51 protein-coding genes, 1 pseudogene and 1 riboswitch are annotated in these 41,670 nt (G+C 42.6%); of the genes and pseudogenes, 44 read left to right on the plus strand and 8 right to left on the minus strand.

Translation table 11 applies throughout. The annotated features are described in order from the left end of the window. Positions 1-900: RNA-guided endonuclease InsQ/TnpB family protein (locus AC5JM2_RS10645; protein WP_495834859.1), on the minus strand; the 900-nt coding region annotated here is incomplete at its 3' end. 84 nt (positions 901-984) lie between these two features. Here AC5JM2_RS10645 and tnpA point away from each other — a divergent pair. Continuing rightward, a complete protein-coding gene (tnpA, locus tag AC5JM2_RS10650) occupies positions 985-1,341 on the plus strand; it encodes an IS200/IS605 family transposase (protein ID WP_495834860.1) in 357 nt (118 codons plus the stop codon). A 2-nt stretch (positions 1,342-1,343) separates the two neighbouring features. On the opposite strand, the gene AC5JM2_RS10655 is transcribed toward tnpA, so the two are convergent. Both AC5JM2_RS10655 and AC5JM2_RS10660 read right to left on the minus strand, forming a co-directional pair. Then, the gene (locus AC5JM2_RS10655; protein WP_495834898.1) at positions 1,344-2,021 is read right to left on the minus strand and encodes a transposase; all 678 of its coding nucleotides are present in this window, start codon (positions 2,019-2,021) and stop codon (positions 1,344-1,346) included. A gap of 28 nt (positions 2,022-2,049) precedes the next feature. Further along, positions 2,050-2,520, minus strand: coding sequence for a helix-turn-helix domain-containing protein (locus tag AC5JM2_RS10660; protein WP_495834861.1), 471 nt, complete (start codon positions 2,518-2,520; stop codon positions 2,050-2,052). Between the two features lie 280 nt (positions 2,521-2,800). On the opposite strand from AC5JM2_RS10660, the gene AC5JM2_RS10665 reads away from it, so the two are divergent. After that, a complete protein-coding gene (locus tag AC5JM2_RS10665; protein WP_495834899.1) occupies positions 2,801-4,054 on the plus strand; it encodes an IS701 family transposase in 1,254 nt (417 codons plus the stop codon). A gap of 81 nt (positions 4,055-4,135) precedes the next feature. On the opposite strand, the gene AC5JM2_RS10670 is transcribed toward AC5JM2_RS10665, so the two are convergent. Further along, positions 4,136-4,891, minus strand: a complete 756-nt coding sequence (locus tag AC5JM2_RS10670) for a PspA/IM30 family protein (protein WP_495834862.1) — start codon at positions 4,889-4,891, stop codon at positions 4,136-4,138. 253 nt (positions 4,892-5,144) lie between these two features. Between AC5JM2_RS10670 and AC5JM2_RS10675 the strand changes: the two genes are divergently transcribed. The 3 genes from AC5JM2_RS10675 to AC5JM2_RS10685 all read left to right on the plus strand — a co-directional run bounded on the left by AC5JM2_RS10675 (position 5,145) and on the right by AC5JM2_RS10685 (position 9,300). After that, entirely contained in the window at positions 5,145-7,322 is a 2,178-nt protein-coding gene (locus AC5JM2_RS10675; protein WP_495834863.1) for a cation:proton antiporter, read from the plus strand. An 83-nt stretch (positions 7,323-7,405) separates the two neighbouring features. After that, positions 7,406-7,930 carry a hypothetical protein gene (locus AC5JM2_RS10680; RefSeq protein ID WP_495834864.1) on the plus strand — a complete coding sequence of 175 codons (525 nt, stop codon included), beginning with the start codon at positions 7,406-7,408 and terminating at the stop codon, positions 7,928-7,930. A gap of 230 nt (positions 7,931-8,160) precedes the next feature. Continuing rightward, positions 8,161-9,300, plus strand: a complete 1,140-nt coding sequence (locus tag AC5JM2_RS10685) for an AMIN domain-containing protein (RefSeq protein ID WP_495834865.1) — start codon at positions 8,161-8,163, stop codon at positions 9,298-9,300. 82 nt (positions 9,301-9,382) lie between these two features. On the opposite strand, the gene AC5JM2_RS10690 is transcribed toward AC5JM2_RS10685, so the two are convergent. Next, positions 9,383-9,922: a DUF3172 domain-containing protein gene (locus tag AC5JM2_RS10690; RefSeq protein WP_495834866.1), complete on the minus strand. Its 540-nt coding sequence runs from the start codon at positions 9,920-9,922 to the stop codon at positions 9,383-9,385. A gap of 61 nt (positions 9,923-9,983) precedes the next feature. Beyond that, positions 9,984-10,121: a hypothetical protein gene (locus tag AC5JM2_RS10695; protein WP_495834867.1), complete on the minus strand. Its 138-nt coding sequence runs from the start codon at positions 10,119-10,121 to the stop codon at positions 9,984-9,986. Positions 10,122-10,210: 89 nt separating this feature from the next. Here AC5JM2_RS10695 and AC5JM2_RS10700 point away from each other — a divergent pair, with 89 nt between their 5' ends. Further along, positions 10,211-11,038 (plus strand): ABC transporter permease, encoded by an 828-nt coding sequence (locus AC5JM2_RS10700; protein WP_495834868.1) that lies wholly within the window; start codon positions 10,211-10,213, stop codon positions 11,036-11,038. Between the two features lie 49 nt (positions 11,039-11,087). Here the strand turns inward: AC5JM2_RS10700 and AC5JM2_RS10705 are convergent, their stop codons facing one another. After that, positions 11,088-11,564 carry an NAD(P)H-quinone oxidoreductase subunit N gene (locus AC5JM2_RS10705; protein WP_495834869.1) on the minus strand — a complete coding sequence of 159 codons (477 nt, stop codon included), beginning with the start codon at positions 11,562-11,564 and terminating at the stop codon, positions 11,088-11,090. Positions 11,565-12,414: 850 nt separating this feature from the next. Here AC5JM2_RS10705 and rplC point away from each other — a divergent pair. From rplC to rnc, 34 genes and pseudogenes are all read left to right on the plus strand, one after another. Continuing rightward, complete coding sequence (gene rplC / locus AC5JM2_RS10710) at positions 12,415-13,056, plus strand: 50S ribosomal protein L3 (protein ID WP_495834870.1); 642 nt, start codon at positions 12,415-12,417, stop codon at positions 13,054-13,056. A 65-nt stretch (positions 13,057-13,121) separates the two neighbouring features. Continuing rightward, positions 13,122-13,754: a 50S ribosomal protein L4 gene (gene rplD / locus AC5JM2_RS10715; protein ID WP_495834871.1), complete on the plus strand. Its 633-nt coding sequence runs from the start codon at positions 13,122-13,124 to the stop codon at positions 13,752-13,754. Beyond that, on the plus strand, positions 13,747-14,061 hold the full coding sequence (locus AC5JM2_RS10720; protein ID WP_048868733.1) for a 50S ribosomal protein L23: 315 nt from the start codon (positions 13,747-13,749) through the stop codon (positions 14,059-14,061). The genes rplD and AC5JM2_RS10720 overlap by 8 nt, the downstream gene beginning before the upstream one ends. A gap of 4 nt (positions 14,062-14,065) precedes the next feature. Next, positions 14,066-14,929 carry a 50S ribosomal protein L2 gene (rplB, locus tag AC5JM2_RS10725; protein WP_495834872.1) on the plus strand — a complete coding sequence of 288 codons (864 nt, stop codon included), beginning with the start codon at positions 14,066-14,068 and terminating at the stop codon, positions 14,927-14,929. Positions 14,930-15,095: 166 nt separating this feature from the next. Continuing rightward, positions 15,096-15,374, plus strand: coding sequence for a 30S ribosomal protein S19 (gene rpsS / locus AC5JM2_RS10730; protein ID WP_169265257.1), 279 nt, complete (start codon positions 15,096-15,098; stop codon positions 15,372-15,374). Positions 15,375-15,439: 65 nt separating this feature from the next. Further along, the gene (gene rplV, locus AC5JM2_RS10735; RefSeq protein ID WP_495834873.1) at positions 15,440-15,802 is read left to right on the plus strand and encodes a 50S ribosomal protein L22; all 363 of its coding nucleotides are present in this window, start codon (positions 15,440-15,442) and stop codon (positions 15,800-15,802) included. Between the two features lie 53 nt (positions 15,803-15,855). After that, positions 15,856-16,647 (plus strand): 30S ribosomal protein S3, encoded by a 792-nt coding sequence (gene rpsC, locus AC5JM2_RS10740; protein WP_495834874.1) that lies wholly within the window; start codon positions 15,856-15,858, stop codon positions 16,645-16,647. Positions 16,648-16,715: 68 nt separating this feature from the next. Then, positions 16,716-17,141, plus strand: a complete 426-nt coding sequence (rplP, locus tag AC5JM2_RS10745) for a 50S ribosomal protein L16 (RefSeq protein ID WP_210620663.1) — start codon at positions 16,716-16,718, stop codon at positions 17,139-17,141. 3 nt (positions 17,142-17,144) lie between these two features. Continuing rightward, entirely contained in the window at positions 17,145-17,375 is a 231-nt protein-coding gene (gene rpmC / locus AC5JM2_RS10750; protein WP_495834875.1) for a 50S ribosomal protein L29, read from the plus strand. 6 nt (positions 17,376-17,381) lie between these two features. Then, on the plus strand, positions 17,382-17,630 hold the full coding sequence (gene rpsQ / locus AC5JM2_RS10755; RefSeq protein ID WP_495834876.1) for a 30S ribosomal protein S17: 249 nt from the start codon (positions 17,382-17,384) through the stop codon (positions 17,628-17,630). Positions 17,631-17,678: 48 nt separating this feature from the next. Further along, positions 17,679-18,047: a 50S ribosomal protein L14 gene (rplN, locus tag AC5JM2_RS10760; RefSeq protein WP_171976437.1), complete on the plus strand. Its 369-nt coding sequence runs from the start codon at positions 17,679-17,681 to the stop codon at positions 18,045-18,047. Next, on the plus strand, positions 18,047-18,400 hold the full coding sequence (gene rplX / locus AC5JM2_RS10765; RefSeq protein ID WP_495834877.1) for a 50S ribosomal protein L24: 354 nt from the start codon (positions 18,047-18,049) through the stop codon (positions 18,398-18,400). Before rplN ends, rplX begins: the two co-directional genes overlap by 1 nt. 253 nt (positions 18,401-18,653) lie before the next feature. Continuing rightward, positions 18,654-19,202 (plus strand): 50S ribosomal protein L5, encoded by a 549-nt coding sequence (rplE, locus tag AC5JM2_RS10770; protein WP_169265250.1) that lies wholly within the window; start codon positions 18,654-18,656, stop codon positions 19,200-19,202. A gap of 20 nt (positions 19,203-19,222) precedes the next feature. Next, positions 19,223-19,624, plus strand: a complete 402-nt coding sequence (gene rpsH / locus AC5JM2_RS10775; protein WP_495834878.1) for a 30S ribosomal protein S8 — start codon at positions 19,223-19,225, stop codon at positions 19,622-19,624. Positions 19,625-19,682: 58 nt separating this feature from the next. Further along, a complete protein-coding gene (rplF, locus tag AC5JM2_RS10780; RefSeq protein ID WP_495834879.1) occupies positions 19,683-20,231 on the plus strand; it encodes a 50S ribosomal protein L6 in 549 nt (182 codons plus the stop codon). 2 nt (positions 20,232-20,233) lie between these two features. Continuing rightward, entirely contained in the window at positions 20,234-20,596 is a 363-nt protein-coding gene (gene rplR, locus AC5JM2_RS10785) for a 50S ribosomal protein L18 (protein ID WP_210621203.1), read from the plus strand. 238 nt (positions 20,597-20,834) lie between these two features. After that, the gene (rpsE, locus tag AC5JM2_RS10790) at positions 20,835-21,359 is read left to right on the plus strand and encodes a 30S ribosomal protein S5 (RefSeq protein ID WP_495834880.1); all 525 of its coding nucleotides are present in this window, start codon (positions 20,835-20,837) and stop codon (positions 21,357-21,359) included. Between the two features lie 194 nt (positions 21,360-21,553). Continuing rightward, positions 21,554-22,000: a 50S ribosomal protein L15 gene (gene rplO, locus AC5JM2_RS10795; RefSeq protein ID WP_495834881.1), complete on the plus strand. Its 447-nt coding sequence runs from the start codon at positions 21,554-21,556 to the stop codon at positions 21,998-22,000. A gap of 71 nt (positions 22,001-22,071) precedes the next feature. Continuing rightward, positions 22,072-23,385 carry a preprotein translocase subunit SecY gene (gene secY / locus AC5JM2_RS10800; RefSeq protein ID WP_495834882.1) on the plus strand — a complete coding sequence of 438 codons (1,314 nt, stop codon included), beginning with the start codon at positions 22,072-22,074 and terminating at the stop codon, positions 23,383-23,385. Beyond that, positions 23,385-23,939, plus strand: a complete 555-nt coding sequence (locus AC5JM2_RS10805; RefSeq protein WP_495834883.1) for an adenylate kinase — start codon at positions 23,385-23,387, stop codon at positions 23,937-23,939. The genes secY and AC5JM2_RS10805 overlap by 1 nt, the downstream gene beginning before the upstream one ends. Before the next feature lie 220 nt (positions 23,940-24,159). After that, positions 24,160-24,369 (plus strand): translation initiation factor IF-1, encoded by a 210-nt coding sequence (gene infA / locus AC5JM2_RS10810; RefSeq protein ID WP_102204356.1) that lies wholly within the window; start codon positions 24,160-24,162, stop codon positions 24,367-24,369. Positions 24,370-24,509: 140 nt separating this feature from the next. Continuing rightward, positions 24,510-24,623, plus strand: a complete 114-nt coding sequence (gene rpmJ / locus AC5JM2_RS10815; RefSeq protein ID WP_010998333.1) for a 50S ribosomal protein L36 — start codon at positions 24,510-24,512, stop codon at positions 24,621-24,623. A gap of 100 nt (positions 24,624-24,723) precedes the next feature. Beyond that, positions 24,724-25,104, plus strand: a complete 381-nt coding sequence (gene rpsM, locus AC5JM2_RS10820; protein WP_169265242.1) for a 30S ribosomal protein S13 — start codon at positions 24,724-24,726, stop codon at positions 25,102-25,104. A gap of 56 nt (positions 25,105-25,160) precedes the next feature. Next, the gene (rpsK, locus tag AC5JM2_RS10825) at positions 25,161-25,559 is read left to right on the plus strand and encodes a 30S ribosomal protein S11 (RefSeq protein WP_495834884.1); all 399 of its coding nucleotides are present in this window, start codon (positions 25,161-25,163) and stop codon (positions 25,557-25,559) included. 1,118 nt (positions 25,560-26,677) lie between these two features. Further along, positions 26,678-27,625, plus strand: coding sequence for a DNA-directed RNA polymerase subunit alpha (locus AC5JM2_RS10830; RefSeq protein WP_495834885.1), 948 nt, complete (start codon positions 26,678-26,680; stop codon positions 27,623-27,625). Between the two features lie 93 nt (positions 27,626-27,718). Continuing rightward, complete coding sequence (gene rplQ, locus AC5JM2_RS10835) at positions 27,719-28,069, plus strand: 50S ribosomal protein L17 (RefSeq protein WP_495834886.1); 351 nt, start codon at positions 27,719-27,721, stop codon at positions 28,067-28,069. Positions 28,070-28,268: 199 nt separating this feature from the next. Beyond that, complete coding sequence (gene truA / locus AC5JM2_RS10840) at positions 28,269-29,096, plus strand: tRNA pseudouridine(38-40) synthase TruA (RefSeq protein ID WP_495834887.1); 828 nt, start codon at positions 28,269-28,271, stop codon at positions 29,094-29,096. Positions 29,097-29,137: 41 nt separating this feature from the next. Continuing rightward, positions 29,138-29,599 (plus strand): 50S ribosomal protein L13, encoded by a 462-nt coding sequence (gene rplM, locus AC5JM2_RS10845; RefSeq protein ID WP_495834888.1) that lies wholly within the window; start codon positions 29,138-29,140, stop codon positions 29,597-29,599. Continuing rightward, a complete protein-coding gene (gene rpsI, locus AC5JM2_RS10850) occupies positions 29,599-30,012 on the plus strand; it encodes a 30S ribosomal protein S9 (RefSeq protein ID WP_495834889.1) in 414 nt (137 codons plus the stop codon). The genes rplM and rpsI overlap by 1 nt, the downstream gene beginning before the upstream one ends. A gap of 173 nt (positions 30,013-30,185) precedes the next feature. Continuing rightward, positions 30,186-30,425: a 50S ribosomal protein L31 gene (rpmE, locus tag AC5JM2_RS10855; protein ID WP_495834890.1), complete on the plus strand. Its 240-nt coding sequence runs from the start codon at positions 30,186-30,188 to the stop codon at positions 30,423-30,425. Positions 30,426-30,530: 105 nt separating this feature from the next. After that, entirely contained in the window at positions 30,531-31,631 is a 1,101-nt protein-coding gene (gene prfA, locus AC5JM2_RS10860) for a peptide chain release factor 1 (protein WP_495834891.1), read from the plus strand. Between the two features lie 1,251 nt (positions 31,632-32,882). Beyond that, positions 32,883-33,635, plus strand: coding sequence for a phycobilisome rod-core linker polypeptide (locus tag AC5JM2_RS10865; protein WP_495834892.1), 753 nt, complete (start codon positions 32,883-32,885; stop codon positions 33,633-33,635). A 599-nt stretch (positions 33,636-34,234) separates the two neighbouring features. Further along, positions 34,235-34,597: pseudogene (locus tag AC5JM2_RS10870) on the plus strand (Swt1 family HEPN domain-containing protein); the annotation flags it as partial. A gap of 114 nt (positions 34,598-34,711) precedes the next feature. Then, on the plus strand, positions 34,712-35,395 hold the full coding sequence (gene rnc / locus AC5JM2_RS10875) for a ribonuclease III (RefSeq protein WP_495834900.1): 684 nt from the start codon (positions 34,712-34,714) through the stop codon (positions 35,393-35,395). A 10-nt stretch (positions 35,396-35,405) separates the two neighbouring features. Here the strand turns inward: rnc and AC5JM2_RS10880 are convergent, their stop codons facing one another. Then, positions 35,406-36,599 carry a sensor histidine kinase gene (locus AC5JM2_RS10880; protein WP_495834893.1) on the minus strand — a complete coding sequence of 398 codons (1,194 nt, stop codon included), beginning with the start codon at positions 36,597-36,599 and terminating at the stop codon, positions 35,406-35,408. A gap of 254 nt (positions 36,600-36,853) precedes the next feature. After that, positions 36,854-37,049, plus strand: a riboswitch (cyclic di-AMP (ydaO/yuaA leader). Positions 37,050-37,145: 96 nt separating this feature from the next. Here AC5JM2_RS10880 and ntrB point away from each other — a divergent pair. From ntrB to AC5JM2_RS10900, 4 genes are all read left to right on the plus strand, one after another. Continuing rightward, a complete protein-coding gene (ntrB, locus tag AC5JM2_RS10885) occupies positions 37,146-37,997 on the plus strand; it encodes a nitrate ABC transporter permease (protein WP_495834894.1) in 852 nt (283 codons plus the stop codon). Between the two features lie 261 nt (positions 37,998-38,258). Beyond that, positions 38,259-39,671, plus strand: a complete 1,413-nt coding sequence (locus AC5JM2_RS10890) for an ABC transporter substrate-binding protein (protein ID WP_495834895.1) — start codon at positions 38,259-38,261, stop codon at positions 39,669-39,671. A gap of 111 nt (positions 39,672-39,782) precedes the next feature. Then, the gene (locus AC5JM2_RS10895) at positions 39,783-40,619 is read left to right on the plus strand and encodes an ABC transporter ATP-binding protein (RefSeq protein ID WP_495834896.1); all 837 of its coding nucleotides are present in this window, start codon (positions 39,783-39,785) and stop codon (positions 40,617-40,619) included. Between the two features lie 115 nt (positions 40,620-40,734). Next, positions 40,735-41,418, plus strand: coding sequence for a universal stress protein (locus AC5JM2_RS10900; RefSeq protein WP_495834897.1), 684 nt, complete (start codon positions 40,735-40,737; stop codon positions 41,416-41,418). Positions 41,419-41,670 lie beyond the last annotated feature (252 nt).

Below are 41,670 nucleotides of genomic sequence, written 5' to 3' on the forward strand. Positions count from 1 at the left end.
GGTGAGGTTATTTACGGGCTGGTTACCGTGATTCACTTCACAACGAATCGCACAGGCGTTAGCCTTGCATACGTTACGCGCTACTCTCTTAGCGTGTTCATTCCGTTGCCTACTTACTCTTAAATGTTTTTTGGCATATCTCTGCCTTGCTTTGCGCCGTTGATTCTTACCTTTTTCCTTTTTATAGATTTGCCTTTGTACGTGCTTAATAGCTTTTTCAGCTTTTCTTAAAAACTTGGGATTAGGTTCATGATGTCCGTTTGAATCGGAGTAAAAATGCTCAAGTCCAACATCTAAGCCTATCTCACCGTCTGCAATTTGGTTTTCTGGTTGAATATCAACGTTAATTGCAAACTGACAGTAATACCCGTCGGCTTTGCGAACTAATCGGACACGCTTGATTGATTTGACTGAATAGGTGTGGATGTCCCATTTACCTAGTAGTTTGACTTGACCAATGCCTTTTTTATCTGTAAAGGTAATCCGTCGTTTTGTTGAATGTAACGACCATCCAGACGTTTTATATTCAACCGACCTATTGTCTTTTTGAAAACGTGGAAAACCTTTGTTTCCTGGTTTTTTGGACTTGCAATTCGCGTAAAATCTGTCAATACTTAGCCAAGCTCTTTCTGTTGCAGATTGACAAGCCATTGAATTTAACTCTTCCACAAACTTAAATTCTTTACGTAGTGCTGTGGAATAGTTATTTAAAATAATTTTGTTAATTTTTGCGCAAAGCTCGCCGGGGGGAGTACTCCCTCCGGCAGACTTTGCGTCTCTGGGTGCGTCCATCCAATATCTAATGGCTTTATTACGAATGAATTGAGTTGTGCAGATAGCTTCATCAATTGCTTGATACTGCTGACGGTTTCCTTTGACTTTCATTTCTAAAACCAGCACTACTTAATCACCTCCTGACTGTTTACTAGTTATGTTTAATATACAATATATATAGACAAGCTGACTACAAACAATTTCAGAAGAATGTCTAAATTTTCTCCAGATGAGTACAGGCATGAAGGAAATGCAATAGCTTTATTGAATTATCACTTTGTATTTATTCCCAAACGTCGCAAAAAAGTGCTGACAGAAGAAGTAGCAGAACGGTTACAACAAATTATTTGCGACGTATGCAATGAGAACAGGTGGAAAATAGTAGCTATGGAAATCATGCCTGACCACGTTCATTTGTTTGTAAATACTAAACCTACTGATTGTCCAGCCACTATCATGAACCGAATCAAAGGTAGAGCATCTCATTTCTTACGTAAGGAATTCCCAGAGTTATTAAAGCTTCCAACTTTATGGACTCCTAGTACACAATGGCGTAAATTTAGATAGGTTTATGCCGCTAAAAGTTTACCCTTAAAAGTCCATTGGAAAGGACGGGCCATTTTTTTGTTGAAGTAGTCAATAAAATTTAATATCTGCTGTTTAAGATCCATCTGAGAGGAAAAACTACCTCTTCGTAAAAGTTTGCGTGTTAAAATGCTGAACCAAATTTCGACTTGATTGAGCCATGAACAGTGCTTTGGCGTAAAATGAAAGACAATTTTGTGTTTGGGATTGGCAAGAAACTCGGCGCGAGTTTCCATCGATTGCAGGATGCCAGACTTGCCCTTAACACCTAAAGTTTCCTGGGAAATTCCTTCCTGATTTGCAATCCATCGTACCAAAGATTCTGATTGGTGGATGTTTAGACAGTCCATAATCAAATGCCACTTGTTGGCATTTGGGTCAGAACTAATTAAGCGTTGACAATGGGTTTCAAAATCAGCTTCAGTCCTATGATGGTCAATAGTAGGAGCAACAATTTTACCTGTCACAACATCAAAATTGGCAATCAAAGTTTGTGTACCGTGCCGAATATATTCAAATTCTCGACATTCGACTTTTCCTGGCCGCATCGGTAAATTAGGCAAGGCGCGTTCTAGGGCTTGAATGCCTGTCATTTCATCAATACTAATAGTACGTTCTCCCAGTTCGGCTCGTATTGGGGCGCTCAGATAGTGTTGGCTAATATCTTCTACTTTGACTTCAAACTTAGGGTCATACGGGGGGAAAAAGCCAGTACCGAGACTGGTGCGGTTTAAGTTCTGCTTCGGCTAACCATCGTCCGACCTGACGAGGGGATATCTGTTCCACAATCCCTTGATTGATCAACTCATCCGCTAGTTCATAAACGCTCCAATGACTTATGGGACGATTATATTCCATCGGGTCACGGCAGGCGATCGCCATACATTCAACTTGTTGTTCCAGCGTAAATTTTAACGGTGCACCAGGACGCTCATTATCTTGCAATCGCTCCATTACTACTTTAGATTGCTCGTTGGTATCAACCCAACGCCGTCTCCACTGCCGTACCATCTTGATACTAACATTGAGCGTCCGAGCAATTTCGGCATTGTTCTTACCAACAGAAGCATTTAGTACAATCCGGGCACGTTCTGCAATTTGCTGTGATGTACTGGGACGATTCGCTAATTTTTCTAGGGTTTGCTGGTCTACATCACTCAAGCTAATTTTTAGCGGTTAGCTGGGCATAAGTATTTTAGCTTATCTCTATCATTTCTACCCTAACCGAATTTACGCCATGTTGTACTAGCTACTTTGTTTCGACTGCTGGTAATATTTCTACTGAAGCGGTTAACCCTCTTTTGTCACTCTAGGCAGAGTATAATTAAGGGCGATAAGCCTCTGGCTTGACGCAAAGCGTATCGCGAAAACCGAAGCAGAAAGTATGGTTGAACCTCGTCCGCCAGCACCTACAGTAAAATTTGTAGATTAGTACTGTCAGCTGTATCAAAAGCTGTTTACAGAAGTGAGAAGCTTTGAAGCTTTCAAATATCTTCATGTGGGAATAGTATCTGATATAAAACGGAAAAGACTGCCAGCGATCGCTAAAGTAGCAGGCTTAGAAAATCATCAACCGTTACACCATTTTTTAACAGAATCACCCTGGAATGTAGAAGAATTAAGGAGACAAAGATTAGAATTAATACTATATATCCTTCAAGGTCGTCCAATAGTATTAATTATTGATGAAACAGGGGATAAGAAAAAAGGAAATACAACGGATTATGTCAAACGGCAGTACATTGGAAATTTAGGTAAAACAGACAATGGTATTGTTGCAGTTACAGCATATGGTGTCTTATCTGGAATGACGTTTCCTTTAATATTTGAAATATATAAACCGAGAGAAAGGCTACAACCAGGGGATAAATATTTAACCAAACCTGAAATTGCAGCGATAATGATTAGAAAATTGCGCTCTATGGGGTTTAAATTTAATCTTGTCCTAGCAGATAGTTTCTATGGTGAGAGTGGAAAGAATTTTATTCAAAGATTAGATGAATTCAGTCTAAATTTTATAGTTGCAATTCGCTCGAATCATAATGCTTGGCGAGTTACAGACTCAAAAGTAAAGTATTCAGAGTGGCAAAGATTCAAGAGAGTTTTTTCAGATTTAAGTTCCGAAAATAGATATATTAGAGAGATAATCTCTGGCGATAATCCAGAAATTAGGTATTGGCAAATCACGACGGATATTGAAGTTCTTCCCAAAAACACTACTTGGTACGTAATGAGTAAGTTTCCAGAAATTACGCCGAGAGAAGTTGGTAATTTTTACGGTTTAAGAACTTGGGTAGAATATGGTTTAAAGCAGAGTAAAAATGAATTAGGATGGGCAGATTTTCGTCTAACTAATTATCCCCAGATAGAAAAATGGTGGAAAATTGTTTTGAGTGCTTATTTAATGGTTAGTCTCCATTCTGAACAACTACTGAAATTACCACCACAATCGGAATCTAATTTTTCATCGCATCCTTGGTGGGATAAAGGAAATGTTTGGAATAATATTCTTAATAATCTCCGTTTGATACTTCAACCATTTGTACTATTTAACCTAATTAAACCTTGGTTACAAGTTTTTACAGTTCCTAAGTTATCTGAAGGATTTTTTAAACTTCAAATGCTTGTCAATAATCTAACTCGTTCAATTTTTCCAAACTTCAATATCCCTTATTTCTCCTTTTCCTCTGCCTAGAGTGACAAAAGAGGGTTAAGAACTATATTGCACAGCAGCGAGAATAAGCTTTATTGTAGCCTAAAGGCTACGTAGTGGCTTTCATCCCTTGCCTGAAGTACGGGAATCGGCACTACGTGCCTGTCCCTCAAGGGTTTTCAGCCTACCCCTTATAACTCTGAGGAGCTGATCAATCTGATTTTTCAGACTCTTAGCAGTTTCTTGATAAATGTACTTGCGATTCAAAGCCTCACGAGCCAAATCCAAACGTTCTTTTTTCAAAGCTAGCACCGCGACTTGATACCATGCTTGGATTTCGTCTTCAGCTTGCTTGTACTGTAATTGCAAATGCTTAGTGTTTCCTGTAGTACTTTCAATGCTTTGCTGTATGCTGCACCTTATTTTGTTAAGATTATCGGATTTGTCCAGAACTTTCGACAAACCGTAAACCCCAAGTCCAACTACTGCGCCCACAGACACGACATGAGCCATGCCTATACTAAAACCCGTGCCAGCCACAACTAATCCCATATTTCCGATCGTTGCATAAACACCCGCACCGCCAACTGAGCCGAGTACTGCTGCACCTACAGCCAAAGGATCTTGATTTTCCACTCCTTTTTTGACTCCATAAGCAGCAGCCCCAGTAACCGTCCCTACAGCTATCAAATGAGGCGCATAAATTCCCACTGCTGTGCCCATGCCAGCTAGACCCATGTTGCCAACCATAGCAGAAATTCCCGCACCCGCTACACCTCCTCCAGCAATAAACATTTCTCCTTCTATCCGGTTGAAATTGCCTGCAATATCATTCAAGTTTGCTTTTATGACTCGGTTAACGCGTTCGCCTAATCCCATAGTTTTCCGTATATAAGGTTTTGTAACCCTGTCCTTTGTTGAACTTCATGCTTAAATCTGATGCTTACGCAAAGCATATGCCACTTTGTTACTTGGTCTATTAGATGATGAGTTTCCCAAGATACAACGGCGCTTGTTAACAACAATTAACACCACGAATTACTATAAGTAAACTAGATAACGTTGACTTGACATATTAAAGGGTTATAAAGAATCATCTTTAGACCACTGGATAGTCGATTGTGAGGAAAACATGCAGACAGTTATTCTCGTTCTCGTTGAAGTGCTTATTGTTATCGGACTGTCACGGCTAGTAGGACTCGCCTTCCGGTGGATTAACCAACCATTAGTCATTGGAGAGATCGTTGCTGGGATAATGCTCGGACCATCTCTTTTTGGTTTGGTTGCTCCAGGATTAGCATCTACCTTGTTTCCACCCGAAACAATTCCCTTCCTGAATGTGTTGTCTCAGGTAGGGCTAATTTTCTTCATGTTTTTGATTGGGTTAGAGTTAAACCCCAAATACCTCAGTGGCAATTTAGAGGTAGCAATCTTAACTTCTCACGTCAGTATTTTAGTACCGTTTTCATTAGGAACGCTGCTAGCAGTTCTGCTGTACCCCCTAGTTTCCAATGCTAGTGTGTCGTTTACCGCCTTCGCACTGTTTCTGGGAGCAGCAATGTCGATTACTGCTTTTCCAGTATTAGCACGGATTATTACTGAAAATAATTTGCAAAAAACACGTTTGGGAACTTTGGCGCTGACTTGTGCTGCAGTAGATGACGTCACTGCTTGGTGTTTGTTGGCAGTGGCTATTGCTGTCGCACATACTGGTAGTTTTGTCAAAGCTATTCCCACGATTTTATACTCCCTGATCTATATCGGCTTAATGATGACAGTAGGGCGAATTTTCTTGAAACGCCTTGCCAACTACTACCGTCGGACTGGACGCCTCAGCCAATTAGTTTTAGCTTTAATTTACATGGCAGTGGTTGCTTCTGCTCTGATTACCGAACTGATTGGCATTCACCTCATATTTGGGGCTTTTTTACTAGGAGCAGCCATGCCAAAGAATGCAGGTTTAGTGCGGGAATTAGCAATAAAAACCGAAGATTTTGTGCTAATATTTTTGCTACCAGTGTTCTTTGCTTATAGTGGTTTGCGCACGGAAATTGGTTTGCTGAATAAACCAGAATTATGGGCACTGTGCTTAGCTGTGCTCGCAGTGGCAATCATAGGTAAATACGTTGGCACTTATGTAGCAGCACGTGTCAGTGGTATAGAGAAGCGAGAAGCCTCAGCACTAGGTTGGTTGATGAATACTCGCGGCTTAACTGAACTGATAGTGCTAAATATTGGTCTGAGTCTTGGAGTCATTTCGCCGCTACTATTTACCATGCTGGTTATTATGGCACTAGTCACAACATTTATGACTTCGCCACTGTTAGAGCAAACTTATCCGAAAAAGCTGATCAAGTTGGATGTAGTTGAGCAAGAACCAGAAGAAAAAGAAACAGACACCTCTGGTGGTAAAGATTACAATCGTCCTTACGGAATTTTGGTTCCAGTTGCAAATCCCAATAGTCAAAAAGGTTTAGTGGAGTTAGCTGTTGCGATCGCTATCAACTATCGACAACCCGCCGTTGTTTACCCACTCAGTTTGATTGAATTGCAAGAAGACTATGGCTTTGAAAGTACTCCACAAGAAGCAGATAGAGTTATTGCACAGCGCCGCCAACAACTAGAAGAATTGATTTCACGTCTAGAACCATCAGAAGCACGCTTCTATATGCATCCTATTGTTTGCACATCCACCAATGTTGGACGAGAAACAGCACGGATTGCCTTACTTGAGCAAGCTAACTTAGTTTTAGTAGGATGGCATCGTCCAGCTTTTAGTAAGAATCGCTTAGGTGGACGAGTTGGTCAAATTCTCACCAATGCACAAGTGGATGTGGCGGTGTTTATAGATCGAGGACAAGAGCGTTTAGAAAGGTTGTTGGTTCCTTATTCTGCAAACATTCATGACGATTTAGCAATGATACTGGCTTTGAGATTGTTAGTAAATCGTGATACCTGCCGATTACAGGTTTTACAGGTTGTGGCAGAGAATCAAGTCAGAAATGAACTCAGTTACGAGCTTCACAACGTAATGGAGCAATTGCCTCAAAGTGTAAGCGATCGCATTGATATCAAAATAGTCGAAGCCATAGAGCCAATTCAAGTTGTAGTGGCAGCCTCTGAAGCTGTTGATCTGACTATTGCTGGTACGAGCCGCGCTTGGGGTATCGAACGTCAAACCTTGGGAAGATACACAGACGAACTAGCCATTGAGTGTCGCTCTTCACTGCTGATTACTCGTCGCCACAGTCAAATTAGCTCTCATATTACTTCCGTTCTTACTAACGAGAAATTACAGCTAAAAAGTTAGATCAATAATCAATTCTAAATGATGACTTTTGACATCATTCAGAATTGATCATTTCCCTCTGTCCCCGATCCTTTTTTATCAACATGACAAAACCTCATTTCCACTTAAAATCTCTAACCTTCTATGGTGTGACAATAAGTTTAGTTGTGCTTTTGTTTAAAGTCGTAACTGCTTATGGAGAAAGCAGCATCAAAGCACCGTCTGCAATTCACACTCACTATCGTCTCATGTTGAGTGAAAATTTGCCCGTCTGCGAAAAATCAGATTTTCTACTCTTAAATGTTCAGCAATCAGGAATTTACTTGAATGGTTTTTTACTACCAGCTAACTCGACTAAAACTTCAAAAGTATCTGAAAAATCTTCTCTAACTGGTAAATTTAAAAATCAACAATTGAGTTTATCGGGAGAAGTTTCCAATCACATCTTATGTAATACTCCAAAATTTCAAACAAAAGCAAACATTATCCCAGTGAAAATACAAATTAAATTAGCACAGAAAGGGAATTCAATAGGAAAAATAAGTATCAGCGATAGTTCCAGAACTATTGGATTGACAGCAACACCAGAAAAAATTAATGAACAACCTGAGCAGTCAAAGAATCATTGAACAACTCCTAGTATCAAGTCCGGTTGATAGTTATTATCCCTACATATGTGTAGGAAGCTAAAAACCTTTTCCCCCTGCTCCTTTGCAACCTTAATGATAAGTCTTTAACCGGACACGATATAACTTCATGTTTGAGCGTGCTACCATTTGACATCTTCGGCAAAAGCGGGTAGTAAAAAAAACAGTTGTCATGGACAATTGTGGATAGATTTTGTGGAGTCGTGAGGAGTATGGACAAGCAATTAAAAAATAAACAATTTTTCTGGTTTTGCAAGTATCTGTTTCGCGTTACCTTGTTTGCCTTGTATACAGGGGTGCTTTACAGTAAGCCTCTTAGCGTTTATGGCTTTGATGTGGGCAATAGTAGTAGTGCAGCGCCAATAGCAAGGCTTGAGGATTGGCGCTTTTACCCAGAGGCGTCACAACTAGAAATTTCTCTCTCAGCAGCCGCACAACCTCGATACTTTTACCTCGCCCAACCCCCACGCATTGTTATAGATTTGCCTGGTACTAAATTAGGCAAAATTCCCACCAAACAAAATTTCTATGGAGCCATCCGAAGCATTCGCGTTTCCCAACTCAACGCAGATGTTACTCGTATTGTTATGGATTTAGCACCTGGAATCCCCATCGCTCCAACAAGAGTGCAACTGCAACCTGTTTCTAGAGAAAATCCCACCCGTTGGGTATTACGTCCTTTGGTTGATAGCAACGGTACCTCTTTACCTGGGAATTTTTCATCTACAAATATTTCCCCACCGCTACCAAGCAACACACCTGATATCTATAATCCCCCACAACCTCAAGGTAACTTAGGATCTAGTGTATACAATAATCCCCCACAACCTCAAGGTAACTTAGGATCTAGTGTATACAATAATTCCCCACAACCTCCAGGCAACTTACCATCAGCTAGCTATAATCCCCCACAACCGCCAGGTAACTCACCACTTGGTGTTTATAATCCCCCACAACCTCCAGGCAGTTTACCACCTGCAACGTCTAATAATCTCCCACAACTTCCAGGCAACCCACCATCAACTACCTATAATCAACAACAAGTTCCTGATTTCAGTGTACCGCCACCATTAACAACCTTACCTGCAACGACAAATAATTTTCCACAAGCACCATCTGTTCAAGTACCGCCTCTGAACCCGAACAATTCCTCTCAACTCCCTGGTTCTGCTTTTAGCCCACCCTCTTTTCCACATCAAGGCAGTTATCCGAACAATAGCGCTCCTTCTTTGGGTACGTCAAATTTTCCAGTCCCAAATCTCCCCACTGGTTCACGCAGTTCTCCCAGTTCTAAAGTACCCAATTCTAAAGTAATTGAGTTTGGTGAACCCTTTCCCAACTCTTCAAGATAAAGAGCACACAAAAGTAAAGAAGAACGAGAAAAGAAAGAACAAAGTAATTCTTTTTTCTTCCTTTTCTTGTCTTCGTCCTTTTCTAGAATCTTTGAGTTTCGATTCCTGGAGCTGTTGCTCCTGGTTGGTTAATGAAGAAGTTTTTCGCATCATCGTTCTCATAAGTGCAGCTAATGTCAGGTTTATCACCGTTCAAGTCACCCGCATAGGCAAAGTTGTTCAAACGATTTTTGCATTCTCTAAGCTGCTGTGATGTTATCAGCTTCTTTTGTTCTAAAATTGTCATGTTACTCGAACGCAGAACACATCCAGGACGCATACTGGGCTGACCAACGTAGACTTTAAAAGGGTTGAGAGTCACAAACAGTCTGGTATCCATCACCATAGCGCTGGCTCCATACTGCACGCAAATATCAGCATTCGGTGCTTTGGTATCAATAAATTCTCGGCTAGCTACGTTATCTGGACTAAATGTAGCCGTGGAGCTAAAAGCAATACCAATCCCAATACCCAATACAAACACCCCTCCCAAGATTGCCATCGTGGTGAAATTAAACATTGGAGATTGGAAGATAGAAGGTTTGGGACTCGTAACTGTTTTACCAGTAGATTTTCGTCTCATTGTCGCTTAATCAACTTTACGCTTTGGACAGTAGGGAGTGGATTCAATAGCTCCCCTTATTTCAGTATGCCGATTCTTGAGTCTTATTGTCTGCAACTTTTTCTTTGACGTTCCTACCACCAGCCAAATTCAGCAAACTCGCTAAACATTCAGGTTTAATTTGAGGCATTTTCTGTTTTTGATTTTCTTTTCTCCACATGAAAAATTTTTACGACCAAAGGTCGTAAAGGTGTCAAGAAATGTTAACTTAAAACTTAAGATAAAATTAATACATTCAGTATAAAGAAAGTGGTATCATCACCATCACTGCCTTTTGGCAAGAATTTCAAATTCTCACAATTTCAAACTCTCATAGCGGATAGTTTCACTATCTTCTGGGGAGATTGGCTAGAGTTGCGTACAAAACTTGTACAAATTATTTCGTCAGGATTAATATCTCCACTGATATACATTCTAGCTTTTGGCTTTGGTTTGGGTAGTTCAATCAAACCTGGCTCAGGACTCAGTGGTAACTATAATAACTATTTAGAATTTATTTTGCCAGGAATGGTCGCACTGTCGTCTATGACAGTCAGCTTTGTTGGGACTACTTTTTCCATCTGCGGAGACAGACTCTTTACCAAAAACTTCGAAGAATTGTTGCTTGTTCCCGTACATCCCCTAGCGCTACATATTGGAAAAATGCTGGCGGGAGTGACACGAGGGTTAATGACTTCACTCGGTGTTATTTTAGTAGCGCTGGTGTTTACAAGAAACTGGAATTTTCTCAATCCACTGTTTGTGCTGATATTGGTATTAAGTTGTGCAGTTTTTGCTGGTTTGGGAGTGATTGTAGGGTTAAGTGTAAAATCCCTTGAATCAGTCGGACTCTATAATAACTTTATTATTATCCCCATGTCGTTCTTAGGAGCAACGTTTTTTGACCCAGCGACATTACCCACAGCCCTAAAATTCGTAGTTTACCTATTACCCCTGACTTACGCCAGCATCGGACTACGTGCAGCTACTTGTTTGCCATTGTCTCAGTTTCCTTGGTATTGCCTGCCCATTTTACTCGTGATGGCGATCGCCCTTTCTCTATGGGGTGCTTACGTTTTTTCTCATCAACAGGATTAGTAGTTGGCAGGGGACAGAGATAGTTTTTCCCTGTCCCATGTTGGTTGTCCTAACTAGCTAGAAGCGTCTTTTGTAAAGGCGTCCAACGGAAGGCGCGATCACCACCCCTTTCTATCACCACTTTCACTCGTGGTTCCAAGCTGGGTAAGGTCGTTAAAAACTCAATTTCCTGATTGGAAAGAGTTTGCCCTTCAATAATCCACAACACCAAGCCCTTTGATTTGGGTGGGAGGTGTTCGAGTTGAGAGCTAACAATCGGCGGCACATAGTAAACATAACCTACTGCCGCACCAGTGCTAGTACTTTTTTTCCCAAGATGAGGAGGTCTAACACCATGAACTGTTGTGAGATAGGCAGCTACATCGCCTAATCCCTTTGCACTCAGATCGAGAGTGACATAACCCGCTGCACGCAGTCGGCGTCTGTACCGACCTTCAAAACCTCCTTCTAGAGGTACGTAAACACCAAGAGCGCCAAATTTCTCAAGATCCCGAATTAAAGCGTTGCCAGTGGTAATTAGTGCCATAAATTGATTTTTGTTCTATCCCACTTCGATATTTCTATTATTGACTGTTCAGTTCGAGAATCTGCTACCTTTAATAAGTCTCGCAAAATAATCCTAGAAATTGTCGCCAAAAACACTTGAAAATTTGCTAGACAAATATTAACAGATGAGTTATAATATTGGATCGTGACCATCTATTAAAATATAAGTTACTGTCTGACTGCTAATTCTCACTAGTGTTAGCATCGTAAACTGATGACTAAGTTCCATATGGAATAAACTAGTAAAAATTGATAAAAGACTGGTAGACTAGAAAAACCGCAAAGACAAATTAGGAGTGGTTGGTAAAAAATAAGTGCCAACCTTAAGAATAAACTGCATTCACTCCTGAACCTCAAAATAATGAGGGAAAATCTTGAATAGTTAAAATGACTGTTTAAGGTTGTTAATGAAGTAGGAGCTGAGCAGTCATGTTGGTTTGTAGTATTGTATAAATCTCTGCCAACGGATACTGGGCAGGTCGCTGCCTAAGTCCTACTAGAAAGAACGTGCCAGAGCAATGGCTGTTGATAAAAGCATTGCCGCACAAAGCGCAAAGCAACAAAAGCCTTGCACAATTTTCAATAGTTGTTCCTTAGAAATTGGAAGAACTTTTGGCTGTTCTGGTGACGAATACAAAGTAAATAAATTCATCAAATACTATGGACTCTTGGTGAAGACCCAAAAAAGTTGTAACTGTGATTACCTAAGCAGTTCGACATCAAGAGGTCTGTCCAAAAAATTGGAAATCGTCCTGAGGGGCGTTCACAAAGTGTGTCTGTAAAAATCTGATGGCAACAAAAAGAACATAAGTTAAGGAGATCCAGTAACTGTGTCTGTAGGTATTATCGGCACCAAACTGGGTATGACCCAAGTATTTGACGAGGCAGGAGTTGCGATTCCTGTAACCGTCATTCAGGCGGGACCATGCACCATTACCCAGGTTAAAACAAAACAGACCGACGGTTACTCCGCCATCCAAGTAGGTTATGGCGAGGTTAAGCCAAAGGCGCTGAATAAACCATTGTTGGGACATCTTGCCAAATCATCAGCCCCAGCATTGCGTCACTTGCAGGAGTATCGCATAGATAACGAGAGCGAATATGCTCTAGGTCAAGAGATTAAAGCGGATATTTTTAGTGCAGGTCAAACTGTAGACGTGGTCGGTACAAGTATTGGTCGCGGTTTTGCAGGCAACCAAAAACGCAACAACTTCGGTCGAGGACCGATGTCGCACGGTTCCAAGAACCATAGAGCACCAGGTTCAATAGGTGCTGGTACAACTCCCGGTCGTGTTTATCCAGGTAAGCGGATGGCGGGACGTTTGGGTGGTAGCCGCGTCACAATCCGCCAACTAACTGTGGTACGAGTAGATCCAGAGCGCAACTTAATACTTATCAAGGGAAGTGTTCCTGGTAAGCCAGGTAATTTAGTAGATATTGTCCCTGCAAATGTAGTTGGTAAAAAGTCGTAACTCATTAGTCATTTAACTCTGGACTAATGACTAAGTAACTAATGACTAATGACTAAGGATTAAAAATGTTTGAGTGTGTAGTCAAAAATTGGCAAGGAGAACAAGTCGGGCAAAAAACGTTCGACTTCAAGGTTGCCAAAGAAGAAACGGCATCTCATGTCGTGCATCGAGCCTTGGTAAGACAAATGACCAATGCTCGTCAAGGAACTGCTAGTACCAAAACCCGTTCTGAAGTCAGAGGTGGCGGTCGCAAACCTTGGCGGCAAAAAGGGACTGGTCGTGCGCGTGCTGGTTCTATTCGTTCTCCTTTGTGGCGTGGTGGTGGTGTCATATTTGGACCAAAACCGCGAGAGTATAACCTCAAGATGAACCGTAAAGAGCGGCGTTTAGCTTTGCGAACAGCTTTTGCGAGTCGAATTGACGATTTGATTGTGGTGGAAGAATTTAGCGAGCAGATCCAGCGTCCCAAGACTAAGGAATTAGTGGGAGCGATCGCCCGTTGGGGTTCAGAACCAGAAAAGAAAACCTTATTAATTTTGTCCGAACGTACAGACAACGTCTTTTTATCAGCCCGTAACGTCGCAAATCTAAAACTGATTGGATCTAACCAGTTAAATGTTTACGATTTGCTGCACGCTGACAAGATTGTTGTTACAGCATCAGCCCTAGAAAAAATTCAGGAGGTCTACAGTGACTAGATTTGACCCCCGAAACCTTCCTGATCTTGTGCGTCGCCCAATACTGACTGAAAAAGCGACCGTACTCATGGAGCAAAACAAATACACTTTTGAAGTGACTCCAAAGGCAACAAAGCCACAAATTAGAGCGGCGATTGAAGATTTATTTGAAGTAAAAGTTGAAAAAGTCAACACCACAAGACCACCACGCAAAAGAAAGCGCGTTGGAAAATTTCTTGGTTACAAGCCCCAATATAAGAAAGCCATTGTTACAGTGGCGTCTGGGGATGTAGAGAAGATTAGACAAGTTCTATTCCCAGAGGTTTAAAAAAATGGGTACTCGTTCTTATCGCCCTTACACCCCCAGTACTCGCCAAGTTACGATTTCTGACTTCTCGGAAATAACTAAAACCGAGCCGGAAAAATCGCTCACCGTATCGAAGCATCGCGCCAAAGGCAGAAATAATCAAGGACGCATTACTGTTCGCCACAGAGGTGGTGGACACAAACGTCTGTATCGCATTATCGACTTTAAAAGGGATAAGCGTGGTATTCCGGCCAAAGTGACAGCTATTGAATACGACCCCAACCGTAACGCGCGGATTGCCCTTGTGCAATATGAAGACGGCGAGAAGCGTTACATTCTTCAACCCAACAGTTTAAAAGTAGGGACAACAGTTGTTGCTGGTCCAGATTCTCCTATTGAAAATGGCAATGCTTTACCTTTGTCTAACATTCCTTTGGGAACCAGCGTTCACAACGTAGAATTGAAACCTGGTAAGGGCGGTCAAATTGTTCGCTCAGCTGGTGCGACTGCTCAAGTTGTGGCAAAAGAAGGTAGCTACGTAACACTCAAGTTGCCTTCTGGAGAAGTCCGGATGATCCGTCGCGAGTGCTATGCCACCATCGGACAAGTCGGTAATCTGGATGCTAGAAACCTGAGCGCAGGTAAAGCAGGTAGAACTCGTTGGAAAGGTCGCCGTCCTCAAGTTAGAGGTAGTGTGATGAACCCAGTTGACCACCCACACGGTGGTGGTGAAGGAAGGGCACCAATCGGTAGATCAGGACCTGTCACACCTTGGGGTAAACCTGCTTTAGGTTTCAAGACACGCAAACGGAAGAAAGCCAGTAGCAAGTTTATTGTGCGCCGTCGCCGCAAATCTTCTAAGCGCGGTCGTGGCGGTCGTGAATCATAGAATTTTAGATTTTAGATTTTGCGAAAAGTTTGATCGGAGGAAACCTCCGCTCAAAGCTTTTCAAGACGGATTTTAGATTATAAATATAATTCAAAATCCAAAATCTACAATTGGTAAATTCAAATTTCTAAATCGAAATCCAAAATCGAAAATCCAAAATCGAACTATGGGTCGCTCTCTTAAAAAAGGTCCTTTTGTTGCCGATCATCTCCTAACAAAAATTGAAAGGCTCAATGACGCCAATAAAAAGGAAGTTATTAAAACTTGGTCACGGGCTTCGACAATTTTGCCCCTCATGGTAGGTCATACCATCGCAGTCCATAACGGACGCCAACACGTTCCCATTTTTATAAGTGACCAAATGGTAGGACATAAACTGGGTGAGTTCGCCCCCACGCGCACTTATAAGGGTCACGCCAGAAGTGACAAAAAATCAGGTAGATAGTTATCAGTTATTAGTCACGCTATGGCTTAGTAGATGACTAATGACTCAAACGGACGGAGAAAACTATGGCAACAGACACGACTGAAGTAAAAGCGATCGCCCGTTATGTACGTATGTCTCCTTATAAAGTGCGTCGCGTACTTGACCAAATTAGAGGACGTTCCTACCGGGAAGCCCTGATTATCCTAGAATTCATGCCCTATCGGTCCTGTGAACCAGTATTGAAGGTACTTAGAAGTGCAGCAGCGAATGCTGAACATAACGCTGGGCTAGACAGAACAGAGCTTGTGATTACTCAAGCTTATGCAAATCAAGGTCCGGTACTCAAACGGTTCCAACCAAGGGCGCAAGGTCGTGCTTACCAAATTCGCAAGCCGACGTGTCATATTACAGTAGCTGTCGCTGCTGAGGTTACTGCAGCTAAATAAATAAAAAATAGCGTACAGGTACACAAAAGAATTTTTGTTTAGAGGAAGCATTTGTGGGACAGAAGATACATCCAGTAGGTTTTCGCTTGGGAGTCACCCAAGAACATCAATCCCGGTGGTTTGCTGACCCTAGCCGCTATCCAGAACTTTTACAAGAAGACCACAAACTTCGTCAGTATATAGAACAAAAACTGGGTAGATACGCACAAAACAACGCTGGAATTTCTGAGGTGCGGATTGATCGTAAAGCAGATCAAATTGATTTAGAGGTACGTACAGCTCGACCCGGCGTTGTCGTTGGTCGAGGCGGACAAGGTATCGAATCTCTACGCACTGGTCTCCAGCAATTGTTGGGAAGCAATCGCCAAATTCGTATTAACGTTGTTGAAGTCCAACGAGTTGATGCTGATGCTTACCTCATTTCTGAATACATCGCTCAACAACTCGAACGCCGCGTTTCCTTCCGGCGGGTAGTACGGCAAGCCATTCAACGTGCCCAACGCGCTGGTATACAAGGCATCAAAATTCAAGTCAGCGGACGGCTTAACGGTGCAGAAATCGCCCGGACAGAGTGGACTCGTGAAGGTAGAGTACCTTTACACACCTTACGAGCTGATATTGATTACGCATACTGTACAGCAAAAACTGTTTACGGAATTCTCGGCATAAAAGTGTGGGTATTCAAAGGAGAAATTATTCCTGGACAGGAACAAACTCCTGCGCCAACAACGAGGGATCGTGATCGCGACCGCGATCGTGACCGTGGCGACCGCGATCGTCCCTCCTCTCGCCGTCAACAACAACGTCGTCGTCAGCAATTTGAAGACCGCTCAAATGAAGGATAGTCATAAGTTATTAGTCCATAGCTTTCGACTTGTTACCTTCACTTTTGACTTTTAACTTTTGACACATCATGCTAAGTCCAAGAAGAACAAAATTCCGCAAACAACAACGCGGACGAATGAATGGTCTAGCCCATCGGGGTAGCGACCTGAACTTTGGGGATTTTGCTTTGCAAGCGTTGGAACCTGCTTGGATTACCTCTCGTCAAATAGAGGCTTCTCGTCGAGCAATGACTCGTTACATCCGCCGGGGTGGAAAAATCTGGATTCGGATTTTTCCTGATAAACCAGTGACTATGCGTCCAGCAGAAACCCGGATGGGTTCTGGTAAAGGTTCACCTGAGTTCTGGGTAGCAGTCGTAAAACCAGGACGAATTCTATTTGAAATTGCAGGCGTTCCTGAAGAAACTGCTCGCGAAGCAATGCGCTTGGCTGCTTTCAAATTACCTATCAAAACTAAGTTCATTTCACGCTCACAAGAGCAACAACAGGTCTAGGTTATGCCTCTTCCCAAAATTTCAGAAGCAAGAGTTTTAACTGACGAACAACTGGAGCAAGAGATTATCGCTGTAAAAAAGCAACTCTTTCAGTTGCGCTTGCAACAAGCAACCAGACAGCTAGACAAACCCCATCTATTTAGACACGCCCGCCACCGTCTGGCTCAACTAATGACTGTAGAAGGAGAACGCAAACGCGCTTCCTCAAGTCAACCCGTAAAAGAATCAAAGTAGAAGATTATGGCAGTAAAAGAACGAGTTGGCTTGGTCGTAAGCGACAAAATGCAAAAAACGGTGGTAGTCGCCATCGAAAACCGCGCTCCTCACCCAAAATACGGCAAAATAGTCGTAAAAACCCAGCGCTATAAGGTACATGATGAAGAAAATCAGTGCAAAATAGGCGATCGCGTTCGCATTCAGGAAACGCGGCCGCTGAGTAAAACTAAGCGCTGGAAAGTCACAGAAATCCTGACTACTAAAAATGGCTAAACCATATAGTTATTAAGTAGTTAACAAGACAAAAAGGAAAAAACGATTGTGATTCAGCCCCAAACTTACCTTAATGTTGCAGATAATAGCGGTGCCCGTAAACTCATGTGCATCCGCGTATTGGGAGCAGGTAACCGCCGTTACGGTTTCATCGGTGATCGGATCATCGCCGTCGTTAAAGACGCTCAGCCGAATATGGCTGTGAAAAAGTCCGATGTTGTGGAAGCAGTCATTGTCCGCACCCGTCATAATACCCATCGAGATAGTGGTATGAGTATTCGTTTTGACGATAATGCCGCAGTTATCATCAATAAAGATGGTAACCCCAGAGGAACACGGGTTTTCGGACCAGTAGCACGAGAACTGCGTGAAAAAAACTTTACTAAAATTGTTTCTCTGGCTCCGGAGGTGCTGTAATGGCAAACAAAAAGAAGGAGCAACCTAGATTTTTCAAAATGCACGTTAAAACCGGGGATACCGTGCAAGTTATTGCGGGGAAAGATAAAGGCAAAGTTGGAGAAATTATCAAAGCAATTCCCCAAGAAAGTAAAGTGCTTGTTAAAGGTGTAAATATAAAAACTAAGCACGTCAAACCTCAGCAAGAAGGTGAATCTGGGCGTATTGTGACTCAGGAATACCCAATCCACAGTTCCAACGTTATGCTCTATTCCACCAAGCAAAATGTTGCCAGTCGCATCTCCTACACTTTCACTGCAGAAGGTAAGAAAGTTAGAATGCTTAAAAAAACTGGCGAAATCATAGATAAGTAGTGAGTTACTGCTCGAAAGCGGGTCTGTCGGCATATGAAAGCAAGTGCTAGGCTACAGTTTATTGACTTGTAGACGTTTAGAGGCCGATTTTCCATAGACCCCCTAGGCGGCTTCCCGTAGAGTAGAGTAGCACAGCCGTGTCAAGTGGCAAACCCGGAAAGTCATTGGTCATTAGTAAAAAAACAAAAGACAATAGACAAAGAGTAAGGACAATAATCCCTGACCAAGACCAGGGATAAAAAGAACAAAAACTATGGCAACAACAAGACTGAAAACTTTATACCAAGAAACAATTGTCCCCAAACTGATGCAACAGTTTCAGTACACCAACATTCATCAAGTGCCAAAGTTGGAGAAAGTCACTGTTAATCGAGGTTTGGGGGAAGCATCTCAAAATGCGAAAGCCTTGGAAGCGTCTTTGACCGAGATTGCGACAATTACTGGTCAAAAACCAGTCGTGACGCGGGCTAAAAAGGCGATCGCGGGCTTCAAAATTCGTCAAGGTATGCCAGTTGGTATCATGGTGACCTTAAGAAGCGAAAGAATGTATGCCTTTCTCGACCGTCTCATTAGTTTAGCGCTACCAAGAATCCGGGACTTTCGCGGTATTAGTCCTAAAAGTTTTGATGGTCGCGGCAATTATACTCTAGGTGTCAGAGAGCAACTCATTTTCCCAGAAATTGAGTATGACAGCATTGACCAAATTCGTGGTATGGATATTTCCATTATCACTACAGCAAAGACTGACGAAGAGGGTCGCGCTTTACTTAAAGAAATGGGAATGCCCTTTCGGGATCAATAAGTTCATCTAAAGAGGAAACGATGGCGGTTAACGACACAATTGCAGATATGCTCACGCGCATCCGCAATGCCAATATGGCGCGGCATCAAACGACACAAGTGCCATCCACCAAAATGACTCGTAGCATCGCAAAAGTGCTGCGCGAAGAAGGTTTTATTGGTGAGTTTGAAGAAGCAGGAGAAGGAGTGGCGTGCAATTTGGTGATTTCCTTGAAGTACAAGGGTAAAAATCGCCAACCCCTCATCACCACCCTCAAGCGGGTGAGTAAACCAGGTTTGCGTGTTTACTCCAACAAAAAAGAACTACCAAGAGTACTAGGTGGTATCGGTATTGCCATTATTTCTACATCAAGTGGCATTATGACTGACCGAGAAGCACGGCGTCAAAACTTGGGTGGTGAAGTACTGTGCTACGTTTGGTAGTCATTAGTCATTTGTCATTCGTAAAAGACAATAGACAAATTACAAAGGACTAAAAGTTATGTCTCGAATTGGTAAACGCCCAATTACAATTCCGGCTAAGGTGCAAGTAAACATTGATGGCACAAAAGTGTTAGTCAAGGGTCCTAAAGGCGAACTTTTTCGCGATTTGCCTCCTTATGTCATAGTCTCCCAAGAAGGAGAAATATTGCAGGTTAACCGTCGCGATGAATCTCGCACGTCCCGGCAAATGCACGGTTTATGCCGTACTTTGGTTGCCAATATGGTTGAGGGAGTTTCCAAAGGGTTTCAACGTCGTTTGGAAATTCAAGGGGTTGGTTACCGGGCGCAAGTTCAAGGTCGTAACTTGATTTTGAACATGGGCTATAGCCATCAAGTGCACATTGTTCCACCAGAAGGAATTCAGTTTGCAGTTGAAAATAATACTAACGTTATTGTCAGCGGCTACGACAAAGAAGAGGTAGGCAACACAGCAGCTAAAATTCGTGCTGTGCGGCCACCAGAGCCTTACAAGGGCAAAGGTATTCGCTACGCCGGTGAAATGGTCAGACGTAAAGCTGGTAAGACTGGTGGTAAAGGCAAGAAGTAAAAATGAAACATACTCGTAAAGAATCAAGGGAACGTCGCCGTAGACGTATTCGTGGTAAAGTTGATGGTTCTTCTGAGCGTCCACGGTTAGCTATATTTCGCTCTCACCAACATATTTATGCTCAAGTGATTGATGATACTAATCATCACACCTTAGTGGCAGCTTCAACTCTAGAACCAGATTTAAAATCAAAATTAGCTTCAGGTTCAAACTGTCAAGCTTCAGTGGAAGTTGGCAAATTGATCGCAGTTCGCTCCTTAGAAAAAGGTATTAGCAAAGTCGTCTTTGACCGAGGTGGTAACCTTTTCCACGGTCGTGTCAAAGCACTAGCAGAAGCAGCTCGCGAAGCTGGTTTGGATTTTTAAATGAGTCATTGCTCATGAGTCATGAGGAGGCAGTGCGGTGGACGGGTTCGGTTAGGCTACAGGAGCCAGTACGGACGCTACATGCCGTGAGAGCGGGAGATCCTCCTGCATGCAGCAGTGGCTCGTCTTGGGGTCTCCCCAACTGGAGCCTCTGGCGTCACCTGCCGTTCATTCAGTAAAAAAAATGACAAATGACCGAGGACAAATGACAATTGGCTTCTAACACGAGGTAAATAAAATGGCAACTGGTCGTCGTAAAGCTAACCGTACAAAAAAAGAAGAAACCACATGGCAAGAGCGGGTTATCCAAATCCGACGGGTGAGTAAAGTTGTAAAAGGAGGTAAAAAACTTAGCTTCCGCGCAATAGTCGTTGTGGGAAATGAACGCGGTCAAGTGGGCGTGGGAGTAGGCAAAGCCTCAGATGTAATTGGTGCTGTGAAAAAAGGCGTCGCTGATGGTAAAAAGCATCTGATTGAAATTCCCATGACCAAATCTAACTCTATCCCCCATCCTATTAATGGGATTGGTGGTGGTGCTAAGGTCATTATGCGACCAGCTGCACCTGGTACTGGAGTTATTGCTGGTGGTGCTGTACGTACAGTACTTGAATTAGCAGGAGTTCGCAATATTCTAGCCAAGCAACTCGGTTCAAACAATCCTCTCAATAATGCCAGAGCCGCAGTTAATGCCTTGTCTACCCTGCGAACTTTTGCAGAAGTCGCCGAAGACCGGGGTATTCCTGTTGAAAATCTTTATATTTAAGTCATTTGTCCTCAGTCCTTTGTTTTTATAGAAATGACAACAAATGATCCTCCGGGTATACCTTTTGCACGTGTATGTTTTGTAGCCCACCAGTATGGCTACGCCCCAGTTCCTGCGGAAGCTTGCGCCAACAAAGCAGTGTCTGTAGTGGCTCACGAATGATAAATGACTAAATTTTACACAAGGTTTTCTTTATGAGACTAACCGATGTTCGTCCTCAAAAAGGCTCAAAGAAGCGTCCCCGTCGTTTAGGTAGGGGTGTTTCTGCCGGTCAAGGTGCTAGTGCTGGTAAGGGTATGCGTGGTCAAAAAGCGCGTTCTGGCAGCAGTACACGACCCGGATTTGAAGGTGGTCAACAGCCATTGTACCGCCGCATACCCAAGTTAAAGGGCTTCCCTCTGGTTAATCGTAAGCAGTACACTACGATTAATGTAGAAAAGCTAGCCTCCCTCCCTGCAAATACAGAAGTTACACTCACCTCGTTAAAACAAGCAGGTATCCTTACTGCTGTTCGAGGATCTTTGAAGATTTTAGGGGATGGGGAATTGAACGTTCCCCTCAAGGTGCAAGCGGCAGCTTTTACAGGTACAGCTCGTAGCAAAATTGAGGCAGCGGGTGGGAGTTGCGAAGTTTTAGAGTGAGTCACAAAGCACGCACCTACGACAAGCCTACCCCAGCCAAGTGCCTCGCTTCACGATTCAGGTAGCCCTCTATGATCAGTCGAGACAAAGCCCCAACGGCTCAAGAAACTTTTATGCAGATGGCGCAAGCAGCAGGTCTGCGAGGTCGGCTGCTTGTGACCTTAGGTCTTTTAATGTTGATTCGTCTGGGCATACATTTGCCCATACCAGGTATTGATCGAGCTCAATTTGCCAGAACCCTTCAAGGTAATAACCAGATATTAAGCTTTTTGGACATCTTTTCTGGAGGTGGACTTTCTGCTTTGGGAGTCTTTGCCTTAGGTATTTTGCCATATATCAACGCCTCGATTATCATCCAATTGCTCACCGCTGCCATTCCAGCTTTAGAAAATTTACAGAAAAATGAAGGCGAAGCAGGACGGCGGAAGATTTCTCAAATGACACGCTATGTTTCTGCTGGTTGGGCAGTTATTCAAAGTGTCTTCTTGGCAACATTCTGGCTCAAGCCCTTTGCCTTAAACTACGGACCAATTTTCATTATCGAGACAGCGTTGGCTCTTGTAGCGGGTTCGATGTTTGTCATGTGGGCATCAGAAGTGATTACAGAGCGTGGCGTAGGCAACGGCGCATCTTTGTTGATTTTTGTCAATATTGTGGCAACACTGCCAAAAGCTCTAGGTGACACAATCGATTTTGTACAAACAGGAAACCGGGAAACAGTAGGTCGAGTTATTGTGCTGTTGCTGCTTTTCCTAGTCACGATTGTTGGTATTGTGTTTGTGCAGGAAGGAATCCGTCGTATTCCGATTATTTCAGCGCGTCGCCAAGTTGGGAAACGAATTTTTGCAGAGCAACGTAACTACTTACCCCTACGACTTAATCAAGGGGGCGTCATGCCAATTATTTTTGCGGCTGCAATTCTAAGTTTGCCACTGTTGGCCGAGAATTTCATCAGAAATCCAGAATATTCAAAAATTGTTAACACCTATCTCATACCTGGCGGTTCAGGGGCTTGGGTCTATGCCCTTGTTTACCTAGTTTCTATCGTTTTCTTCAGCTACTTCTATTCTTCATTGATTGTCAACCCAGTTGATGTAGCTCAGAACTTGAAGAAGATGGGTTCTAGCATTCCAGGTATTCGTCCGGGAAAAGCAACAAGTGAGTACATTGAGCGCGTACTGAATCGATTAACTTTTTTAGGAGCTATCTTTCTGGGCTTGATTGCTATTATCCCTACTGCCGTTGAAAGTGCTTTAAATGTACGAACCTTTAGGGGGCTAGGTGCTACCTCTTTGTTAATTTTAGTAGGTGTTGCGATTGATACGTCAAAGCAAATTCAAACTTACGTTATCTCTCAACGCTATGAAGGAATGGTGAAACAGTAGTGACACGAGTAATCTTCTTGGGACCACCGGGAGCTGGTAAAGGAACTCAAGCAAAAACCTTAGCTGACGATTTGAATATTCCTCATATTTCTACAGGTGACATATTGCGTCAAGGTCTCAAAGACCAGACTCCTTTGGGTGTGAAGGCTCAAAGTTATATGGATAAAGGTGAGTTGGTTCCTGACCAACTTGTGGAGGAAATGGTTCAGGAACGTCTCATCCAGGATGATACGAAATTAGGCTGGATTCTTGATGGCTTTCCCCGCACTGTCAATCAAGCAGTTTTTTTAGAGCAATTACTGGGAAAACTCAACCAAAATGGCGAAAAGGTCGTCAATTTGAATGTGCCAGATGAAACAGTAATAGCACGGTTACTAGAGCGAGGCAGAAAAGATGACTCAGAAGAAGTCATCCGTCGTCGCTTAGAAGTTTACCGGTCTGAAACGGCACCCTTGATTGACTATTACAGTAGTCGTCAGACTCTCCTCAGTATCAACGGTAATCAGTCCCTAGAAGAAGTCACTGCTGAATTAAAAAAGGTCATTGTGTCTTAAAAGAGGGGAGTGGGTGAGAGGTTAAAGGTGATAAATTTTTCCCAGTTCTTTGTACCTAGCACCCTATTCCCTGTCCCCCAAGCAGATGTATGTAAATATTGGATAAAATATATTAATGAACTGTTGATATATTCTCCGAAATATGTTCTTTGCAGACTATAAGTAGCTGTAACAAAGTAGGAGGCTGTTGAGTTGAGGAAAAAACTTGTCTAAACAAGATTTGATAGAGATGGAAGGCACGGTCACCGAGTCCCTGCCAAATGCAATGTTTCGTGTTGATTTAGATAACGGCTTCAATGTGTTAGCTCACATTTCTGGCAAGATTCGCCGTAACTATATCAAGATCTTACCCGGCGATCGCGTCAAAGTAGAGTTAACGCCTTACGACCTGACAAAAGGCAGAATTACTTATCGATTACGTAAGAAATAGCTCATTTTTCAACTATTCTTCGGAATGAAATTTCACATATGTAAAAAATAATACCATACAAGATTGGAAAAAAATAATGAATTTTACTGACTGATTAATCATAAAATGTTATAATTCACTATTTGGAGTCAACAAAAAGCATGAAAGTCAGAGCGTCTGTCAAGAAAATTTGTGAAAAGTGTAACGTGATCAGGCGTCGTGGTCGCGTTATGGTGATTTGTGTCAATCCTAAGCATAAGCAGCGCCAAGGATAACACAAGGAAAAAGTGAACAGTCATCAGGAAAATTTATTCAAATAACTGCTGACTGACAAAAAACACATTACTAGTTTTAAGGAATAGGGAGACACGAGTTGTGGCACGTATTGCCGGAGTAGACCTTCCACGTGATAAACGTGTTGAAATTGGTCTAACTTATATCTACGGAATTGGGTTATCTCTATCAAAAGAGATATTAGCAGCCACGAGTGTCAACCCTGATACTCGTATTAAAGACCTGAGTGATGCTGACGTAGCAGCTCTGAGGGGAGAAATAGAAGAAAACTACCAAGTAGAAGGTGACCTAAGGCGCTTGGAAGCAATGAACATCAAGCGCCTAATTGAAATTGGCACTTACAGGGGTCGTCGTCACCGCATGGGCTTACCTGTGAGAGGGCAAAGAACTCGGACTAACGCCAGAACTCGTCGAGGAAGACGACAGACAGTAGCTGGGAAGAAGAAAGCCCCATCCAAGTAATTGTTTCTGTGCTGAACTACAGCAATACTTAACCTTAATATTTAACTAAGTGCGATATGGCGCGACAACAAAGCGGAAAGAAACCAGGTAGCAAAAAGCTAAAACGTAATGTTCCAAACGGGATAGCCTACATCCAGTCTACTTTTAACAATAGCATTGTCACCATTAGCGATCAAAATGGAGATGTCATCTCCTGGGCAAGTGCTGGATCTAGCGGTTTCAAGGGAGCAAAAAAAGGTACTCCTTTTGCAGCCCAGACCGCAGCTGAAAGTGCAGCACGTCGAGCAATGGATCAAGGAATGCGCCAAATAGAAGTTATGGTCAGCGGTCCTGGGGCTGGTCGAGAAACAGCTATCCGGGCACTTCAAGGAGCTGGACTAGAAATTACATTAATTCGGGATATTACCCCGATTCCTCATAATGGTTGCCGTCCACCCAAGCGCCGCCGAGTCTAAAGAGAATTTATGAAGCGGTAAGTCCAGCGCGAATGACGGCTTTCCCGACCTAGGCGACGGACGTTCCCGATAGCCGTAAGGCGTGGCGTTAGCCATAGGGTAAGGGCGAGAAGTTTGAGAAAACCTAGGTTGCATCAAGGATTATACGAAAGACCCCCATTACGGAGAGTTTTCTTTCGTTCCACTGATCAACTTCCCCCTGAAAACTCGAAACTTCAAATAACAAAAGACCATTACTGCCCGTTGGCAATTCTTGGGATCAAACTTCACCATCATTGGACATACAGTTTGATAAACCTCGTAGTTTAAGGGGGCATTAAGTACATTCGAGAAGGCAGAGCCGCATGGTGAGTGTAAGCTCCAACAGGGTAACCCGAAAGCAAGCAACTAGCAAAAGGCTTTGCCGACTTGAAAGGACTACTTGTACAAGTTCCTCCGAGTATGAAAACAGCCGTTTAATCAAGGGTACTCGTGTACAACTGTTTGTCCTTGCCACTGTGTTGTGGTTCGGCAGGTGCTCTGTGCCAGGTTTAGCGTACGTTTGTTACTGGTCTAAGCCCTATGCCGTAGGCATAGGGCTTAGAACATAGGAGATACCCGCACGGGGTTGGTGCTCCTTAGAATGCAACTGACGTTGGCAATGCCCTCCCTAGTTCACATACCGTCTTTGCAGGAGAGACCGCAGTTGCCTGGTTTCCCCAAAAGAACTGGTGAAAGGGTTTGTCAGCTTGTAGACGCGCTTTTCGGCATCCTCAAAGATAGTAGGTGTTCTGTTGATCTCCGGACGTCACTTGCAGCCTTATTTGGCAAAATTACCCAAAGAACGTCTACAAAGGAGCACACTGAAGCACAGCCCAGGCTCGACTTGAAGAGCTTTCCCTTGAACGGGTTTGCTGACTCTGGCCAACTGGTGAGACCAGTGCAGCACCGATGTTTCCCCCCCTGCCAGATCTGGCTGTTGTGTTGGGGTTTACCGACATAGGGAGCTGGCGAACCCGCAAGGGCGTCGGACTGCCCCTTAAGGACACTGGTAAAGACGGTTTTCACGATAACGAAAGTGTCACTCAAGGCAATAAATTTGTCTACTAGCAAGACCTTATATGAAGGGAGGCGACCCCATGGCGCAGTTTCAAATTGAATGTGTAGAGTCAAGTACTGAAGACAATAGGAGTAATCACAGTAAATTCGTCTTAGAACCTCTAGAGCGCGGTCAAGGTACGACAGTTGGCAATGCCCTGAGACGGGTATTACTTTCCAACCTAGAGGGGACAGCTGTAACTGCTGTTCGGATTGCAGGCGTGACACACGAGTTCGCCACCGTTCATGGTGTACGAGAAGATGTGCTTGAAATGATGATGAAAATGAAGGAAGTGATTCTTAAAAGCTACTCCTCTCAACCCCAAATTGGTCGCTTACTCGTTACAGGTCCAACAACAGTCACTTCAGCACATTTTGATTTGCCTAGTGAAGTAGAAGTCATCGATCCGACCCAATACATAGCTACTGTCGCTGAAGGTGGCAAGCTGGAAATGGAATTTCGGATTGAAAGAGGCAAAGGATATCGTACTGTAGAGCGGGGTCGTGAAGAAGCCACATCTTTGGACTTTCTCCAAATCGACTCAATATTTATGCCAGTGCGGAAAGTCAACTACAGCGTTGAAGAAACTCGTGGAGAGGGTGGGATACCAAAAGACAGATTGTTACTAGAAATTTGGACAAATGGTAGTTTGACCCCTCAAGAAGCACTCTCCTCTGCCGCTACTATACTGGTGGATTTGTTTAACCCGTTGAAAGAGATCTCGCTCGATATACCGGATGTAGGCGCAGAAATCCCAGACGACCCAACCGCTCAGATTCCTATTGAAGAGTTGCAATTGTCAGTACGAGCTTATAACTGCCTCAAACGAGCACAAGTAAACTCTGTAGCTGATTTGTTGGATTACACCCAAGAAGACCTATTAGAAATAAAAAACTTTGGTCAAAAGTCAGCTGAAGAAGTTGTTGAAGCCTTACAGCGACGCTTGGGAATCACCTTACCAACTGAAAGAGCTAACAAACACGCCTAAAACTGGTTATTCGTTAGTTGTGAGTGATTAGTAGAACAACTAACTACCAACTAACAACTACCAACTACCAACTAACAACTAACACAAAAGATTATGCGTCACCGTTGTCGGATCAAAAAACTCAGCAAACCAGCTGACCAACGCCGCGCTCTGTTGCGAGCGCTTACCACTGAATTAATTCGTCATGGACGAATTACTACCACTTTAGCCCGAGCTAAGGTGGTACGCTCTGAAGTGGACAAAATGATTACTCTTGCGAAAGAAGGTTCTTTAGCAGCACGCCGTCAAGCCTTCGGTTATATATACGATAAACAACTTGTTCATGCTCTGTTTGAGCAAGTTCCCACACGGTATGGGAATCGCCAAGGAGGTTACACCCGTATCCTGCATACCGTACCACGCCGGGGTGATAATTCTAAGATGGCAATCATCGAACTCGTCTAAACAAATAAAGGTAGAAACTAGAAGGTGAGACCAGCTCTCTTGGTAGGGTTTCCAACGCCAGAACAAGCGTGTTAGCGTAGCGTCTCCGTCAGGAGAGGGAGACCCTAATCAAGTACTGGCTCTTCTGCAGGCGACTGGCGAACCCGCAGGGATACAAATAAAAATTTTATCTTTCTAACTTCCGCCTCAAGTTGATTTTATGTTAAGTAGCCACCAGCCTACACAAAAAATTCGAGTCGCCCTGGTCATTCAATACCTGGGCACTCATTTTCATGGCTGGCAACGGCAACCGCAACAACGCACTGTCCAAGAAGAGATAGAAACAGCTCTTTCTCATATCCTAGGTCATCCAGTGACGCTGTACGGCGCAGGGCGAACTGATGCTGGAGTTCACGCAGCTGCTCAAGTGGCACATTTTAATGTCACAAGTCCGATACCCGCTCACAAATGGGCAACCATTCTTAACAGCTATTTGCCCAAAGATATACTAATTCGAGCCTCCGCAGAAGTGAGTCACAATTGGCACGCTCGTTTTAGTGCTATCTATCGACGGTATCGTTACACGTTCTATACTGAAAAGTTACCGAACTTGTTTGCCAGCGCTTTTAGTTGGCATTATTATCTCGAACCTTTGGATGAATCTCTCATCCAGACTGCACTGGAACCTTTGATTGGAAAGCACCACCTAGCTGCTTTTCACCGAGCAAACTCAGGACGCCAGCATTCTTGGGTAGAAGTACAAGCAGCAGAGTGTTATCGTACTGGACCATTTCTTTATATTGAAATTCAGGCAGATGGATTTTTGTATGGTATGGTGCGGCTATTAGTAGGAATGTTGGTACAAGTTGGTTCCAGACAACTCACACTAACTAGTTTCACCGACATTTGGAAAGATCAACGACGTCAAGAAGTAAAATATGCCGCGCCTGCTCACGGCTTGTGCTTGTTGCGAGTCGGCTATCCTGATTTCCCGTTTCCCCCAGAGATTTGGTTTGAAACCCAACCCAAATTAGTCTTTGGTCAATAAGGACTAAAGACAAAAGACTAAAGACAAAGGACTCAAGACAAATGACAACAGACAAAACATATCTTCCTCCTCAGAATACTATGGAGCGCGATTGGTACGTCATAGACGCTACTAACCAACGCCTCGGTCGCTTAGCAAGCGAAATCGCTATGGTTCTCAGAGGGAAAAATAAACCCCACTATACCCCTCACATGGACACAGGTGATTTTGTCATCGTTGTAAATGCTGAAAAAGTCGAAGTAACAGGTAAAAAACGCACACAAAAACTTTACCGTCGTCATTCCGGTCGTCCCGGTGGAATGAAGACCGAAACCTTTGACAAGCTACAACAACGTTTGCCAGAAAGGATTGTGGAACATGCCATCAAAGGTATGCTACCGAAAAATAGCTTGGGACGGCAATTGTTTACTAAGCTAAAAGTTTACGCTGGACCAACTCATCCCCATGCAGCACAACAACCAAAAGAGTTACAAATTCAGACAATTCCAGGAGTACAAGATTAATGCAAGCAGCAGATAATAGCGGTCGTGCTATGTATTGGGGTACAGGTCGTCGTAAATCCGCGATCGCGCGGGTTCGCTTGGTTCCCGGTACTGGACAATTGATTGTCAATGGCAAACCAGGAGACCTTTACTTCCAATTCAACCCAAACTACATTTCCCTTGCCAAAGCACCTTTAGAAACTTTAGGCTTGGAAAATGAATACGATATTCTCGTCAAAGCTGAAGGGGGCGGTTTAACTGGACAATCAGATGCAGTTCGTCTGGGAGTTGCTCGTGCACTTTGCCAACTTGACCCAGAAAACCGTCCGCCTTTAAAAATCGAAGGCTACCTGACTCGCGACCCACGAGCAAAAGAGCGCAAAAAATACGGTTTGCACAAAGCTCGTAAAGCACCTCAGTACTCCAAGCGTTAAGCAATTTTGGATTTTAACTGCACCCTTGACGCAGATAATTTTCTGTGATGACCACGTACACCTGCCTTGATCAGCGGTTGCTATGATAATCCCAAAAATCTAAAATCCAAAGTTCTACAACCCGCGGAAAACCTGAAAGTTATAATTGGTATAGATAGACCACGGAAAGAAAAATGGCGAAACCAGAGATTCATCCCCAGTGGTATCCAGATGCAAAAGTTTACTGTAACGGTCAACTTGTGATGACTGTTGGCTCTACTAAGCCAGAATTGCACGTAGATGTTTGGTCTGGAAACCACCCCTTTTATACAGGTACTCAGAAGATAATTGACACCGAAGGTCGCGTAGAACGCTTCCTGCGTAAATATGGCATGATGGAAGGTCAATCCAAAGGCGGAAGAAGGAAAAAGTAGCCGCTTAGCTTTAGCTTTTAACAACGACCCTGCATAAGCTGGGTCGATTGTTGTATTTAATGCTCAAGCGAATTTGCTATTTTTTAAGGAGTGACTGTATTCGTCATGGCTGAAACATACCTGCTGGAGAAACTAAAATCCGTTGAACAAACTTTTCATGAATTGACTCGTCGCCTTGCCGACCCCGATACTGCCAAAAATCCTGATGAGTATCAAAAAATTGCAAAGGCACGCTCTTCTTTAGAAGAAGTGGTAGATACCTACGAAACCTGGAAAAACGCCCAGGAAGAATTCGTAGGGGCGCGTCAGGTGCTCAAAGAATCTCAAAGTGATCCAGAACTGCAAGAAATGGCAGCCCTGGAAGTTCAAGAACTTGAGCAAAAAATAGAACAATTAGAAAATCGCTTAAAGATATTGCTACTACCTCGTGACCCCAACGATGATAAAAACATCATGTTGGAAATTCGTGCGGGTACTGGTGGTGATGAAGCAAGTATCTGGGCTGGTGATTTAGTACGATTGTACTCAAAGTATGCTGACAGCCAAAGTTGGCGCGTGAAGTTAGTCAGTGAGTCCTTGGCGGAAATGGGCGGCTTTAAAGAAGCCATTTTGGAAATTCAAGGCGATAGCGTATACAGCAAGCTAAAGTTTGAAGCTGGAGTGCATCGCGTGCAGCGTGTGCCAGTCACTGAAGCTGGGGGACGGGTTCACACCTCAACAGCAACTGTGGCGATCATGCCAGAGGTGGATGACGTAGAAATCCACATTGATCCGAAGGATATTGAAATGAGCACAGCTCGTTCTGGTGGTGCTGGTGGACAAAACGTCAACAAAGTGGAAACAGCCGCTGACTTGTTCCACAAACCTACTGGTATCCGGATTTTCTGTACAGAAGAACGCAGCCAGTTACAAAATAAAGAACGGGCAATGCAGATCCTGCGAGCAAAACTGTATGAGATGAAGTTGCGAGAACAACAGGAAGCTGTGACTTCTATGCGGCGATCGCAAGTAGGTACAGGATCGCGTTCTGAAAAGATTCGCACTTATAACTACAAAGATAACCGTGCCACCGACCACCGCTTAAATCATAACTATTCGCTTAACGCAGTTCTAGAAGGCGAACTTGAGGACATTATTCAAGCTTGTATTTCTCAAGATCAACAAGAACGCTTAGCAGAACTCGCAGCTTCTGGCGCTAATAGTTAATCTTTAGGTTTGGTAGTTTTTTTATCATTATAGGACTTACGCAGAAGAGATCCTCCAATAGAGTTAAAAAGGGGCTTTAGGACTTACGTATTGACAGGAAATACAAAATATGAGGTATGGGTTTGAGGCATTCAAATGTGAATTTTCCGATCATCTTTTAGTGATCGTCACCCATCTGGCGGTAATTATCAAAAGTCTGGAACGACCAAATCACGTTATACACATGATGTCTTTTTTGTACAGTGCGTAAGTCCTAGGCTTTTAAGATTTCCCCTGCTTTTGAAGGGGCAATCGAGGTTTTTGGTTTTCAATGCGTAAGTCCTGCATTAATTACTAGCCACTGCTTTTCAGTATCATGAAAAACCGCTTGTTGTGTGTTACATAAAACAACACAACAAGCGGTTTTCTAATGCGTTGTTTTGAATCAATTTATCAAGTAATCTACTCGACATGACATTGGAACCGTATTTATAGCGCTTCTGGTTTGAGTCATACCATTTCACGATCAGGGCTGATACAAATGATTGTCTCTAAGTAAGTCGGTGCAATAAAACCAAACTGTGTGAAGAAAAGTAAATAAGGCTCAAACTCTTACTCTCCCTGCTCGGGTGCTCGGGTGTCCCCTACCTTATCCCAACAATAATTATTTACGCCGACCTACTTAATTCTTTCTCCTGCTCCCTGTGCTCCCTGCTCTCTATTTGTATCAACCTTAAAGTGAAACGGTATCAGATACAATCACCCTAGTGTATAAACCAACCAATGGAAGAGGTCTAGTCTATCTGTGGTAATATAGAATACAATAAATCGACACCTCAAACTCGCCCCGCATATGCTCTTTTAACAATTTGTACCCAATAAAGCGATTCGGGAAAACTTTGTTATTTAACCATCAACACTTCGTGCCCAGAGTGAACTTCAGATTATTTTTGGGTTAAATAGCATGCTAATTTTGTGTTTCATGTACCAACTTGTGCGATTCTGTATTTAGAAGCTAGGATGCTTCCCAGTGATAAGCTTTTGAATTTTGAACAGCTTCCCAGCATCTTTGATACTTATCAAAACCGAGATGCATCCAAACAAAACGTGCCAAAGTGATGTCATCTTGATGAGATGAAAGCTTTTAGTTATAAGGCTTTCATCTAAATGTTAAGGAGTGTAATGTTTTATCATATTCCTGAAAACTTTAGGCCATTTTACCCTTATGATGAGGAAAACTTGTAAAGTTTAGTAAGAAGGAAGTTATTAAACGTGGCTATTCCTCTGCTAGAGTATGCGCCTTTAAGTCAAAATAATCGTGTTACTGGCTACGAAATTCCGGGTGATGAACAGCCTAGAATCTTCTCCACTGACAACTTACTTTCTGCTAGTGACCTAGATAACTTAATCGAGGCAGCCTACCGTCAGATATTTTTCCATGCTTTTGCCTCTGATCGGGAGCGTTTTTTGGAGTCGCAGCTCCGCAGTGGACAGATTACCGTCCGTGAGTTTATTCGTGGATTGGCTTTGTCCAAAACCTTCACTGGTAGCTTCTATAACCTCAACAGCAACTACCGCTTTGTTGAGCATTGTGTTCAGCGGATTTTGGGACGTGATGTTTACAGCGAACGGGAAAAAATTGCTTGGTCAATCGTGGTAGCAACCAAAGGTCGGGCTGGCTTCATCAATGATCTGCTCAACAGCGACGAATACTTAGAGAACTTTGGTGACAGCATTGTTCCCTACCAACGTCGTCGGGTTCTGCCTTCAGGAGCCAGCCAATTGCCATTCAACATCAAGTCTCCGCGCTACGATGAATACCATCGTGCACAACTCGGCTTCCCGCAAATCATCTGGCAAACCATTGTACGTCGCTACACTCCACCCGACAAGCAGGCTAAAGCAGGTGATCCAGCTCTGTTTGCATCAATGGCTCAGAGTATTAATCCAACAGGTAATCCTCCACAACGGATTTCGCCTTACAACATTGATTACGAGAAAACAGTGCCTTATCGCCGCCGGTAACTACGGCTGGTTATTTAGCAAGCACGATACAACGTGACTGTAATCTTCCAAGATAGAGGAGTCAGAATTCAGGTGCTAGGGTTTAGAAAATATATTTCTGAATCTTGAGTTCTTAAATCTGGCTCCTTATTTGCTCTAGATGATTTTTCAGCTTATTGACGTTATTTATCAACTCTGTTAATAAACACAGTGAGTCGTCTGAAATGTGTGTTTAGCTTGTGGCACCAAGTATCTAGGAATCTTGGGTTCAAAGTAAATTAAACACTTTTTAATTTCCCAATCTATCGCAACAATTTATAATTTAGTAAACCTGATATAGCAGTCCGAAATTATTCGTGAAACTCTCTGTTTTCCTCCTCAACGCTCTCTCTTGCCTCCTGCGGTTAATTCAATCAAAACTTTTTTCATCATCTAGGATTGCTATAGATACCAGATGCAACTCTGTGGATTATTCTTATTGGCAATCCGAATTATTGTTTTTTGAAGAAGCGGCAATATTATGTATTCGTAATTTTTAGGGTTTTTTACAGTACTAATTTATAAAAATTAAAGAAGATAAATTTCATAAATCTCCGGAAAATACTACTTGAGATACATAGATGGCTGTGACTAACCACGAACAAATTAGCAGAAGTTTTACTTTTTTAAATCAAGGATTGTACCCTTATGTAAAAAGGGAGATGCAAAAAGTTTATGGTGAGCGCTGGCTAAGAATTATCTCATCATCAATGTCTGATAACTCACCCATAAAGCTTAGCCCAGAAGAGATTCTAGGTAATGATGTTTTTACTTTATTAAAAGTAATTATTGGGCAGTGGAATCAGGTATTCAGTAAAAATTTAGGTTACGCTGAGGGTGCTTTAGTGAGTGAACTCATGGAAGCCAGTAACAGTTGGGCGCATCAATCTCACTTTTCAACTGAAGACACTTATCGCACTTTAGACACGATCGCTCGACTCCTGAAAGCTATCTCTGCACCAGAAACAGGTATTGTAGAACAGGATAAGCAAAAAGTCTTAAAAGAACTTTTTTCTAAACAAGCCGAAAAAGACTCCAACACAGACAAATTAGCTGAAATTATCAAACACCAAAACTTTCAGAATACTTCTCTTTTGATCCGTGCGCTGACACACCGTTCCTATGTCCATGAAAACCCGCAAGAAGGAGAACACAACGAGCGTCTTGAGTTTCTTGGTGATGCTTTGCTGACTTTTTTAAGTGGCGAATACCTTTATCGTCGTTACCCAGAAAAGGGAGAAGATGAGTTAACTCGTCGGCGTTCTGCACTGGTTGATGAAAAGCAACTAGCAAAATTTGCCATTGAGGTTGGTTTAGATCGCAGAATGCGCTTAGGTAAAGGTGCAACTTTAGAAGGAGGTTACCAAAATCCCAATTTACTCAGCAGCGCTTTTGAAGCAGTCGTCGCCGCTTACTACTTAGACAACAATTATGATACTGAAGCAGTGCGTGCTGTTGTGGAACCGTTGTTTGACTCTGTTCCTGAGAGTATTGTGGAGTTGCGCTCAAATGTAGACTCTAAAAATCGGTTTCAGGAATGGGTGCAACGCAACATCACTCAAATACCACCCAAGTATGTCACAGTTCAAGTAGGTGGTTCTTCTCATGCTCCAGAGTTTGTAGCTAAAGTAGTTGTGGGAAATAAAGAGTATGGACAAGGTAAAGGGCGCAGTAAGAAAGATGCTGAGAAGGCTGCGGCTGAAAACGCGCTAGCTAGGCTAGAAAAATCAAGGTTAATGTGAGATATACACCTCACACTTCTACTTTTAACGGCAAAGTCACAGTGAAAGTAGAACCTACTGCTATTTGGGAAACTAAGCTAATTTCACCTTGCAACAGTTTTATCAGCCGTGAAACGATTGCCAAGCCCAAGCCGGTACTACTGGGAAGGAAGGATTTACTACCAGAACCAATGCGAAAGTAAGGTTGAAAAATCTGTACTTGATCTTCTGGCTCAATTCCAATTCCAGTATCTGAAACTGCAATACTCCACTTGCCAATGTCTAAAGTTTCACACTTAATTTTTACCGTTCCTGACTCTGTGTAGCGAATCGCATTACTCACAAGATTCGTTACAATTTGCTGTAATCGTAACGGATCTGTTACAACTTCGTGAGGAGCATGGTTGCAATCAATAACAATTTGTAAGTTTTTTTGACTAGCCAAAGGTTCCAGCATTTCGTAAACATTTCTGATTAATTCATGCACATTGATTGGCTCTGACTGTAGTTTCATCTGCCCTGCATCATAGCGAGAAATCTCCAATGCATCGTTAATCAGATGAATTAATTGTCTCCCACTGCTTAACACGCGGTCAATGTGTTCTAGATGGCTAAAGGAATCTTTTTCTTCTGATTTTTGGCGTTGTAAGCGCAAAAACAAATCTGAGTAACCAATAATCGAAGTTAATGGGTTTTTGAGTTCGTGCGCCAGATACGATAAATTATCTTGACTTGCCCGCACTAAGCGGGTTAGTTCTTGATTATTAAGGGTTAAGTGATTTTGCAGCTGCTCTAGTTCTGTTAATCGTTGTTCTGTGTAACTTTGAAAACAATAGGCTATTGCTTCATCCAACACCATATCAATCAAATGTACGGCTCGCATTACTTCTTTTGCTGATGCTTGCAGGAATTCTGGCTCTAAAGTGACAAATATTGTGTTACGCAAAAGCCGATACTCTCGTGCAATTTCTGCTGCATCGAAACCTTGTTCCGCCCTAAGAGTTCCATGCTCTAAACTAGCCTGAACTAAGGATTGGACTTCATCATCTTGATATTGAGAAAGCACAGTTGCTAGTGCCAAAAGGACATGGTCAAGATGATTTTCAATAGCTGTACGGCTTAGATGATTGGTGCTGGAAATCTTTTTATCCCTACGAACAGCTTCCAGCCATTGTTTTATAATCCTCTGAGTTTTATCCCGCAGCAATTGACTAAAATCTTTCATCACTCATGGGTGGATAAATATACAACAAATAGAATAAATCATTCTATGATCTAGATCCTAAGCATAGGAATATTACATTGTTTTTACTAAAAATATGTAATAATTAGAAATAAAAATACATATTTTCGTAAATATCTTTATTCATCTATCATTTAGATGAATTTGCTTTCTAAGAAAACTAGTCTTCTAGCCAAAAAAAGTATATCCTAGGGTTGCTTGACGCAACTATTTACTGGTGTTACATTTATCAAAATAGAGTAAGTCAGCCTAATCCAATGAATTGCATTGCATCAGTTGGAGCGGAGGAACCAAAGTATGGGGCGTATCTTAACTAGAAGGAACAAAGAGTAGATGTATCTTTTCGCTTCTTGTTTTTTGCTTCTTCTATAAGAGGGGTATCTCTCAACCCTAGCCCGTCAGCTAACTTCGTAGGCAATGAGAGGAGACTGAAGAGGCAGCATTATTGTAATGTTGTGATCTCATCAGTATCCTTGGCTGGTACTGCTCGGACTAATTGTACCTGCGTAAAGTCTGTTGAGGTCATACATGGTGTTTCAACTTAATGTAGCTGCCATTTTGGCGGTTGCTAGTCGAACAACTTGGAAACGCGCTAAACCTATTATTGTACGGGATGCTTTCTTGCTACCTTTGCTTGGTTTTTTAGGCGTTATTGTTGTGTGGTGGATTGTTGCGCTTGCTAATCATGAGTTGATGCCCACGCCACCTGAAGCGTTAGCAGCAAATTTAGATTACATCCTTAACCCATTTTTCCAAAGAGGGCCAGGCAACTTAGGTATTGGCTGGCTATTAATCGCAAGTATTCGACGGGTCTTATTAGGTTTCACTCTAGGTGCTTTAGTCGCGATTCCTGTTGGTTTTCTCATCGGGATGTCAAGAACGGCAATGATGGTTCTTAATCCCGTTATTCAAATCTTCAAACCAGTATCACCCCTGGCATGGCTTCCTATTGCTTTAGCTATATTTAATTTGGCAGATCCATCGGCAATATTCGTGATTTTCATCACTTCTTTGTGGCCAACAATTATTAACACTGCTCTGGGAGTTTCCAGTGTTTCCAAAGATTATATAGATGTGGCACGAGTTCTTGAAATGCCCCGTTGGCGAAGAATTACAAAAATTATTTGGCCTGCAAGTTTACCATACATTTTTACAGGTTTGCGAATTAGTATAGGCATTGCCTGGTTAGTTATTGTTGCTGTAGAAATGCTTACAGGTGGTATTGGGATTGGCTTTTTTGTCTGGGATGAGTGGAGTCGCCTAAATCTCAATTCCGTTTTTCTTGCTGTGCTAGTCATCGGCTTAACAGGGTTGTTGCTTGATTACGCCATAGGCAGAATACAAGCTTTTGTCACTCGTCGCCCGATAAGTTCAAATTAGTTCTTCATCAAATATATGGTGCTTACCACTGCATTATCGCACCACCGTATTATCACCTCTGATGAAATCTGACCTTTTTAAAAAACTCATCAATTGTAAGTCAGACAGATAAGCCATTTAAAATTCAAAGAACAAATTCACTGTTTTACAAGCAGCCTACCTGCTATTCGTGTACACGAATAAAGTATGTGACAGTCCAAACAAGAACTTTGTATCCCTCGTTATTATTCTGAGTCATTTCGCCGCCGCAGGAGGTTGTTCATGAGTGACGATAACACAAATAACTGGAAGCGACGAGACTTTATCACAGGACTGGGAGCTACAGCACTCGCAACTGGACTATCTTCTTGTGCCATTAACGCTAACCGTGCCCCTAAAGGATTGTCAAAAGCGGCGTCGGCGGTTGAACCAGTCGTAGATCCCAAGACACTAGAAAAACCTAATATTACAGTGGGATACGTACCGGTGAATGACTGCGCTCCCTTTGCTGTAGCGTGGGAGAAAGGATTTTTCCGCAAGTATGGTTTAAATGTCACCCTCAGCCGTGAAGCAAGCTGGGCGACGTCTCGTGACGGTATTATTTTTGGACGCCTTGATGCTTCACCAGTTGTGAGTGGTGCAGTTACGAATGCTAGAACTGGTGCAGAAGGCGCACGTCATGCTCCCCTGTGTGCAGCGATGACAATTCATCGTCATGGTAATGCGATGACAATGAATAAAGGAATGTGGGAGTCTGGGTTGCGTCCTTGGCGAGACTATAACGGCAATTTAGAAGAGTTTGGACGAGATTTTCGCAATTATTTTGAAAAATTAGCACCAGAGAAAAGAGTTTGGGCAGTAGTGCTGAGTTCAGCAATTTATGAATACTTTGTCCGCTACTTAGCTGCGGCTGCTGGAGTTGCTCCTGATCAAGAATTTCGCATTATCATTGTCCCACCTCCACAGATGGTGGTGAATATGAGAATTGGGGCGATGCAAGGTTATATGGTGGCGGAACCTTGGAATTCACGGGCAATTACTGGTAATGACGGAATTGGCTTCACCTTTGCTCAAGGGAGAGAAATTTGGCAAGGACACCCAGATAGACTTCTAGGTGTTATGGAGTCTTTCATCAAAGAAAATCCCAAAACTTATCGCTCTTTGGTTAAAGCAATGATAGAAGCTTGTCGCTATTGTAGCGACATAAAAAACCGGGAGGAAGTAGCTAAAATTCTCACGAGTAAATCGTTTACCGGAGCAAAGCTCAAATTAACAGAAGCCGCTATTGTCGGTAACTACAATTATGGTGGTTTTGATGGTAAAAAACGAGTTTGGAAAGCTCCTGAAACAACAATCTTCTTCGATAAACCTGCTAACCTTGTCAAAACACCAAATGACCATTCAACATTTCTTTGGCAATCTCAGAGTATTTGGCTAATGACTCAGTCGGCTCGCTGGGGACAAATTAAACAAATTCCCAAAAATGCTGAAGAAATAGCGCGTAAAGGTTGGCGAACTGACTTGTATCGAGAAATTGCTGCTGAAATGGGAATTGAATGCCCAAAAGAAGATTACAAGATAGAACAAGCTGAACTATTTATCGATAAAAAAGCTTTTGATCCCAGCGATCCAGTGGGATATCTTAAAAGTTTTGAGATTAGAGCTAACGCTCCTAAATCTTTCTTTATGTCTTAAGATGAGCAAATTAAACTTGACTGTGTTGATTGTTCTTTGTCATTCGTAAATGACTTAATTTACAAACTAATAATAAATCACTAAATAAATAGACTGTTGTAGGAGTGTCAAATGAAATCTACCTCTTTCTCAAAAGATGCCTATGATACGACTTCACCTCGTAGTGGATTTCTAGAAATTGAAAATTTACATAAATCATATCCCACACCTGATGGCAATCAATTTGTTGTTTTAGATAACGTTAATTTGACAGTGGGGGAAGATGAATATATTTCTGTTATAGGTCACTCTGGTTGCGGAAAATCCACACTTTTGAAAATTGTAGCAGGATTGGAAAAAGGAACTTCTGGCTCGGTGCGGTTAGATAGCAAAGAAATTCGTAAACCAGGAGCAGAGCGTATGATGGTGTTTCAACACTATTCGCTCTTACCTTGGTTAACCGTGCGGGAAAATATCCGGCTTGCTGTAGACGAAGTGCTAAAAGATGCTAATCGTTCTGAAAAAATTAGCATTGTGAACGAACACCTGGCAATGGTAAATTTAACAGCAGCAGCAGATAAATATCCTGATGAAATTTCTGGTGGTATGAAGCAGCGAGTGGGTATTGCCAGAGCATTGGCAATTCGCCCAAAAATGTTGCTGATGGATGAACCTTTTGGAGCCTTAGATGCACTGACTCGCGGAAAATTGCAGCGACAAGTATTAGATATTTGGGAAAATCACCGACAAGCAGTGATGATGGTTACTCATGATGTGGATGAGGCTATTTATATGTCAGATCGCATTGTTCTTATGACTAATGGACCAGCAGCTAATATTGGAGAGATACTGGAAGTACCGTTTCCTCATCCACGCGATCGCAATGCTATGAGGAATTCACAAGAATACTACGAACTCCGCAACTACGCGCTCAACTTCCTGGATCGGTACTTCACCCAAGACGAGTAATAAAAAAATCTGTAGTTCATAATTCGTCATTCATTATTCTTAAGTCAATTACGAATTAGGAACAACAAACTAGTTATTGTTTTTGTAAATTTTTCTTTAGCGTGGTGATAAAGTTATGAATCTTAAACCTATCTTAGTACGCCTGCAGAACGCGATCGCAAGAGACGATTTAATTGAGCAAATGGTACTTTTATCCGTCCCAGAAACAGCTCTTTCTGCACAGGCTCAATCAGAAAAATCAATTAACTTAATCGTTGGTTATAACAGTTCTCCGAACAGTCATACCGCCTTAGATATTGCCTTATTAATAGCTCATCAAACACGCTTAGCTACAAAAGCGCAAGTAACAGTTCAAGTAGTCTATGTGATCGAGGAAAATCAGAGAACTCATCCTGAAGATGTTTTACAAATAGAGAAATTTCCCAATCAACATGTTACGGAACAAAATCCACCACACTGTTCAACTAGCTTTTCCTCAGTTGGGTTTGACACAAGTGTGATAACTCAACCAAAAATGCAGGAGAAAGCAGGCTATTCCCAAGAAATCTTGATAGATAAATTTACCCAAGCAGAATGTATTATTCGCCAAGCAAGTTGTCTAGCTGCAGAATGGAAAAGTTCTTTTAAAGCTCATCTTCGCTTTGGTTGTATTGCCAAGGAACTTAGGAAAGTTGTTAAATCAGAGGCTGCAAATTTACTATTACTTGGCTGTAATTCCGTTAATCATCCAATAGTTCAACAGCTTGGTTCCAACTTTCCTTGTTCAGTACTGGGTATACCTAATTTTGTTCCCTTCTGATGAGTGATAAGTAGCTCAACCTAAAAAAACTTAAGATAGAAATTCTGCGATTGCTGAGTCCCAAGGGGACACGCTGCGCGAACGCTCCACTGCGTTTCACTCGCAATGACATTTTACATTTAATTAAGTTGAGCTACTTATCATGTCGGATTAAATTACCGTCCGGAGCAATCGAAGCGAATATGAGTGCGTATCCGTAATAACCCAAGTTGCTAGTTACCTCCCTGCGCTGCGCGCAGGGGTATCGCGTAT

The sequence above is a fragment of the Brasilonema angustatum genome, assembly GCF_059505445.1.

What these genes read in the sequence shown, in the direction of transcription:
- tnpA (WP_495834860.1), top strand. Translation starts at nt 985, where the DNA reads ATGTCTAAATTTTCTCCAGATGAGTACAGGCATGAAGGAAATGCAATA.
- AC5JM2_RS10670 (WP_495834862.1), bottom strand. Translation starts at nt 4,891, where the DNA reads ATGGGATTAGGCGAACGCGTTAACCGAGTCATAAAAGCAAACTTGAAT.
- AC5JM2_RS10675 (WP_495834863.1), top strand. Translation starts at nt 5,145, where the DNA reads ATGCAGACAGTTATTCTCGTTCTCGTTGAAGTGCTTATTGTTATCGGA.
- AC5JM2_RS10680 (WP_495834864.1), top strand. Translation starts at nt 7,406, where the DNA reads ATGACAAAACCTCATTTCCACTTAAAATCTCTAACCTTCTATGGTGTG.
- AC5JM2_RS10685 (WP_495834865.1), top strand. Translation starts at nt 8,161, where the DNA reads ATGGACAAGCAATTAAAAAATAAACAATTTTTCTGGTTTTGCAAGTAT.
- AC5JM2_RS10690 (WP_495834866.1), bottom strand. Translation starts at nt 9,922, where the DNA reads ATGAGACGAAAATCTACTGGTAAAACAGTTACGAGTCCCAAACCTTCT.
- AC5JM2_RS10695 (WP_495834867.1), bottom strand. Translation starts at nt 10,121, where the DNA reads ATGTGGAGAAAAGAAAATCAAAAACAGAAAATGCCTCAAATTAAACCT.
- AC5JM2_RS10705 (WP_495834869.1), bottom strand. Translation starts at nt 11,564, where the DNA reads ATGGCACTAATTACCACTGGCAACGCTTTAATTCGGGATCTTGAGAAA.
- rplD (WP_495834871.1), top strand. Translation starts at nt 13,122, where the DNA reads ATGTTTGAGTGTGTAGTCAAAAATTGGCAAGGAGAACAAGTCGGGCAA.
- rplB (WP_495834872.1), top strand. Translation starts at nt 14,066, where the DNA reads ATGGGTACTCGTTCTTATCGCCCTTACACCCCCAGTACTCGCCAAGTT.
- rpsS (WP_169265257.1), top strand. Translation starts at nt 15,096, where the DNA reads ATGGGTCGCTCTCTTAAAAAAGGTCCTTTTGTTGCCGATCATCTCCTA.
- rplV (WP_495834873.1), top strand. Translation starts at nt 15,440, where the DNA reads ATGGCAACAGACACGACTGAAGTAAAAGCGATCGCCCGTTATGTACGT.
- rplP (WP_210620663.1), top strand. Translation starts at nt 16,716, where the DNA reads ATGCTAAGTCCAAGAAGAACAAAATTCCGCAAACAACAACGCGGACGA.
- rpmC (WP_495834875.1), top strand. Translation starts at nt 17,145, where the DNA reads ATGCCTCTTCCCAAAATTTCAGAAGCAAGAGTTTTAACTGACGAACAA.
- rpsQ (WP_495834876.1), top strand. Translation starts at nt 17,382, where the DNA reads ATGGCAGTAAAAGAACGAGTTGGCTTGGTCGTAAGCGACAAAATGCAA.
- rplX (WP_495834877.1), top strand. Translation starts at nt 18,047, where the DNA reads ATGGCAAACAAAAAGAAGGAGCAACCTAGATTTTTCAAAATGCACGTT.
- rplE (WP_169265250.1), top strand. Translation starts at nt 18,654, where the DNA reads ATGGCAACAACAAGACTGAAAACTTTATACCAAGAAACAATTGTCCCC.
- rpsH (WP_495834878.1), top strand. Translation starts at nt 19,223, where the DNA reads ATGGCGGTTAACGACACAATTGCAGATATGCTCACGCGCATCCGCAAT.
- rplF (WP_495834879.1), top strand. Translation starts at nt 19,683, where the DNA reads ATGTCTCGAATTGGTAAACGCCCAATTACAATTCCGGCTAAGGTGCAA.
- rplR (WP_210621203.1), top strand. Translation starts at nt 20,234, where the DNA reads ATGAAACATACTCGTAAAGAATCAAGGGAACGTCGCCGTAGACGTATT.
- rpsE (WP_495834880.1), top strand. Translation starts at nt 20,835, where the DNA reads ATGGCAACTGGTCGTCGTAAAGCTAACCGTACAAAAAAAGAAGAAACC.
- rplO (WP_495834881.1), top strand. Translation starts at nt 21,554, where the DNA reads ATGAGACTAACCGATGTTCGTCCTCAAAAAGGCTCAAAGAAGCGTCCC.
- secY (WP_495834882.1), top strand. Translation starts at nt 22,072, where the DNA reads ATGATCAGTCGAGACAAAGCCCCAACGGCTCAAGAAACTTTTATGCAG.
- rpmJ (WP_010998333.1), top strand. Translation starts at nt 24,510, where the DNA reads ATGAAAGTCAGAGCGTCTGTCAAGAAAATTTGTGAAAAGTGTAACGTG.
- rpsK (WP_495834884.1), top strand. Translation starts at nt 25,161, where the DNA reads ATGGCGCGACAACAAAGCGGAAAGAAACCAGGTAGCAAAAAGCTAAAA.
- AC5JM2_RS10830 (WP_495834885.1), top strand. Translation starts at nt 26,678, where the DNA reads ATGGCGCAGTTTCAAATTGAATGTGTAGAGTCAAGTACTGAAGACAAT.
- rplQ (WP_495834886.1), top strand. Translation starts at nt 27,719, where the DNA reads ATGCGTCACCGTTGTCGGATCAAAAAACTCAGCAAACCAGCTGACCAA.
- truA (WP_495834887.1), top strand. Translation starts at nt 28,269, where the DNA reads ATGTTAAGTAGCCACCAGCCTACACAAAAAATTCGAGTCGCCCTGGTC.
- rplM (WP_495834888.1), top strand. Translation starts at nt 29,138, where the DNA reads ATGACAACAGACAAAACATATCTTCCTCCTCAGAATACTATGGAGCGC.
- rpsI (WP_495834889.1), top strand. Translation starts at nt 29,599, where the DNA reads ATGCAAGCAGCAGATAATAGCGGTCGTGCTATGTATTGGGGTACAGGT.
- rpmE (WP_495834890.1), top strand. Translation starts at nt 30,186, where the DNA reads ATGGCGAAACCAGAGATTCATCCCCAGTGGTATCCAGATGCAAAAGTT.
- prfA (WP_495834891.1), top strand. Translation starts at nt 30,531, where the DNA reads ATGGCTGAAACATACCTGCTGGAGAAACTAAAATCCGTTGAACAAACT.
- AC5JM2_RS10880 (WP_495834893.1), bottom strand. Translation starts at nt 36,599, where the DNA reads ATGAAAGATTTTAGTCAATTGCTGCGGGATAAAACTCAGAGGATTATA.
- ntrB (WP_495834894.1), top strand. Translation starts at nt 37,146, where the DNA reads ATGGTGTTTCAACTTAATGTAGCTGCCATTTTGGCGGTTGCTAGTCGA.
- AC5JM2_RS10890 (WP_495834895.1), top strand. Translation starts at nt 38,259, where the DNA reads ATGAGTGACGATAACACAAATAACTGGAAGCGACGAGACTTTATCACA.
- AC5JM2_RS10895 (WP_495834896.1), top strand. Translation starts at nt 39,783, where the DNA reads ATGAAATCTACCTCTTTCTCAAAAGATGCCTATGATACGACTTCACCT.
- AC5JM2_RS10900 (WP_495834897.1), top strand. Translation starts at nt 40,735, where the DNA reads ATGAATCTTAAACCTATCTTAGTACGCCTGCAGAACGCGATCGCAAGA.